Below are 56,414 nucleotides of genomic sequence, written 5' to 3' on the forward strand. Positions count from 1 at the left end.
ATCTGTTGGCTCGTCAGTGGTGCCGGCATCACCAGGGCCATGCGCATCGGCCCCAGGGTCAGCAGCCCCGCTCCCAACCGGCCAACGAGCTTGTCGCCAACCGGTCAACCTGATTGTCGCCGGACAGGTGAGATTTAGATAACTTTGCGATAGAATTCATAGAGGTTGCATGATCCCTGTACTTCGTGGCTTTCGTGGACCGCTCAACGGTCAGAAGACTCATCAACCTTGGCAAAGCAAACCGTCGCGAAGTGAAGCACTATGTCAAAGAAACAGAAGAAAGCCTGCGTACTGATCCCAACTCCTGAAGAGGATCAGGCGATTAATGCTGCTGCCTTGTCTGATCCTGATGCCCAGCCGCTTACCGATGAGCAGCTCCAGGCCATGGTCCCGCTTCGATTATTGAGAGGGTGCCTAAAGTCACCAGAAAAAGCAGTTGGTCTCTATCAGATATAGCCCTGAAGTTCTGCACTATTTCAAGAGCTTTGGCGTTGGCTGGCAGGCCCGGATGGACGCTGCCCTCAAGGAGTACGTCACGAATCATCCTCTTCGTGATGCAGAGGAGGTCTAACGTTGGACTTAGTCGCTGCGCGGCAGATTCAACAGTCCGTGAAAACTCTCATTGCTTCACTCTTTACTATTCCGATACTTCCACATTCGCAGTGAGCACCCTCACACCACGATCAGCTCAAAGCCAACGACAGTCTTCATGAAGCCATGGGGGCTATGGAGCAGGTACTCCTGCTTACCAGCCACGTCAATCATGAAGAAAACCTGAAAAACGGCCGGACTAATCTGCGGTAGGCCCTGCCCCCGGAGCCCCAGAGTTGCGGGCATGTCCAACTGTGGATAAGATCGTGCGCATCCACGATCTTATCCATATTCGTTATGCTGTCTCTCTAAATCGTCATTTCATTGCTTTCATCTATAGTGCCTATCAGCAGACAAGAAGATGTCCAATCCGATAAAGCAGCTACCATGAGTTTCATCTGTATAATCTAGTATTCAGGTATTGACGATGAGAACAAGTTTCTTTAAAGCTAGTATCTGTATTCCCCTGGGAATAGGATTTTTGCTGGCAGCTTGTGATGGCTCTAGAACAGCATCATCAGTTCAAGAACTACCAATATCTCAACAATCGATCCCCCCTACTACTCCCACATCGCCACCCATAGAAGCAGGCGTGAATATTCGTCCAAAAACTTTATCTGCCCAACTTCCACAAGATAAAACCAGTGCTGGGCAAACTAGATCGGATCAAAAGGGCATTGCTCAAGTTTGGGTTCCAGCAGGATGTTTTCAGATGGGGAGTGACCCTAAAAAAGATCCGCAAGCTCAGCCCAATGAACAACCTCAGCACGAAGCTTGCATCACAAAGGGCTTTTGGCTTGACCAGTATGAAGTTACGAATGCAGCTTTTCAACAGTTCATTGTGAATGGGGGCTACACGAAACGCGAACTTTGGTCTGATGCAGGCTGGAAATGGAAAGGAAATCGCACTCAACCTGAAGATATTGAAGATTTTACAGCTCCGCAGCAACCCCGTGTCGGTATCAACTGGTACGAAGCAGAAGCTTATGCAAAATGGCGGGGCGGGCGATTGCCAACTGAAGCGGAATGGGAATACGCGGCACGTGGAGCTACAGGAACGATCTATCCTTGGGGAGATTTTTATCAGATTGGATGGGCAAACGTTAACGAAACCAGTGTTGGTGGGCAATTGCGAGGTAAAACTTTACCCGTAGGTAGTTTCCCAAATAGCAGGAGCTGGGTTGGAGCTTTCGATATGGCTGGAAATGTTTGGGAATGGACCTCGAGTTGGTACGCCGCAAATTACTACCAACAGCGCGTAAAGAACGATCCGGTTGGAGCCGAACGTGGAGAGCTACGAGTTGCTCGGGGCAGTTCCTGGTATCTGGATCCATCCAATGCTCGCTCTGTAACTCGTCGCGATCGCCCTTTTGTTTTAGAAACAGTTTCTGGCATCCGAGTTGTGAGTCCAATTCAGTAATCAAATAAAATTTCACATCACAAACTTGCAAGAGCATAACAATGCCCATGCACACCGACCGTTCAAAGGTTATTTATGAGTATCCAAAGCTATCTGCGGCGGGTCGGTGATGGGGCAACGTAAGAAGGATCAGAGGAAAGCCGCAAGGGCCGCCGTCTTGACGTCCTGACGTCAAAGCGCTAATGTTGACGAATGGATGAGAGGAAACGGGCCACTATCTACTTCGACGCCGATGTTCATCGTGCACTGCGCCTAAGAGCTGCTGCATGTAACCGCTCAATATCGGACATGGTAAATGAAGCAGTGCGCATGACATTGGCCGAAGATGCTGATGATTTGAGAGATGCTGACGAGAGGCAAGCTGAGCCAAGCTCTAGCTTTGAAGAGTTTGTCACAAGCCTAAGAGATAGTGGCCGAATATAGCCTCTCAATTAAGCCATCAGCCGCTAAAGAACTACAGGCGCTATCAGACAAGACGACGTTAGCAAGATTGATTGAGAAGATTAAATCACTGGCAACTCAACCTCGGCCATTAGGGTCTGAAAAGCTAGCGGGCAGGCCGAACCTTTATCGTGTCCGTCAAGGGAAATATCGGGTCATTTACTTCATCGATGATCAGTCGCTTGTTGTCGACGTTGTTAAGGTTGGCCACAGAAGAGATGTCTACCGATGAGTGGACCTTCTGACATCAAGATACAGAAGGCGGGAGAGGCGGAAATCGGCAATGCCCAAGTTCGCTCGCCCGCTTCTGATCTGGATCGTTTAGCAAGCTCTAGCCATCCTTTCGCACCATCCTTCCAACCAACCCCTCGCAACAAACCACTCCCTTCATTCCTCCCACGAGCCGCCCTAGGATTGATGGACAGTTGGCTGTTGGGGCACTCTTCCGTCTCGTTCATCACCGCCGGTGCATTGGTCTGCCCGTGTGGCGATCGATTCGTGGCTGCCAGCTCCGCAGTTCAGCCAAGCCCTGCTCCTTGAGACCCGTGCACCCCGCATGAGGCCGGACCGCTGGACCCTGGCGTGATGGCTGCCCTCAGGGCTCAGGGGCTGCTCCGGCCATGATCAACCGCTTCGGCTGTGCCTGCTTGCCCCTGTTGGGCGCGCTGGTTGCGGGATGCTCCCCTGCCCAGCAGCCGCCCCTCCAGGGGCCAGGGCTCGCCCCTCCTGGTCCCCATGGAGCGGGCCCGCAAGGCAGCCGCTGAGGTGGAGGCCAAGCAGCAGCAGGAGAAGGCGGTGATGGAAGCAGGCCGCTGAATCAGCTCCCGCCCGCCTCCCGCTGCCGCTCGCAGGGGAACGTCTCGATCGTCCCCCTGCTGCGCTGGAACCGGGGCCGCTGGGGATCCTCCAGGCTCCACCACCACTGGCCGTCGGTGTAGCTGGGCGCCCCGGCGTTGTTGGTGCGCGGCAGCTGCAGCGACACCCCCCGCCAGCGCAACACCACGAACGCCCCCGGCACTGTGCCGGCCGCCTGGTTGGGAATGCCCACCGCATCCACCGCCCCGTTGTTCGCCAGGGCCTCCAGGGGGTCGCCGCCACAGATGTAGGAGCTGGTGGTGGCCGCGAAGGCAGGGGAAACCAGGTTGATTCCGGCGGGGATCAACCCGAGCGGCACGACCGTCAGCAGCGCCAGCAGCATCAGCCGCCACACCCAGCCAGCCGCTCGCAGCCCCATGTCCCGTTTCCCCTCCGTTTGCCCCCATCCTGGGCGCAAACCAAGGCTGCTGCAGCCCAGGCCTACCCTGCTGCCATGACCGGCTCCTCCCTCTCCCCGATCACCACCCAGCTCGGCCAGCTGGGTCTGGGCCAGCAGCCCTGGTGGGTGGAGCAGTGGATGGAGCTGATCAACTCCTACCGCTACAAGAAACGGCTGGAGCGCGCCTGGGACTATGCCCGCTCCGGCAATGTGCTCTCGATCCGCTTCGAGGGGCGGCGGGTGCACGCCCGCGTCCAGGGCACCGAGGCGGAGCCCTACAAGGTGAAGCTCTGGCTCGACACGCTCACCGACGAAGACTGGGGCTTCGTGCTCGAGGCGCTGGGCCAGAAGGCCCGCTGGTCGGCCCAGCTGCTGGCCGGTGTGATGCCCCAGGACATCGAGCGCGCCTTCGCCGCCAGCGGCAAACGCCTGTTCCCGTTCAAGTTGCAGGAGGTGCGCAGCGAGTGCTCCTGCCCCGACAAGGCCAACCCTTGCAAGCACATCAGTGCCGTCTACTTCCTGATGGGGGATCGCTTCAGCGAAGACCCCTTCGTGCTGTTCCAGTTGCGCGGCCGCAGCCGCGGCCAGTTGCTGGCCGATCTGGCGGTGCAACGGCGCGAACTGCTGGCCAGCCGCGCCGCCGCCGCCCGGGCCGATCAACCGGCTGGCGGCCCTGCTCCGCATCCGGTTCATGGCGCCATCACCGATCCGAGCCGCTGGTGGACCTACGCCGCCGCCCTCGACCCCGATCTGGTCGTGATCACCCCGGCCATGGAGGGTGAAACGGGCCTGGATGAAGCCGGCGACCTGCCCCTGGCCGCAGAACCCCGCTTCCCGGAGGCCAACCGGCTGTTCATCGAGCAGCTCAAGGCCCAGGGGATGGAGATGGGGCAGTTGGCGATGGCCCAGGCCATGGGTGCCGGCTCCTGAGCCGTTGCCACCGGAAGCCCCCTGGCTGAGCCCTGCCGCGGTGGGCCTTGCCGTTGAGTTGCTGCAATCGCACCGGAGCCTGTTTGGCCGGCCCCTGATCGCCTGCCGAAGCCCCGACCCGCGCCAGCTTGCCCAGGAACTCTTCAACGCCCCCACCGTGGTGCTGGCCCACGACGGCGGCGCCGATCCACGCCTGATCTATGCCAATGCCGCCGCCCTGCGCCTCTGGCGCCGCCCCTGGAGCGCGATGGTGGGCATGCCGTCGCGGCTCACGGCCGAGCCCGGTGAGCGTCAGGCGCGGGCGCAGATGCTGAACGACGCGCTCCGCCAGCAGGCGATCCGTGGCTACACGGGCATCCGCGTTGACAGCGCCGGCCGCCGCTTCGAGATCGAGAACGCTCGCCTCTGGAGCCTGCCCGCCCTCCACGGCCATGGTGTCGGCCAGGCCGCCGCCTTTTCCAGCTGGGCCTGGCTCTGAGCGCCCCTGGCCTTCACCGGATCGGTTCTCCCCACCGAAGGGTGGTGGCGACCGAATCAGGGGAGGAGCGCCGTACCGAAGGGGTCGGTTCTTGCGCTGTTGGATCCTATCCAAGCCGGTCAATCTGATTTCACGGGCGAGACGATCGCCCGTCCATTCCCATCACGGCTTCCTGCCAACGAACGACAGAAGCTGACGATCCACACCTCAGCCAACTTCTGGAGGACCCCACCATGCTGACCCTGCGCCAATCCCCCTTCGATCTGTTCGAGCGTCTTGAGCAGCAAGTGCTCAACGCCGAGCGGGTGCCCGCCGCCGAAGTGCACGAGAACGACCAGGCCTACACCATTGTTCTTGAGCTTCCCGGCGTCGACAAGGAGTCGATCGAGGTCAAGGCCACCGATCGCACCCTGCTGATCAGCGCCCAGCGCCGGAGCGAATCCCATGCCTCCGCCTCGGCCCAGGACCAAGCCAATGGCGGCGAAGCCAAAGGCGAAGTCGCCAAGGTGACGCCCCGCCCGGCCCCGATCCACAGTGAGTTCCGTTACGGCACCTGGAGCCGCAGCTTCACCTTCCCCGGTGGCCTCCAGCGTGATGGTCTCGAGGCTCACTTCCGCGACGGCCTGCTCACCGTCACCGCGCCGAAGGCCCAGACGCTCACCACGGTGAACGTCAAGGTGGAAAGCTGATCGTTAGCAACGACCCTGACGAACGAGAATCGAGGACAGCCCTGGCCTTTCGGCCGGGGCTTTTTCATGCCCTCAGCCAGCGCGTCGCGCTGAGAACCGGCCTCACTCCGTGTCGTCGTGGGCGAAGCGGCTGTAGAGGAAATCGAGGGCCTGGTTGCGCAGATCGTAGTAGAGGGGATCCTCCATGATCTCCTCGCGGTTGCGGGGGCGAGGGAAGGTGATGTCGAGGATTTCGCCGATCTTGGCGGCCGGTCCGTTGGTCATCATCACGAGGCGATCGGCGAGGAACAGGGCCTCATCGATGTCGTGGGTGATCATCAGCACGGTGCACTTCTGGGTGTTCCAGATGGTGAGCAACTCCTCCTGCAGTTCCTCCTTGGTGATCGCGTCGAGGGCCCCGAACGGTTCATCCAGGATCAGCACCTCGGGGCGGATTGCCAGGGCCCGGGCGATCGCCACCCGCTGCTTCATGCCACCGGAGAGCTGGGGGATCTTCTTGTCGGCCGCCTCGGTGAGCCCCACCATGGCGAGGTGCTCGCGGGTGATCTCGCGCTTCTCGCGCTCCGGCAGATCCGGTTTCACCGAATCGATCGCCAGATACACGTTCTCGTAGGCGCTGAACCAGGGCAGCAGGGCGTAGCCCTGGAACACCACCATGCGGTCGGGGCCGGGCTTGGTGATCGCGCTGCCGTGCAGCACCACGCGGCCATCACTGGGGGTGGCGAAGCCCGAGACCATGTTGAGCAGGGTGGATTTTCCGCAACCGGAGTGGCCGATCACGCACATGAACTCGCTTTCGTTCACGCTCAGGTCGATGCCGTCGAGCACCGGGTAGGGCCCCTTGGCGGTGGGGTACACCTTGCTGACGTTCTCGAAGCGCAGGAAGGCTTCGGCCGGGGGTGCGGCGAGCCCCGGCAGGGGCGGCTGGATCAGGGTGGACATGGGCACGTGCGGGGGTGGGCTGACGAGACGGGTGGGAAGCAGGCCGTGACGGGGTGGGGTCTCAGCTCCGGCGCGGCGGCGCCAGGGGGATTTCGGCAACGCTGAAATCGCGCTTGATCGTCTGGGCGTTGAGATAACTGATCGGGTCGTCGGCGTTGAAGGGCTGGCCGTCGAATAGATGGATGCCCTGGCGCTGATAGCTGATTGCCTCCAGACCCAGTTCGCGGGCAGCGGTGCTGAACACCCCCACCTGGCAGACCCGCTCCAGGATCTCCACCCAGTTGCGGGGCAGGGGGATCTCACCCCAGCGGGCCATCTGGGTCATCATCCAGAGGTGCTCGGTGCGGCTGGGTCGGTTGAGACCCTCACCGAAGAACAGGTGGTGGGGCGTGGCCCCCTCGCTCTCGGGCCCGCCCCGGTCGACATCGGCGCTGGCTTCGCTGAAGCGGATCAGCTCCGGCTTGATGCCGAGGTAGCGGCGATCGCTGAGGAGATTACTAAGTTCGGCCCAGTGGGCAGGATCGGCGCAGTACTGGCAGGCCTCCAGCAGGGCCTTGGTGAGGGCGATGTGGGTGTTGGGGTAGGCGATGGCCCAGTCCTCCCGCAGGCCCAGAACCTTGCCGGGGTGACCCGGCCAGATCGCCAGGTCGCCCGCCACGGCGATGCCGTGGCCATCACGGATGGCGCGATCCAGCCAGGGAGCCCCCACGCAGTAGCCGTCGATGCTGCCGTCCTTGAGATCAGCGAGCATCTGGGCCGGCGGCAGGGCCTGCAGGTGCACGTCCTTGTCGGGGTCGATGCCGTTGGCGGCGAGCCAGTAGCGCAGCAGCAGGTTGTGCATCGAGGCCTCGTGCACGATTCCCATCGTGTGGGGCTCCCGCTCATGGCTCTTGAGGTAAGCGCGGTAGTCCTCCACGGTGCGCACCCCCTGCTCCGCCAGGCGACGACCGAGGGTGATGCCGTTGCCGTTGCGGCTGAGGGTGAGGGAGGTCACGATCGGCAGCGGAGCGTCGCCATGGCCGCCGGCGGTCATCCAGGTGGGCATGCCCGCTGGCATCAGCGAGGCATCGAGGGTGCCGTCCACCAGGCCATCGACGATGCCGCGCCAGCTGGTTTCCCGGATCAGGCTCACTTCATCAAGGCCGTGCTTGGTGAACAGGCCATGGGCCTCGGCCACCGCCAGGGGCGCGCTAGCCGCCAGGGGTAGGAAGCCCAGATCCAGGTTCACCTTCTCAAGACCGTGGCGCGCCACCACCTGGTGGGGCCGGGCCCGCCACTGCTTCACGCGCTTCTGGCGGTTGAGGAAATAGATGATCTCGGAACGCAGGCTGTAGTAGCTGGGGTGGTGCACCACCTCCAGGCGGGCCCGGGGGCGGGGAATGTCCACCTCGAGGATGCCGCCGATCTTGGAGCCCGGACCGTTGGTGAGCATCACGATGCGGTCGGAGAGCAGCACCGCCTCGTCCACGTCGTGAGTCACCATCACGGCGGTGAGGGCGTTCTCGTTGCAGATCTGCATCAGCTTTTCCTGCAGATTGCCCCGGGTGAGCGCATCGAGGGCACCGAACGGTTCATCGAGCAGGAGCAGCTTGGGGCGGATCGCCAGGGCCCGGGCGATCGACACCCGCTGGCGCATGCCGCCGGAGAGCTGCTGCGGCAACTTATCGACCGCCGGGCCCAGCCCCACCATCTCGATGTGCTCCTGCACCACGGCGTCGCGCTCGGCTTTGGACAGATCGCCCATCACCTCATCGACGGCCAGGCCGATGTTCTCGCGCACCGTGAGCCAGGGCAGCAGCGAATAGTTCTGGAACACCACCATCTTGTCGGGGCCGGGGCGCTTCACCGCCTCCCCCTCCAGCAGCACCGTGCCTTCGCTGGGGAGATCCAGGCCGGCGATCATGTTGAGCAGGGTGGATTTGCCGCAGCCGGAGTGACCGATCAGGGAGATGAACTCCCCCTTGCGGATCTCCAGGTCGATGCCCTTGAGGGCCAGGTAGGTGCCGCCGCCCTTGAGGGCGAAGCTCTTGTCGATGGCGCGGACATCCACCAGGGAAGGGGACGAGATGGTGGTCATGGCTGGGTTCTCCTGAGCAAGGGCCTGAATGGGTAGAGCCGGAATGGACGCCGGAATGGAAGGCGGGCCAGGTTCGAACGAATAGCGTTCGGTGGATGTTCTGTGGTCATTGGCCGGCGGAGATGCGGGTCTGCAGCCAGGCCATCAGGCGATCGAGCACCAGGCCGATGGCGCCGATCCAGATCACGCCCAGCACGATTTCACCCACGTAGTTCTGCTGGTAGGCGTCCCAGATGAAGAAGCCGATGCCTACGGTGCCGGGCATCACGATTTCAGCGGCGATGATTGCCAGCCAGGCCAGGCCGATCGAGATGCGCAATCCGGTGAAGATGTAGGGGAGGGCCGAAGGGATCAGCACCTTGGTGAAGAAACGGCGGCTCGACATCTGCAGCACCAGGGCCACGTTGCGGTAGTCCTGGGGGATCTGACGCACCCCTTCAGCGGTGTTGATCAGGATCGGCCACACAGCTGTGATGAAGATCACGAAGATCGCCGCCGGCTGGTTCTTCTGAAACAGCACCAGGGCGATCGGCACCCAGGCCAGGGGTGCAACCATGCGCAGGAACTGGAACAGGGGATCGAAGGCTCGGTTGATGCCGGGCTTCAGGCCGATCGTGATGCCCACGCCGATGCCGACGAGAGCCGCCAGGGTGTAACCCTGGGCCACGCGGCCGAGGCTGGCCATGGTCTGCCAGAACAGGCCCTTGTCGAGGCCGCCGCGGTCGTAGAAGGGATAGAAGATCAGGTTGCGGGTGCGCTCCTCGGTAAACAGGCTGGTGGGGGCCGGCAGGGCGATCAGGCCTGTCATCGAGAGGATCTGCCACACGAGCAGGAAGCTGCCCACGCCCAGGAAGGGCGGCAGCCAGTTGCCGGTGCTGCGCAGCAGCTTGCTGAAGGGATTGGTGGACGCACCCTTGCGGGTGGTGTTGATCGAAACCATGAAGAGTGCTCGGGAAGAGGTGGCGGCGAACGTGGGCTGGGAATGCAGGACCTCAAGGAAGTCCGGCGATGATGGGGTGGAGGCCGGAAAGGTAGCGTCTCCGGATGCCCTCCCTTGGGATTCGGTGGCGATGGATCCCTACTTCTTTATCTTCAAGCTGTTGAGATAGGCCTGGGGATTCTCCGGGTCGTAGGTGATCCCGTCGAAGAAGGTTTCCTTGCCGCGGCTGGAGCCGGTGGGGATCTCGGCGGCGGGGAGCCCCAGCTCCGTGGCGGCCTGGCGCCACAGATCCTCACGGGTCACCTTGTCGTTGATCGCCTTGGCCTGCTCGATCGAACCGACCGTGCCAGGGTAGAACTTCCAGCGCAGCGATTCCAGCAGGAACCACAGCGTGAGGCTCTTGTAGGGGTAGGAGATCACGCCGCGATCACTGGCCCAATACAGCGGCCCCATGGCGGGATCGTTCTGGGTCTTCATGTCAGCGCCGAGCTTGTACTGCCCCTTGAGCGCCGCCTCCAGGATCGGCGTCGGGATGTTGTACCACTTGCGCGAACTGAGGATCGAGGCCACCTCGCTGCGGTTCTCGGCCTTGTCCATCCATTGCTGGGCTTCGATCAGTCCCTTGAGCAGGGCAACGGTGGCCTTGGGATGTTTGTCCACCCAGTCGGCACGTACGGCCAGGTATTCCTCCGGGTGCGCCTTCCAGATCTGGGCGGTGGTGGCGGCCAGGTAGCCCTTGTTATCTGCAACGATCCGGGAGGGCCAGGGATCGCCGGTGGAGAAGGCTTCCATGCTGCCGTTGGTCATGCCCTGCAGGGTTTCGGTGGCTGGCACGGTCAGCAGCTCCACGTCGGTGTCGGGGTTGACGCCACCGGCTGCCAGCCAGTAACGGATCCAGAGATCCTGGTTAGCCTTCGGAAAGGTGTAAGAGGCGCGGAACTTGCGCCCTTCCTTCTTGGCGAAGTCCTGGAAGAACGTCCCTGCCGCCTTGACGTCGTAGGTGAGATTGGCGTCCTTGACGCTGTTGGCGGCGGCGATGCCGTTCCCCTGGCTCATCAGCATCGCCAGGACATACATCGGCACCTTGCGGCCATTGGTGAGGGCACCCTCGCTGATCATCTGGGGCATGGGCATCTGCCACTGGCCGCCATCGATGCCGCCGCCGGCCGAGCCGAGCACCACGTTGTCGCGGGCGGAGGGCCAGCTGGCCTGCTTGGTGAGCTTCACATCGAGGCCATGCTTGGCGAAGAAGCCCCTCTCCACGGCCACCACAAGCGGCGCGGCTTCCAGGATCGGGATGAAGCCGAGGCTGATCGTGTTGGTCTCGAGGCTGGCGTCGGCGATGACCGCTGCGGGTTTACCGGCGGTGCCGCCACCGGGTTCGGGTGGGTTGCCCAGGCAGCCGGCGAGCAGGGAACTGCCCAGCACGGCACTGCCCATCAGGGCGAGAAAACGGCGTCGTCTCGTCATTGGGATTTGGGTAGGGAGAACATTGGCGACGACTGGATTTCAGGTCCAGGATTTCAAGGCTTGATCGGAGCCAAGATCACGAAGAATTACGGCCAGGCGGATAAGGATGGGTGGCCGAATGGGTGGCCCTAGGGATGGATCATGGGTCACCGTTGCGGCGGTCGAGAGGACTTAAAGGGTGTGCGAGGCTGTTGGGTGTTTTGGTAACGCAGGATTGCGAATAGCACCGATCAGCCAGGCCAATCAATCATCGAATGTTGCCCTGGAGCGGCGGCTTCACCATCGAGTTCGTTGATCGAGCAGGTCGGGCCAGGCTCAGCTCAGCGGATCAGTCCTCGTTCAGGTGCCTCACCCGCGCCGACATCTGCCCTTCCGGGTCGACCCCGACGAAGGTGGGCGGCAGCCAGACCCGCACCACCAGCAGAACGGCCATGGCCATCAGGAAGGCGCACACCGCCAGGATCTGGCGCCAGTCGGTTTCGAGCACCCCCTTGACGATCTCCTCCCGCAGGGCCGAGACGATGGCGATCTCCACCGACACCCCGATCGAAACCCGCTGCTCCTGCAGATAGATGATCAGCAGGCGGAAGAGCTCCACCAGGATCAGGATGTAAAGGATGTCGGCGGTGACCTCATGGAACTGGGGCGCCTCCAGCAGCGCCCGGAAGATCGAGCGCAACTCCAGCACCATCACGCAGAAGAGGCCCACGCAGAGGCAGATGGCGATCAGATCCTGAATCGACTCCAGGGCCTGAACGATCTGGACCCGGCGGAACTGCTGGTGCCAGGGCACTCCAGGCGGGCTGAGTTGGCCTTCTGGTCTGATGGCTCGCGTCATGGCGGTGAGTTCATGGTGGGGTTGAGAGAGGCAGCGATGGGATGGCACCACAGTCTGGGATTCCAGGGTGAGCTGAAGGTTCCGGACCGAGAGGCTGTGCGTCATGATTCATGGCCAGTGGTGGAGAAGAAGGGGCGCAGTCTGAAATGAATCAATCAACTCCCGGGGAGAAAAAGCCACCAGCGGCCCTCGAACTGCCCCATCGGAATGGAAGCCGTGCCTCCATGGTTCGATCCCTGCTGACAGCGGCGCTTGGGGATGGCTTGAACCTGTTCCCGCCGCCAGCAAGTTCTAGGGAGAGTGTGTGGTGATGACCCTGGCTTGGTAGTGCGGAACGCTAGGGAATGGCTTCGACTTTTGGTGAGGGCCCGCCACAGGATCCACAATCCAGGTGATAAGCGGTCGTGATTGGATGACGCCAAAGCGTGAGCGCCCCCTGGAGGCTGAGCGAACCGGTCTGGACTGGATGACTCCGGGTCGAGAAGTGAGTCTGGCCACCCGCCACGGCAAGGAGAGGGCGATGGCCAGGCCGTTCCGCAAGGCACTGGGGACGGAGCTGGTGCTCGCCGCCGGCTTCGACACCGACAGCCTCGGCAGCTTCAGTGGCGAGCGCCCCCGACCGGCGGACGCCGAAACCACCTGCCGCCTCAAGGCCGAGGCGGGCATGGACGCCACCGGCCTGACCCTGGGCCTGGCCAGTGAAGGCAGCTTCGGGCCCCATCCCTCCCTCCCCTTCCTGCCCCTGGCGATCGAGTGGATGACCTGGGTGGATCGGGACCGGAACCTGGTGATCACCGAACGGCTGGTCGGCTGCCGCACCAACTTCGCCCATTGCAGCGCTGCTCCAGGCGCGGAGCTGGGTCCCTGGCTGGATCGGATCGGCTTTCCCACCCACGCGGTGATCGTTCGGCCCCACCAAGCTGGCGCCGAACCCTTCCTGCGCAAGGGCCTCCGGGCTGAAGCCGAGCTGCGGGCGGCGATCGAGCAGGCCAGCCGCCGCTCCGCCGATGGCCTGGCCCTGGTCGAAACGGACATGCGCGCCCACCGAAATCCCACCCGGATGGCCGCGATCCGCCGCCTGGCCTTCCTGCTGGTGCGCCGGATCGCCAGCGCCTGCCCGGCCTGCACCAGTCCGGGCTGGGGGCGGGTGGATGTGCGCTCGGGGTTGCCCTGCAGCTGGTGCGGCAGCCCCACCCCCCTGGTGCGCCACGAGGTTTTCGGTTGCGTCAGCTGCTCCCACACCGAGGAGCGGCCCCGCCCCGATGGGTTGGGCCAGGCCAATCCGCAGCACTGCCCGCTCTGCAATCCCTGAGCGGCTTTCCCCTATGGGAGCCATCAGGGAGGCCAATCAACCGGGGGCTTCCCCGGGGGGCAACAGCACCAAAGAAAACGGAGGGGCTTTCTAGAGTTGACCCATCCGCAGAGTCGTCGATGAGCGCCGCCACCGCTGCCCCGCCCCGCCTCTCGCTGCAGTGCGAGGCGATCGCCCCCGACACCACCACGATCCGCTCCCTCGACTGGGATCGCAGCCGCTTCGACATCGAATTCGGCCTGCGCAACGGGACCACCTACAACGCCTTTGTGGTGCGGGGCGAGCGCACTGCCCTGATCGACACCAGCCACCTGAAATTCGCCAGCACCTGGCTGCCGCTGCTGGAAGAGCAGATAGATCCCCTGGCGATCGATCACCTGATCGTGTCCCACACCGAACCCGACCATTCGGGCCTGATCGGTCACCTGCTGGAGCGCAACCCCGAGATCGAGATCGTGGCCTCCAAGGTGGCGATCGCCTACCTGGCCGACCAGGTGCACCGACCCTTCCGCAGCCGGGCGGTGAAGAGCAGTGAGGAGCTGGATCTGGGCACCAACCCGCAGAGCGGCGTGGCTCACCGCTTCGAATTCCTCAGTGCCCCCAACCTGCACTGGCCCGACACGATCTTCTCGTTCGATCACGGCACCGGCATCCTCTACACCTGCGATGCCTTCGGCCTCCATTACTGCAGCAATGACGTCTTCGACGTGGACCCCGGCGCCATCGCCCCCGACTTCCGCTTCTACTACGACTGCCTGATGGGTCCCAACGCCCGCAGCGTGCTGCAGGCCCTCAAGCGCATGGACGGCTTGCCGCCACTCACGATGATCGCCACCGGCCACGGGCCGCTGCTGCGGGAGCACCTGGGCCTCTGGATCGGTGACTACCGCGACTGGAGCAGCCAGCGCAGCGCCGGAGAAACCTACGCGGCCGTTTGCTACGTGAGCCAGTACGGCTTCTGCGATCGGCTCAGCCAGGCCCTGGCCCGGGGCATCGGCAAGGCGGAGGCCCAGGTGCAGCTGGTGGACCTGCGGGCCACCGATCCCCAGGAGCTCGCCGCCTTGATCGGGGAAGCCAGCGCCGTGGTGGTGCCCACCTGGCAGGCCAGTCCTGATGGGGATCTGCAGCAGTCGATCGGCACCCTGCTGGCGGCCCTCAAGCCCAAGCAGTGGGTGGCCGTCTACGACGCCTATGGGGGCAACGATCTGCCGATCGACAGCGTCGCCGCCAAGCTGCGCAGCCTCGGCCAGAAGGAAGCCTTCATTCCTCTGCGCGTGCGCCAGGTGCCCGACGCCAGCGACTACCAGCGCTTCGAGGAGGCCGGCACCGATCTCGGCCAGCTGCTCACCAAGGAGAAAACCATTGCCGCCATGAAGGCGATCGATGGCGACCTGGACAAGGCCCTGGGTCGGCTCAGTGGCGGCCTGTACATCGTGACCGCACGCCAGGAGGAGCGCAGCAGCGCCATGGTGGCCAGCTGGGTGAGCCAGGCCAGCTTCGAGCCGCCTGGCCTCTCGATCGCCGTCGCCAAGGACCGGGCGATCGAAGCGCTCATGCAGGTGGGCGACCGCTTCGTACTCAACATCCTCCAGGAGGGCAAGGCGCAGGATCTGCTGCGCCACTTCCTGCGCCGCTTCCCCCCCGGCGCGGATCGTTTCGCCGGCATCGCCACCCTCGACGGGGTCGCCCGCGGTGGCCCCGTGCTCAGCGATGCCCTGGCCTACCTCGGTTGCCGCGTGGTGCAGCGCCTGGAGGCCCCCGATCACTGGATCATCTATGCCGAAGTGGAGGAGGGCACCGTGGCCAACAGCGAGGGCACCACCGCCGTGCACCACCGCAAGGTGGGCAACCACTACTGATGACCGACACCACCTTCAAGGCTGCCGCCGCGCCGGCCGAGAGCGGCGAGCGCCGCGTCATCGTGCTGCCGATCGAGCCGGGACTGGTCTGCCTGCGGGGTCTGAGCCCGAAGCGGCTGCGTTTCGAGGTGGAATACGGCCTCGAGCGGGGGACCACCGCCAACACCTTCCTGTTCCGTGGTGGCGAATGCGAGGGGCGACCGGTCGGTCCGGTGCTGGTGCATCCTCCGGGGCAGTCGTTCGCGGCTCCCTTCCTCGAGGCCCTGGCCCAGCAGCTGGAGGGCCCAGGCCGCGCCAGCGCCGGTCACCAGGATCCGCCCCTGCGGCTGGTGGTGGGTTTTGTCAACCCCAACCGGGCTGCATTCCTGCGCCAGCTGGCGGAGCGCTGGCCCGATCTCGAGCTGATCGCCTCCAACGCCGGCGCCAAGCTGGTCGAGGAGCTTTGGCAACAGCGCAAACCAGGCTCCGCCCCGTCCAACCCTGAGACGGCCGCGGCTGATCCGGACCCGGGTCCTCCCCTGCCGCCGATTCGAATCATCAAGGGGGAGGAGGTGCTGGAGTTGGGGCACGGCCACCGGCTGCGGTTGATCCCGGTCCCCACCCCCCGCTGGCCCGGCGCCCTGGTGGCCTTCGAAGAAAGCAGCGGCCTGCTGATCAGTGGAAAGTTCTTCGCCGCCCATCTCTGCAGCGAGCCCTTCGCCGAGCCCAACCGCAGCAGTAGTGAGGAGGATCGCCGCCACTTCTACGACTGCCTGATGGCGCCGATGGCCCGCCAGGTGGAAACGGTGGTGGACCGGCTCGAAGCGCTGCCGATTCGCACGATTGCCCCCGGCCACGGCCCGGCGATCAGCGAGAGCTGGCGCAGCCTCCTGGCCGACTACCGCCGCTGGGGCGAGAGCCAGGGCAAGGCCAAGCTGGCGGTGGCCCTGCTCTATGCCAGTGCCTACGGCAACACCGCCGCCATCGCCGATGCCCTCGCCCAGGGGGTGTCCCGCACCGGTGTGCGGGTGGAGAGCGTCAACTGCGAGTTCGCCACCCCCGAGCAGCTCCTGGAGACCATCCGCAGCTGCGACGCCTTCCTGATCGGCTCCCCCACCCTGGGGGGCCATGCCCCCACCCCGATCGTCTCGGCCCTGGGAACCCTGCTCTCCGAAGCCGACCGCACCAAGCCCGTGGGGGTGTTCGGCAGTTTCGGCTGGAGCGGAGAGGCAATCGACCTGCTCGAGAGCAAGCTGCGCGATGGCGGCTTCCGCTTCGCCTTCGAGACGATCCGGGTGAAATTCAGCCCCGACGGCCCCACCCTCCTGCGCCTGGAGGAAACCGGCACCGCGTTGGGGCGGGAGCTGCTCGGCCGGCAGAGCCGCCAGAAGCGGATTGCCGCCGGCGGCCTCAGTGAGAGCCGCAGCAATCCGGCCGTGCTGGCCCTGGGGCGGGTGGTGGGATCGCTCTGTGTGCTCACCACCCGCAAGGGCGAAGGGGCCGAGGCCCTGGGTGGGGCGATGGTGGCCAGCTGGGTGAGCCAGGCCAGCTTCACCCCTCCCGGTTTCACGGTGGCTGTGGCGAAGGATCGGGCCGTGGAGCTGCTGCTCCATAGCGGCGACCGCTTCGTGCTGAACGTGCTGGCCCAAGGCCGCCAGCAGGGCCCGATGAAGCAGTTCCTGCAGCCGTTCGAGCCGGGCGCCGATCGGTTCGCCGGCCTTGAGCTAGACTCCAGCCCTTCCGGCCAGCCCGTTCTGCCCGAGGCCCTGGCCTGGCTGGAGGCCACCGTGAGCCAGCGGATGGAATGCGGCGACCACTGGCTGCTCTACGCCCAGGTGAGCCACGGGGGCCTGCTGGATCCGGCCGCCCTCACGGCGGTGCACCAGCGCCGCAGTGGCGCCAACTACTGAGCCAGGCCCAAGGGCCCTTCCTCAGCGGGGCAGGGGAACAGTGGGGAGGGGCGAGCGGGCCTGCCGGAAGCAGGGGGCCTCAAACAGCTGGCGCTGGCTGAGGATGTCCACCTGGGGAGGAGCCCCTGGCTTGCCATAGCGCAGCACGAAGATCTGGTCGAAATCCATCGCACCGATCGGGGGCATCGAGGGCCAGCCCAGCCCACGGGCCAGTTCGGGCATCCTGCGGTGCTCCCAGAACAGCACCACGTTGCCGTCTTGGTAGGCCGGTTGGCTGAGGATGTCTTGTCCAACCTGGAAGGAGTCCTCCACTGAGGATTGGGCAATGGAAATGTTGACCCCAGTGGCCACCCCCAGGGGCACGGCACTCTGGTAGCTGCGGGCGTTCTTGCTGGTGAGCGGATTGAGGAAGAACGTGCGGATGTGGGTGGGGGTGCCGAAGCAGGCGGGGATCAATCGGGCCAGGTTGATGGACTGCAGGAAGCCGTGGACCGAGAGGTTGTAATTGCCATCGCCGGAGCCCACCTTGTCGCCGTGGCGCAGCAGGATCACCTGGCGGGGGGTGGCTGCGGCGGAGTTCAGGTCGGTGAAGCCCAGCGCCAAGGCCAACAGTGCCTGGCAGGTCCGGCGTGTGGAGCAACGGTGGAGGGCCATGGGATCCCGGCGGCGGATGGGGCCTTGGGCAGTCGCGGACAGATCTACCTCACCCCCATGGTGACGCCCACGACGGCCAGCCCCCCAAAGGCAGCCTTTAACTGTCGATGTCCACAACCGGGCTAAGTCGTAGTCATTCCGACTTCGTGTAAGCTTTTCGGCACCCTCCCCCCCCTTCCCATGGACCTCTCAAAGCCCGGCACCCTCGCCAACCTGGAAGCCGCCTTCGGCGGCGAGAGCATGGCCAACCGCAAATACCTCTTCTTCGCCGACGTGGCCAGGCAGCTCGGCAACCCCGAACTGGCCAAGCTCTTCCGTGACACCGCCGCCCAGGAGACCGAGCACGCCTTCGCCCACTTCCGCCTGCTCCATCCCGAGCTGGTGGTGGCCGACCCCGCCGCCCTCTCGGAGGCCGAGAAGCAGACCGTGCTCAGCCGCTGCCTGGAGCTGGCGATCGAAGGCGAAACCTACGAGTACACCACCATGTACCCGGAATTCGCCGCCCAGGCCCGCACCGACCGTGACGGCGGCGCCGAAGCCGAGTTCAACGAGCAGATCGCCGAATCCGCCGAGCACGCCGGCATCTTCCGCCGGGCCGCCAGCAACTTCGGCCGGCTCACCCCGATCGAGCACCACCACGCCGATCGCTACACCGTGGCCCTCGAAGCCCTGCAAGGCCAGGGAACCGCGGGGGAAGGGGAGCCCGTGGCCGGCCAGTGGATCTGCAAGGTCTGCTCGATGATCTACGACCCCGCCATCGGCGATCTGGATTCCGGCATCGTCGCCGGCACGCCGTTCGAGGCCATCCCCGACGACTGGTCCTGCCCGATCTGCGGCACCCGCAAGGCCAACTTCATTCCCTACCGGGAGCCGGCCCTGCTGGCGGTCTGAGGTCGGGCTCACCGCAGGACACCGTCTGGTGAAAGCGGCTGAAATCCAGCTCCCGGCTGTCCGCCCGGTCGACGACGATGTCGGCGAAGCGGGCATTGAGGCGCAGATCGGCGGGCCGGTAGGTCCAGCGGGCATGGACGGGACCCTGCACGGTTTCGTCCATGCCCTGGAAGGCCACCACCAGCTCGCCATGCCGGGCGGCGATCGTTTCCGGTGTGTGCCCGTGCAGGGGGCTGGCGGCATCGATCGGATGCATCACCGTCCACATCAACTGGAACAGGATCGACTGGTCGCGGTGCAGGGCCAAGGGCAGCATCCGCCGCATCATGAAGCCCTCGCTGCTTCTCTCCTCGAGGGCCAGGAACGCCCGCAGCCTTCCCTCCAGGATGCTGTGGCGGTGCACGTTGGCGATCCGGAAGGTGAGCATGGGCACGCCGTTCCAGGGCTGGATCGTGGCCACTTCGCTGAACAGGATGCGGGCGCGGCTGCGGGAGAAGCGGGCGAAGGCCAGGCCGGTGGTCAGGGCGATGAACACCAGCCCCACCAGGGCTTCGAGCGTCACCAGCAGGTTGATCGCCAGGCTGGCGGGGTGGAGCACCCCGTAGCCGATCGATCCGAGGGTCTGGACGCTGAAGAAGAAGGCCTCGGGGAAGCCCGCCACGGTGCCCTCGGGCATGCCGCCGATGCCCCGCGCATCCAGGAGAAACAGTAGGGCGAAGGCCAGGTTGAGCAGCAGATAGCTGGCGGCGATCAGCAGCAGGAAGCCCGGCCAGGGCACCGCCAGCATCAGGTGGTAGGGCTCGCGCCAGTGCTGGCGCCAGGTGTCGAGCTTCTCGGCCCGGAAGCCACCGCCGTCCCGGCGCTGCAGCCGCAGGGAGCGGGGCACGGGGGGCCGGCGGCTAGGGGATCGGAGAAGCAAGCGCCGGAACAGGTTGGCCATCAGCTGCGCGGCGCGGCCACACCCCAGGCGTGAAGGCTGTCAAGCACCGGGATCAGGCTTCGCCCCCGGGACGAAAGCCGGTATTCGACCCGCGGCGGCACCTCGGGGAACACCTGACGCTCCACCACCCCATCGGCCTCCAGCTCCCGCAACTGGCTGGTGAGCACCTTCGGGCTCACCCCCGCAAGGGCCCGTTGCAGATCGGAGAAGCGCCTCACCCCGCCGAGCAGCTCCCGCAAAATGGCCAGTTTCCATCGGCCCCGCATCACCCGCAGGGCCAGCTCGGCCGGACAGTCGTCGTGGTTCTGGCCGTCGAGGAAGCTCTGGGGCTGCGCCATGGCCTTGGGCTCCGTCATCGTTACCAACCGGTGCGTTGGGCACATTCTGGTGCGTTCTTGTGGGAATCCCCCGCGGGCAGCAGAGTTCAGCCACTGCCGTGCAGGCCCTCCGGATCCGCCATGACCGCTGACCTGTTCACCCCCCTGACGCTCGGCCCCCTGGAGCTGCCCAACCGGGTGCTGATGGCGCCGCTCACCCGCTCCCGGGCCGAGGAGGGCCATGTGCCAGGGCCATTGATGGCCGAGTACTACGGCCAGCGGGCCTCGGCCGGCCTGATCATCGCCGAGGCCACCATGGCGATGGAGGGGAACTCCGCCTTCATCCGCGAGCCCGGCATCCACTCGGCCGCCCAGGTGGAGGGCTGGAAGCTCAGCACCGAAGCGGTGCATGCCAAAGGGGGGCGGATCGTGCTGCAGATCTGGCACGGGGGCCGCGCCTGCCATCCGGTGCTCAACGGCGGCCGAACCCCGGTGGCCCCAAGCGCCCTCGCCATCACCGGCGATGAGATCCACACCCCCGAGGGCAAGAAGCCCTATGTGGTGCCCCGGGAGCTGGCCGACGAGGAACTGCCCGCCATCGTGGAGGGGTTCCGCCTGGCGGCCCGCAACGCCATGGCCGCCGGCTTCGATGGTGTGGAAGTGCATGGCGCCAACGGCTACCTGCTCGATGAATTCCTGCGGGATGGCAGCAACCACCGCTCCGGCCCCTACGGCGGCCCGATCGCCAACCGGGCCCGGCTGCTGCTGGAGGTGATCGAGGCGGTGCGCCGCGAAGCCGAGCTGGTGGGGCTGCGGATCTCGCTGCTCAACAGCTACAACGCCATGGTCGACAGCGATCCGGTAGGCCTCGCCTCCTGGCTGGCCGAGCGGCTCAACGACACCGGCCTCACCTTTCTGCATGTGATGCGCGGCGACTTCTTCCAGCAGCAGCAGGGTGACGTGCTCACCCCTGCGCGCGAACATTTCAAGGGCGCGCTGATCGCCAACATGGGTTACAGCGGGGAGGAGGCCAACGCCGCAATCGGCTCCGGCGCCATCGATGCGGTGGCCTTCGGCAACGCCTTCCTGGCCAACCCCGACCTGCCCGAGCGCCTGCGGCGTGGAGCTCCGCTCCATACCCCCGATCCGGCCACCTTCTACAGCCCGGGCCCCGCCGGCTACACCGATTACCCGTTTCTGCCATGACCACCACCTCCCCCACCGCCCGCCGCGGCCAACCGGCCCCGGGCCCCGTCTTCCGGGCCGCCACCGATCGCTTCCACAGCAGCCTCGACTGGCTGGATAGCTGGCACAGCTTCTCCTTCGCCAACCACCACGACCCCGCCTGGATGGGCTTCGGGCCCCTGCGGGTGATTAACGACGACACGATCGCCGCCGGAAAGGGCTTCGGCATGCACCCCCACAGCGACATGGAGATCATCACCGTGATGGTGGAAGGGGAACTGAGCCATCGCGATTCGATCGGCAACGGCGCGGTGCTGAGGGCCGGCGAAGTGCAGCGGATGAGCGCCGGCACCGGAATCGTCCACAGCGAGATCAACCAGGGAGCTGTGCCCTGTCGGCTGCTGCAGATCTGGATCGAGCCCAGCAGCCGCGGACTCCCCCCCGCCTACGACCAACGGCCTTACCCGATCAGCGCCGGCTGGACCCCGCTGATCGATCCCGACGGCTGCGATGGGGCCATGGCGATCCACCGTCCGGTGCGGCTGTGGCGGGCCAGCCCCAAGCCCGGCAACAGCCTGACCCTGCCCCTGCTGGCCGGCCAAACCGGCTGGATCCAGCTCATCGATGGCGAGCTGGAGTTGGAGCTGGGGGGCAGCCTCCAGCAGCTGGGTCGGGGCGATGGCCTGGGCTTCCACGCCAAGGCCACAGGGACGCTCACGGCCTCGGCGGCCGGTGCCGATCTGCTGCTGTTCGAGCTCGCCTGAGCTCCCCGGCTGGGCCTGGCGCACCGTCCTCGCCAGCACCGCCCTGGCAACAGGCCCCCGGTCCGTTGATCGGTGCATGCCGAAGCGGCCTTTCTCTGTGTGTCCGGTAGCACCTTCTGATGGGAACGGCCTGAAAAATCGCTGAGAGGGTATCAAAAGGCATCCGACGATGCGGCAGTGTGCCGCAGGACCCTTTGGAGTAGGCCTGAGCGTTCCTCTGCATGCCATGGCCCAGGTCCGTCAGTTTCCTGATCCCAGACTGTTGGAGATTCTCCCGGGCGGTCGCGAGCCGGGCCGCCGTTGGGTGGTGCGTTATCGGGGGTTCGTGCCCCTTCCCCAGCCCGATCTCACCTGGCTGGTCCGGCCTGAGCGCAGCCCGATGGGCGTGTTGCCCTTCCGAACCCCGGCCAACTCCCTCGATGATGTCAAAGCCCTGGTGGACTGGCGGCTGAATCAGGCCGCCTGAGGTGGGGTTGGCGTGGGTGCCGATTGAAACGGCAGCACCAGCGTGACCCAGCGGTCGGGTCGCTCCGGCCGGGCCCGACGGGCCTGACGCACGCCGAACGGCACCCGCACCACGTTGGTGCCCTCGACCCGGAAGGTTTCACCACGGGAATGGCAGTGGGCCAACGAACCCCGCACGGGGGGCAGCTCCGGACCGCGGCGGCTGGGGGTTCCGGAATTGTCGCCGATGGTCAGGCTGCTGAGGGTGAGGGGCGCCCGGTCCGGGCGCCCAGGGGGGGGTGAGGTGGTGCCGTCGTTGTCGTTCATGACCCCGAAAGGGAAGCGGCCGGAAGGGGAGGGGAGAATGCACTCCATTCCCTTGTTGCCGCGAATGTAACGCCCTTTCGGCCAACCGGGTAGCTTTCGTCGCCACCATCCATTCCGGCCGGAAAAGGGACGAGCCGATACCGACACACCAACAGCCCAGCGTTACACCGACGTCGGCAGGGCCAACTCCTCCACCGAGGGGCAGGTGCAGACCAGGTTGCGATCGCCATAGGCATTGTCGATGCGGGCCACGGCGGGCCAGAACTTGTTGTTCCGCTGGCCATCGCCGGCCGGGAAGGCTGCCTGGCTCCGGCTGTAGGGCCGCTCCCAGACATCGGCGGTCACCGCCGCCAGGGTGTGGGGGGCCCGGCGCAGGGGGTTGTCGCTCGGATCGGCAGCGCCCGATTCGATCGCGGCCGCCTCGGCGCGGATCGCCACCATTGCCGAGCAGAACCGCTCGATCTCCTGCAACGACTCGCTTTCGGTGGGCTCCACCATCACCGTGCCCGCCACCGGCCAGCTCACGGTCGGGGCATGGAATCCGTAGTCCATCAGGCGCTTGGCCAGGTCATCCACCTCCAGGCCGGCGCTGCGCTTGAGCGGGCGCAGATCGAGGATGCATTCGTGGGCCACCCGGCCGCCGGCGCCGCGGAACAGCACCGGGTAGTGGGGCTCCAGCCGCTCGGCGATCAGGTTGGCGGCCAGCAGGGCGACGGCGCTGGCCTGGCGCAGGCCGGCCCCACCCATCATCCGCACATACATCCAACTGATCGGCAGGATGCCGGCGCTGCCCCAGGGCGCCGCTGACACCGGTCCGATCGCCTGATCTCCCGGCCCCGGCAGAAAGGGCACCAGGTGGGCCTCCACCGCGATCGGCCCGACGCCAGGGCCACCGCCACCGTGGGGAATGCAGAAGGTCTTGTGCAGGTTGAGGTGGCAGACATCGGCGCCGAAGCGGCCGGGCTTGGCCAGTCCCACCTGGGCGTTGAGATTGGCGCCATCGAGATACACCTGGCCGCCGTGGCGGTGCACCACATCGCAGAGGCGGCGGATGCCGGTTTCGAACACGCCGTGGGTGGATGGATAGGTCACCATCACCGCCGCCAGGGATGCTGCGTGGGTCTGGGCCTTGGCCTCCAGATCCTCCAGATCGATGTTGCCGCCTTCGTCGCAGGAGACAGCCACCACCTTGAGGCCGGCCATCACGGCGCTGGCGGGGTTGGTGCCATGGGCGCTGGTGGGAATCAGGCAGATGTTGCGATGCCCCTCGCCCCGGCTGCGGTGCCAGGCCCGGATCACCAGCAAGCCGGCGTACTCCCCCTGGGAGCCGGCATTGGGCTGGAGCGACACGCCGGCAAATCCGGTGCAGGCGGCTAACCAGCCCTCCAGGTCGGTCACCAGCTTCTGGTAGCCCAGGGTCTGGGAGGCGGGGGCGAAGGGGTGCAGCTGGGCGAACTCCGGCCAGCTCACCGGTGCCAGTTCGGCGGCGGCGTTCAGCTTCATCGTGCAGCTGCCCAACGGGATCATGCCGTGCACGAGCGAGAGGTCTTTGGCCACCAGCCGCTGGATGTAGCGGAGCAGTTCGGTTTCGCTGCGGTAGCGATGGAACACCTCCTGGCCCAGCCAGGGCCGCCGCCGCAGGGGCAGGCCGGCCAGCAGATCGGCCTCCAGCCCGTCGGAGCCCCCAGCGGCGGCTTCCAGCTCGGCCATCAGGGCCGCGGCAGCGGGCCGGACCGCTCCAGCGGCGGCAGTGGATCCGCCGGCGAACAGGGCCAGAAGCTGGTCGAGTTCAGCGCTGTCGGTGCGTTCATCAAGGCTGATCGCCAGGCCACTGGGCCCGGAGCTGCCATGGGCCTGGGAACCGGGATCGGTCGGCAGCGGCCGCAGGTTGAAGCCCGCCGCCTCGGCGCCGGCCAGCAGCTCAGCCGCCGCCGGTGTGCGCAGGCAGAGGGTGTCGAAACCTGGCCCCGGCTCGACAGCAAAGCCCAGCCGCGCCAGGCCCAAGGCCAGAGCGGCCCGTTGCAGCAGCACCTGGCGGGCGATGGCGGCCAGGCCGCCTGGGCCGTGGTGCACGGCATAGAAGCTGGCCATCACCGCCAGCAGCACCTGGGCGGTGCAGATGTTGCTGGTGGCCTTGTCGCGGCGGATGTGCTGCTCGCGGGTCTGCAGGGCCAGGCGCAGGGCGGGGTTGCCTTCGGCATCCACCGACTGGCCCACCAGACGGCCGGGGATCTGGCGCTGGTGCGCCGCGGTGGTGGCGAAGAAGGCGGCGTGGGGCCCGCCGCAGCCGAGCGGCACGCCGAATCGCTGGCTGCTGCCCACGGCGATGTCTGCGCCGAGGTGGCCGACCGGCTCCAGCAGCACCTGGGCCAGGGGATCGATCGCCACGGTGACCAGGGCCCCGGCGGCGTGGGCGGCGGCGATCAGCTCGCGGGGATCCCAGAGACGGCCGCTGCTGCCGGGCAACTGCAACAGAACCCCGAACAAGTCGCTGGCTTGGCCCTCGGCGGCGGTGGCTTCGAGCCCTGAGCCGGCCGGATCCATCGTCTCCACCAGGATCCCCAGCGGCTCCGCCCGGGTCTGGAGCACGGCCAGGGTCTGGGGCAGCACGTCACCGTCCACCAGGAAGCGCCTGGCCTCGGGACGCTTGCAGGCGCCGTAGCTGAGGGCCATCGCTTCGGCGGCGGCGGTGGCCTCATCCAGCAGGGAGGCGTTGGCGATCGGCAGGCCGGTGAGCTCGCTGATCAGGGTCTGGAAGTTGAGCAGGGCCTCCAGGCGCCCCTGGGCGATCTCGGCCTGGTAAGGGGTGTAGGCGGTGTACCAGCAGGGGTTCTCCAGCACATGGCGCTGGATCACCGCCGGGGTGGCGGTGCCGTGGTACCCCAGACCGATCAGGCTGCGGCGCACCTGGTTGGCGGCGGCGATGCCGCGCAGCTCGTCGAGGGCCTGGGCTTCACCGACCCCCTCGGGCAATCCCACCGCCGCCTCGGAGACCGGCAGCAGGATGTCGGCCGGCACCACCTCCGCCACGAAGCTTTCGAGGTCGGCGCAGCCGAGTTCCGCGAGCATCTGGGCCTGCTCCGCCGCCGATGGGCCGATGTGGCGCTGCAGGAATGGCGAGCTCGGCGCGGTGTCGCTGGGATCCAACGCTGCAGGCGCTTCGACTGGGGGAAACGGGGAGAGCTCGGCGGCCAGGGCTGCGGGTGCTGAAGTCATGGCAGGGCGGCCGCTCCGGATTGGCGCAGACTTTAGGGAGATTCAGCCGGCCGAAAGGGCGTCATCCCGACCAGCACGGGCGTTCACGGACAATCCCCGCTGCTCAGGTCCCGCCGGTCAGCTCCCTTTCCAGTCAGCTCCCTTCCACCTTGGCGCGGTAGCTGCCGGCATCCATCAGGTCGTCGAGCTCCGCGGCTGCGCTCGGACGCACCAACAGCAGCCAGCCCTCGCCGAACGGATCGCTCTGGATGTCTTCCGGGCTGGCCAGCACCGCCTCGTTGCGCACTTCGACGGTGCCGCTGATCGGGGCATACACATCCTCCACCGCCTTGACGGATTCGACCGAGCCGAAGCTGGTGCCGCGCTCGAGGTCGGCGCCCACCTCAGGCAGCTCCACGAACACGATGTCGCCCATCTGCTCGACGGCGAAGGCACTGATCCCCACCCGGACCAGATCCCCCTCCAGGCGGGCGTATTCGTGGCTGTCGGCGTAGCGGCAGTCGTCGGGGTAGCTGAGCGCCATCGATGGCGGAGGCAGGGGCCTCCCACTCTGACCGACAACCCGCTCAATCGGACCGGATGGATCGGTTCTGCCGATCCGGCAATTGTCCCGCTTCTGCCAGGGCATTGAGGGCCCGCTCCAGGGCCAGCTCCGCGTGGCAGCGGTGGGTGCCGCCCTGGCTGAACAGCACATAGGGGGGGCGCAGGGGGCCGTCGGCGGAGAACTCGCTGGTGCTGCCGTCGATGAAGCTGCCCCCCGCCATCACCAGCTCGCTGGCATAGCCGGGCATCGGGGCCGGCACCGGATCGAGGTAGGCCCCCACCGGCGAGCAGGCCTGAAAGGCCCGGCACACCGTTTGCAGGGGTGGGGCCGCCCCGAACTGCACCGCCTGGATCACGTCGCCGCGCTCCCCCCCTGGCAGCGGTTGGACCGCATAGCCCAGGCCGTCGAACACCGCCGCCACCAGCTCGGCGCTGATCAGGGCCTCGGCCACCATCTGGGGGGCCAGGAACAGCCCCTGGAACAGCAGGCGGTAGAGATCGAAACCGGTGCCGCCCTCGCTGCCGATGCCGGGGGCGGTAAGGCGGCAGCAGGCTTGCTCCACCAGCTCGGCGCGGCCGGCCACATAGCCCCCGGTGGGGGCGATCGTGCCGCCGGGGTTCTTGATCAAGGAGCCGGCGATCAGGTCGGCCCCCACCGCCGGCGGCTCGCAGGCCTCAACGAATTCGCCATAGCAGTTGTCCACGAAGCAGACGCAGCTGGGCTGGAGCGCCTTGACCCGCTCGATCAGCTCCCCGATCGCCGCCAGGCGCAGGGAGGGGCGCCAGCTGTAGCCGCAGCTGCGCTGGATCAGCACCAGGCGGGTCGGCACCGCCAGGGCATCGGCCAGCCCGGCGCTGTCCACCATCCCGTTGGGTTCGAGGCGGAGCTCGTCGTAGTGAATGCCGAACTCGGCCAGGGAGCCCTGGCCGGTGCCGCGCAGACCGATCACCTCCTCCAGGGTGTCGTAGGGGCGGCCGGTGAGGGCCAGCAGGCGATCGCCGGGACGCAGCACCCCGAACAGGGCGGCGGCGATGGCATGGGTGCCGCTGACGAACTGCAGCCGCACGGCCGCGGCCTCGGCCCCGAGCACCCGGGCGAAGACCCGGTCCAGCACCGCTCGGCCCAGGTCGCCGTGGCCATAGCCGCTCACCGACGCGAAGTGGTGGGGCCCCAGCCGCTCGGCCGCAAAGGCCGCCAGGACCCTGGCCAGCCCCCCCTTGACCGCGGTGGTGTGCAGGGCCGCCAGGGGGGCGATCCGTTCCGCCGCGGCGGCGACCCGATCCACCGCCCAGGCGGAGACGGCCTGCGGGTCCGCGCCGCTGCGCCCTTCCCCACCCGGTTCCCGCCCGTCCATGGCCCATCGCATCACCAACCAGCCATCGTGCCGTGGCCCCTCACCCTCACCGCTAGATTTCGGTTTGTTCGATCGGCGCCATCACGCCGTTCTCCCAGGTTCAGGTGATCAGCTCCGCCCCCCATGGGGCTCCCTGACGTGGGCCAGGCCCGCCGATGGCGCGGGGGTGGATGCCACAACCTGCCCACTACCGCGAGAGTTCATTTGGTTGCCGCCTCAGACACCGCCAAGGCCCCGTACCCACCGGGCACTTCCCCTTCCCTTCCCAAGCTGCACACCGTGGGTGTGCACGCCTCCGATCACCAGGAGGAGGCCATCCGCAACGCCGTCCATGCCCGGCGTGCTCCCCTTCCTCCCAAGCAGCGCCCCTACAAGCTCGGTACCACCGGTTTCATGCTGGTGATGCACGTGGGTGCCGTGGCGGCGCTGCTGCCCCGCTTCTGGAGCTGGCAGGCGGTGGTCGTGATGGCGCTGCTCTACTGGACCACGGTGCTGGGGGTCACCCTCGGGCTGCACCGCCTGCTGGCCCACCGCAGCTTCGTGGCGCCGAAATGGCTGGAGCGCACCCTGGTGCTGATGGGCAGCCTCGCCTGCCAGAGCGGCCCGATCGAATGGGTGGGGCTGCACCGCCACCATCACAAGTATTCCGACCAACCCAACGACCACCACGACGCCGGTCGCGGCCTCTGGTGGAGCCACAGCGACTGGATGCTGCACGAGATCCCGGCGGTGCTGCAGGTGGAGCGCTTCACCGGCGACCTGCAGCGGGATCCCTACTACCGCTGGCTGGATCGCTGGTTCCTGTTGCTGCAGCTGCCCCTCGGCGCCGCCCTCTGGTGGTACGGGGAGCGGGCCGGTGTCCATGGGGGCGGCCTCGGTTTGGTCCTCTGGGCGATTCCCCTGCGCCTGGTGGTCGTCTATCACGTCACCTGGCTGGTGAACAGTGCCACCCACGCCTTCGGCTACCGCAACTTCGACAGCCCCGACCTCTCGCGCAACTGCTGGTGGGTGGCGATCCTCTCGTTCGGTGAGGGCTGGCACAACAACCACCACGCCCACCCCTCCAGCGCCCGCCACGGCTTGCGCTGGTTCGAGTTCGACATCACCTGGCAGCACATCCGGCTGCTGCAATGGCTGGGCCTGGCCCGCCGGGTTCGCGTCGCCCGTTATGGTCCGGCCGGTTCCGCCGCCACCAGTTCCTGACGGATCGCCACCGCCAGCTCGGGGGTGCCCGCCTGCTTCTGCAGGCGGGCTTTTCGGCGCAGGGCCTCCAGGAACTGATCGGCACTGAGTTCCGGTTCGCTGGCGACCCCAAGGGCCACCAGGGTGCGGTGCAGATCGAGCAGTTCGCCGTCGAGTTCGGCGGAGCTGTAATCGCGCTGGCCAGCCATGACCGCGGCAAAGCGCTCGCGCCGCTGGGCCTTCTCCACGGGATAGGCGGCCAGGATCGGCTCCCGACAGGCGCGCCAGGGCTGCCCGGCGCTGAGCAGCTCCGCCAGGGCCGCACTGAGCGCGGCCGCTTCGTCCTCACCGATGCGGAGGTCGAAGGCGGCCGGCGGCTGCCGCATCCCCACAAAGATCTCCAGCAGCGGACCAGGGCCGAGCGGGGCACCGTCGTCGCCGAGCAGGGGCAGATCGCCTTCCTGCAGCGCCGCCGCCAGCTCGGGGTGACCCGCCAGGGAGCTGGCCCGGGCGCCGTCGCCGTCGGCCAGCCACTGGTTGATGCGCCCGAGGGCCAGGAACACCTCCGGGCCCGGGGCCGCCAGCTTGCGGTTGCGGAGCATCGACACCTGGGAGTTGTGGATGCGGCCGAGATCGAGAACAGTGGCTAAGCCGGGGAGAACGCGGTGGGACCAGCCATTGCGCTCATGCCAGGCTTTGATCAGATGCGCAAATGCCTCGCGCCCTGATGCGATTTCTTCCTGGTATCCCACTCGATATGGATTCTTACTGTTACCATTCTAAATGACTGATCAGGAACCTCTCCCCATGACGCTCTCCCCCCTTCGCCCTGGGCTGGCTCCACCACCCAACCTGTTGGCCCGCCCCCTGGGGGTGGCCACGTCGGCCACCGCCGCCCAGTCCCTGCCAAAGGCCAGGGCCCTGCATCGGCCCCGCCGCGGTGAACCCGTCCCCGTCACGGTGAAGGGACGCAACTGGACGGTGATCGGCTTCATGGTGGTGATCCACGTGCTGGCGCTGGTGGCCCTGCTGCCCCAGTTCTGGAGCGTGCCCGCCGCGGCCAGTTTCCTGATTCTCTACTGGGTCACCGCCTGTCTGGGGGTCACGGTGGGCTACCACCGGCTGCTGGCCCACCGTTCCTTCAAGCTGCCCCACTGGCTGGAGCGCGTCTTCGCCACCTGCGGCGCCCTCAGCTGCCAGCACGGTCCGATCGACTGGGTGGGGCTGCACCGCCACCACCATAAGTTCTCCGATACGGATGCGGATCACCACAACAGCCACCGGGGCTTCTGGTGGAGCCACATGGCCTGGATGTTCGAGGAAATCCCTGCGGCCGCCGCAATCCCCCGGCTCACCGGCGATCTGGCCCGCGACCCCTACTACCGCTGGCTGAACAAGAACTTCCTGCTGCTGCAGGTGCCCCTGGGCCTGCTGCTGTTCGCCATCGGCACCCTCACCGGCGCGGGCGGCTGGGCCCTGGTGCTCTGGGGCATCCCCCTGCGCCTGGTGGTGGTGTATCAGTGCACCTGGCTGGTGAACAGCGCCACCCACCGCTGGGGCCAGGTCAGCTACGCCAGCGGTGACGGCTCCCGCAACAACCCCTGGGTGGCGGCGCTCACCTTCGGCGAGGGCTGGCACAACAACCACCATGCCTTCCCCCATTCGGCCCGCCACGGCCTCGAAGCGGGCCAGATCGATCTCACCTGGCAGCACATCCGCCTGCTGCGCAGGCTTGGCCTGGCCACCGAGGTGAGGTTGCCGGCTGCACACCATCCAGTGGCCTAGGCTGGCAGATCGCATTCGATTTCCATGGCCAAACGCGTATCCGTCGTCCTCAACGAAGACGTTCTCAGCCTCGGCAAGAACGGTGAACTGGTGGAGGTGGCCCCCGGCTATGCCCGCAACTTCCTGCTTCCCCTGGGCAAGGCCGTGCCGGTGACCCCGGCTGTGCTGCGCCAGGTGGAGCACCGCCGGGCCAAGGAGGCCGAGCGCCAGGCTGCCCTCAAGGCGGAGGCCGAAGCGTTCCGCACCGCTCTGGTCACGATCGGCCGCTTCACCGTCAAGAAGCAGACCGGTGGCGATGACGTGCTCTTCGGCACCGTGACCAACGGTGATGTGGCCGAAGCGATCGAAGCGGCCACCAAGAAAGAGCTCGACCGCCGCGACATCCTGGTCCCCGAGATCCACCGCACCGGCTCCTACAAGGTGCAGGTGAAGCTCCACCCCGAGGTGGTGGCCGAGATCAACCTCGAGGTGGCCAGCCACTGAGGCCAGCCATCGAGTCCTGGGGTTGCTCCAGGCCACCGGTTTGGCATGGATCGCCACCGGATCTCCGCCCAGCAGCGCCTAGCCTTGGCCCATGGTGAGCCTTCCCCTGCCAGCGCCGGACGGCCCGGCACCTGAACCCGGCCCGGCCCTGGCCCCGCTGCAGCGGCGCCGCTCCCGCGACCAGGCCGAGGCCCGCTTCGAAGCCCTTCCCGACCAGGTGCCGCCCCAGAACCTGGAGGCGGAGGAGGCGGTGCTGGGCGGCATCCTGCTCGACCCCGATGCCCTCGGCCGGATCGCCGACCTGCTTCGGCCCGAGGCCTTCTATCTGGGCGCCCACCGCGAGATCTACCGCACCGCCCTGATGCTGCACAGCCAGGGCAAACCCACCGACCTCACCGCCATGGCGGCCTGGCTGGCCGACACCGGCCAACTGGAGAAGGTGGGTGGCAGCAACCGGCTGGTGGAGCTGGTGGAGCGCACCCTCAGCACCGCCTCGATCGACCAGGTGGCCCGCCTGGTGATGGACAAATACCTGAGGCGGCAGCTGATCCGCTCCGGCAACGAGGTGATCCGGCTCGGCTTCGACCAGGCCAAGCCGATGGACCAGGTGCTCGATGAGGCCGAGCAGCAGATCTTCGCGATCAGCCAGGAGAAGCCCTCTGTCGGGCTCACCCCCACCGCGGAGATCCTCACCAGCACCTTCAACGAGATCGAGAGCCGCTCCCTGGGCACCTCGGTGGCGGGCATCCCGGTGAACTTCTACGACCTCGACGCCATCACCCAGGGCCTGCAGCGCAGCGACCTGATCATCGTGGCCGGCCGGCCGGCGATGGGCAAAACCTCGATCGTGCTCAACATCGCCAAGAACGTGGCCCAGCTGCACCAGCTGCCGGTCTGCGTGTTCTCCCTGGAGATGAGCAAGGCCCAGCTCACCTACCGGCTGCTGTCGATGGAGGTGGGCATCGAGAGCGGCCGGCTGCGCACCGGGCGGCTGCAGCAGGAGGAGTGGCCGCTGCTGGGCCAGGGCATCAACACCCTCGGCCAGCTGCCGCTGTTCATCGACGACAAGCCCAACGCCGGCGTTCTGGAGATGCGCTCCCTCTGCCGGCGGCTGATGGCGGAGCAGGGCAAGGAGCTGGGCCTGATCGTGATCGATTACCTGCAGCTGATGGAGGGCACCACCCCCGACAACCGGGTGCAGGAGCTCTCCCGCATCACCCGGGGCCTCAAAGGCATGGCGCGGGAACTCAACGTGCCGGTGGTGGCCCTCTCCCAGCTCAGCCGCGGCGTGGAATCGCGCACCAACAAGCGGCCGATGCTCAGCGATCTACGCGAATCGGGCTCGATCGAGCAGGACGCCGACCTGGTGCTGATGATCTACCGCGACGAGTACTACAACCCGGAAACCGCTGACCGGGGTATCACCGAAGTGATCGTGACCAAGCACCGCAACGGGCCGGTGGGCACGGTGAAGCTGCTGTTCGAGCCCCAGTTCACCCGGTTCCGCAACCTGGCGGCGCCCTGAAGCCCCCGCGGACCGGACCACCTCAACCCCGCAGCAGCCATGAACGAGCACCCCTTCTGGATCTGGGTCCTGGCATTCTTCGGAATCATCCTGGGCCGCTACTTCGTGGTGGCCGGCGGGTCCTACTGGCTGCTCTATGCCCGGCCCCAGCCCACCGGCCGCGACGGCACTCCGCCGCTTGCGCCTATCTCGGAGCGGGCCATCAGGGACGACATCCAGTTGTCGGTGATCGCGGCGGCGGTGTTCGCCCTGGCCACCGCCGGTGTGCTCTCGTTGCAGGCCCTGGGGCTCACCCGCCTCTACGCCCGGCCTGACCTGCATGGCTGGTGGTATCTGGGGCTCAGCTACGCGGTCGTGCTGATCCTGCAGGACGGCTACTTCTACGCCACCCACCGGCTCTTCCATCACCCCGCCCTGTTCCGCTGGCTGCATGAGGGCCATCACCGCTCAAGGCAGCCCACCCCCTGGACCTCCTTCGCCTTCGACCCGATCGAAGCGGTGGTGCAGGCGCTCTTCCTGGTGGGCGTGGTGTTCGTGATCCCCCTCCATGCCATCACCCTGGTCGCGGTGCTCTGCACGATGACCGTGTGGGCGGTGGTCAACCACCTGGGCCTCGACCGGCTTCCCCTGGGCTTCCCCCACCACTGGCTCGGCCGCTGGTTCATCGGGCCGGCCCACCATTCGCTCCACCACCGCCGCCACGGCATCCATTTCGGCCTTTATTTCACCTTCTGGGATCAGGTCTGCGGCACCGAGGATCCCGCCTATGCCCGATCCTTCGAACTCCGCCTGAACAACGGCCCCGCCTGAGCCATGACGATCCCCACCAGCGCCAGACCCACGGCCCCGCCCAGCACCACCAGCACGAACCGATCGAGCCCGATGCCCAGCCCCTCGCCCCCGGCCGCCGCCGTGAGCACGATCAGGGCGCAACGGCTGGCGAACGCCGCGCGGTAATTGCGGAACGCCACCAGAGTCAGCAGGGTGAGTGCGATCCCCAGGGCGTGGAGAGCAGCGCTGCGGGGCAGCAGCAGGGACAGCAGGGCCCCCGCCGGCAAGCCCACCAGAGCGCCGACGGTTCGGTCGAGCCCTTTCTGCCGCGCCACGGTGAGCTCCCCGGTGGCCACGCTGGCCGACGACCAGATCACCCACTGGCCGAAGGGCGGCTGCCACAGGCTCACCGCCACTGCCGTGACCAGCACCGCCAGGGCTCGAACCAGGGCCTGGCGCCCCAGCCGTTGCCGCTGGGCGGGCTCCAGGGGCCAGCGTTGCCAGCCGAGGTGCCAGCCCCGGGGCGGCAGGGCCACGGAGGCCAGCAGCACGGACCCCACCGCCAGGGGAAGGCCCAGGGCCAGTAGCCGCAGCCCTTGCGCCAGGCTGAAGCCAGCGGCGTGCGCTTCGATCGAGAGGTAGAGGGCGGGGATGAAGGTGAAGCTGCCCACGGAGGTCCAGCGGGCCCCGAGGCAGGCGATCCAGAGGCTCAGGAAGCCATAGAGGCCGCACAGCAGCACGAACAACGGTGCCGAAGCCTCCACCGCGAAGAACGCCGCGATCGACAGCCCCAGCAGCAGCGCATGGACCAGCAGCAACAGCAGGGAGCGCTGGCAGCGCTCAACGCCGATCAGCAGGGCGATCGTCAGCAAACCGCCCGGGAGCAGGAGCTCCTGGCCGGTCCACCCATAAAGGAGTAGCCCGGGCAGCAAGGCGACGGTGCCCCGCAGCAGGGCTGGGCCGTCGAGCCACGCGGGGCCCTTCAGCACGGATCGGGCAGGTCGCCTGGATCAGCCAGATCAGCGGAGCGCACCACAGTGGCCAGGCGGGAGAGCTGCTCGATCGAGCGCTCGTGCTCATCCCGGGTCGCCGCTGCGCAGGCGTCCTCCACCAGCACGATCCGGTGGTCCCGGTCGTGCCCCTCCCGGGCCGCCGCCTGCAGGGCCCAGGCGGTGCTGACGCCCCCCAGCAGCAGCCGCTCGATCCCGGCGGCCCGCAGCATCACAGCGAGGGCGGTGCCGTGGAAGGGGCTCAGCCGATGCTTCACCAGCACCAGATCACTGGGCTCCACCGCCAGCTCCGCATGGAACTCGGTGCCCCACTGGCCCAACCGCAGGGCACCAAGCTCCCGGGCCCGAGCGAAGATCGGTGCGTGGACAGGCAACTCCGGGTAGCCGGCGCTGAAGCCCACCTTCACCAGCATCGTGGGCCAGCCCTGACGGCGGGCCAAGGCCAGGGCCCGGTTGGCGGCCTCCAGCACCCCGCGCCGTTCCACCTCGGCGGCGCAGGTAGGCATCGCTCCGGCAGGGTGGGTGATGTCGTTGATCAAATCGATCAACACCAAGGCGGTGCGCATGGGCGGGCGCCTCAGCCGCAGGGCCCCCATCATCAGGCGTCGGCCAGGGGCGGCAGCCCCAACTCCCCCTGAGCCGCCATACATTCAAGCGATGGCCTTCAGCGTCGCCCCCACCGAAACCTTCGAGCTGATCGTGGTCGGCGGCGGCCATGCGGGCTGCGAGGCGGCCCTGGCGGCGGCGCGGCTGGGGATCTCCACGGCCCTGTTTTCGCTCAATCTCGATCGCATCGCCTGGCAGCCCTGCAACCCGGCGGTGGGCGGGCCGGCCAAGAGCCAGCTGGTGCACGAGGTGGATGCCCTCGGCGGCGTGATCGGCCGGCTCGCCGATGCCACGGCCTTGCAGAAACGGGTGCTCAACGCCAGCCGCGGCCCGGCGGTGTGGGCCCTGCGCGCGCAAACGGATAAACGCCAGTACGCCCGCCAGATGCTGCAGCTGCTGCAGCACACCCCGAATCTCGCCCTGCGGGAGGCGATGGTGACGGGACTGGAGATCGAGGGAGATCCGGCCAACGGCGACGCCCGGGTGATCGGCGTGCGCACCTACTTCGGCAGCGTCTATGGCGCCGGCGCCGTGATCCTCACCACCGGCACCTTCCTGGGGGGCCGGATCTGGGTGGGAAGCCAGTCGATGGCGGCGGGCCGGGCCGGCGAGCAGCCCGCCGAAGGGCTCACAGAGGCGCTGCGCTCCCTGGGCTTCCGCACCGACCGCCTCAAGACCGGCACCCCCGCCCGCGTTGATCGCCGCAGCGTGGCCCTGGATCAGCTGGAAGAGCAGCCCAGCGACGCCGCAGGCCGCTTCTTCTCCTTCGATCCGGCCGCCTGGATCGAAGGCGAGCCGATGAGCTGCCACCTCACTCGCACCACGGCGGCCACGCACCAACTGATCCGCGACAACCTCCACCTGACGCCGATCTACGGCGGTTTCATCGACAGCAAGGGGCCCCGCTACTGCCCCTCGATCGAAGACAAGATCGTGCGCTTCGCCGATAAGGACAGCCACCAGATTTTCCTGGAGCCCGAGGGCCGCGACACCCCCGAGCTCTACGTCCAGGGGTTCTCCACCGGCCTGCCGGAGCGGCTGCAGCTGGAGCTGCTGCGCACCCTGCCCGGGCTGGAGCGGTGCGTGATGCTGCGGCCGGCCTACGCCGTGGAATACGACTATGTGCCCGCTACCCAGCTGAAGCCCTGCCTGGAAACCAAGCGGGTGCAGGGGCTTTTCTGCGCCGGCCAGCTCAACGGGACCACCGGCTACGAGGAGGCGGCCGCCCAGGGGCTGGTGGCGGGCCTCAACGCCGCCCGCCGGATCCGCGGCCAGGAGCCGGTGCACTTCCCCCGGGAGAACAGCTACATCGGCACCCTGATCGACGATCTGGTGACGAAAGACCTCCAGGAGCCCTACCGCGTGCTCACCAGCCGCAGCGAGTATCGCCTGGTGCTGCGGGGCGACAACGCCGACCGGCGGCTCACCCCCCTGGGCCGGGAGCTGGGGCTGATCGACGGGCGCCGCTGGCGCATCTTCGAGGCCAAGCTGGCGGCGATCGCCGCCGAGCAGCAGCGCCTGGCCACGGTGCGCCTGAAGGGGAGCGATCTGGTGGCTCCGGCGGTGGAAGCCCAGACGGGGGCGCCGATCAAGGGCTCGATCAGCCTGGCCGACCTCCTGCGCCGCTCGGGATTCCACAGCGCCGACCTGGTGCGCCATGGCCTGGCCGATCCTGCCCTGCCACTCGATGTGCGGGAAGCGGCCGAGATCGATGTCAAGTACAGCGGCTACCTGGCCCGCCAGCAGCAGCAGATCGACCAGGCCAGGAAGCAGCAGCATCGGCCCATTCCGGCCGGCACCGATTTTCACGCCATCGCCACCCTCTCCAAGGAGGCCCGCGAGAAGCTCAGCGTCGTGCAGCCCTGCAGCCTGGGCCAGGCCTCCCGCATTCCTGGCGTCAGCCCCGCCGATGTGACGGCCCTGCTGCTCTGGCTGGAGCTGGAACGGCGCCGCTCCCTGCCGGCTGCTGCGACCCCCTCGTCAAGGTCCGGGGCGGTCGTTACGTTGGGCGCTCTCGACGTTTGAGCCCAGCGGCCTCCATGGCGTCTCCCCGTGGCATCACCAGTTCCCGCGCCTACTGGGAACTCAAGACCGATCAGGTCATGGATCGGGTGTTCGCGGGGATGGTGCAATCTCTCAGCCCCGGCGCCGCACCGCTGGGCCCGGCTGAATCGTCGCCGATCGATGTGGTGGTGCGCGATGAGCCCCCCTGCTCTCCCCAGCCACCTCGCGCCACAACCCCAGAAGCCCTGCCCAGGGGCGACCAACCGCTGCTGGTGACGCTGCTGGCGCTGGTGTTCCTGCTGGGGATCGGCACCACCCTGCTGTTGTGGCACCAGTGGAACCAGAGCAACCAGGCTCTGCTGCAGGAACGCAACCTGCAACTGCTGGAGCGTCTCCGCTCCCTGGGCCCAACCGGGACGGAGAGCGGTCCGGCTGTCGCCACCCCCGCGGCGTTGGCGGGCCTGGGCGCCACCGAGGCGGCGGCCCTCGATCCCAGCCTGCCGCCCCCTCCCCCGGACGAGCCTTGGGTGCAGGAGCTGGGCTCCCTGGGAGGAGGTGGCCAGGCTGGCCAGGCACCCCCCCTGCGGGTTCCGCTGCGGGGTCCCCTGCAACGGCCGGTGCCCGTTGCCCCCTCGATCGGTTCGGCCCGGCCCGGCAGCCTGGGCGAACCAGCCAGTCCTGGGTTTTCCAGCCCTGGCCCGTTGCCCGAGCTGGTGGGGGTGGTCCAGGCCAAAGGCAGGGGTGGATCGGCCATCTTCAGCCTCGATGGCACCTCCACCAGCACGGTGGTGGGGGAAGCGATCGGTGCCACCGGCTGGAGGCTGCAGGCCGCCGAGGCGGATTCGGTGGTGATCGAGCGCAACGGCCAGCAGCAGCGCGTCAGCATCGGCGGCGCCCCCTGAGATGGCCCCAACAGCTTGGGCCTCCCCCCTCCCGCTCTGGGAGATCCCCTTCGCGGCCCTCGCCGATGCCAGCACCAGCAATCTGCTGACTGGCCCCTGGCGCCTGCTGCTGCTCGGGGATGGCAGCCCCACCCGCCACCTGGAGTTGCTCACCGGCGCCGCCGTGGAGGTGGAGCTGATCGCCATGGCTCCGGATGCCGCCGACGATGCGAGGGTGCCGGCCGAAGTGGCCGCCCTGGACGCCCCCCTGCTGCGGCGCCAGGTGTGGCTGCGCTGTGACGGGTTGGCCCTGGCCTGGGCCGAGAGCTGGTGGAATCGGGACGAAGCCCAGAAGAGCCTGCGCGAGAGGCAACTGCCGATCTGGCGAAGCCTCAGCGCCGATCGGGCCGAGCTGTTCCGTGAGGTGGATGGGCTCGCCCAGGTGTCGGCCCCTTGGCTGGACCAGGGCTTCGGCCAGCCCGGGCCGTACTGGAGCCGGCACTACCGCTTCTTCCGGAGCGGCCGGCCCCTCACCGTGATTCGGGAGGTGTTCTCCCCCTCCCTGGAGCGCTGGCTGGGGCCCAGCCGGCTGGGTTGTTGAGGATCGCCGGGGCCAGGGTTCAACCCAGCCGCAGGGCTTCGGCCTGTTTGCGGCTCTGCTCCAGCAGGTCCCGCAGCCGATCCTCGTCGGTGTGACTGAGGCTGGTGCGCAGCAGCTTGGCCTGGGGGGCGAAGCTGCGCAGGCGCTCGATCACCCGGTCAGGGGTGGCATCGCGCACCAGCAGACACAGGGCCGCACTGCCTTTCGGCAGGGTTTCACCCACTTCCCGCAGGAAGTTGTCGTTGATGCCCAGATCGCTGAGGGCCCCGGAGGCGGCACCCACGCTGGCACCGACGGCGGCGCCGAGCAGGGGATTGAGGAACAGCAATCCGACCAGGGAACCCCAGAACCCACCGCCGAGGGCTCCTGCAGCGGTGAGATTGACCGCCTGGCGCAACTGCACCTGGCCGTTGTCGTCGTGCTCGACGACCACCGCATCCTCCAGGGAGATCAGGTGCTCCTGCTGGATGTTCACCAGCTCGCGCCGCACCGCATCGGCTTCTTCGGCCTTGGGGAAACCCACCACGATCAGGTTGCTCATTCAGGGTTCGCCAGGAATCTTGAAACTCCTTTCAACCTAGAGGCTTGGGGCGGGCCGGAGGTTAAGGGCGGCTGCGGCTTGAGCGAGGCAGGGGCCTGCGGGAGGAGGTGGAGCGATTCGACGGGGCACCGATCTCCTGTTCCGGGGAAGGCGAGCCAGCCCCGCGCCTCTGCAGATCGGGCCACTCCTCCGGCTGGGCCGGGGCCGGCGGCAGGAGGGGAGCGGCACGGCGCGAAATGGCCTCCAGGGAACGCCGGGGCTGGGGCTGGGCCGAAACCTCCCCTCGCCCTGGGGGGATCTCCGGGATGGCCGGGGCGGGAGACCGGGGGGTACGTCCGATGGGTGGAGCGTCATAGGCCTCGGATCGGGGCACGGTTCGGGGCATGGAGCGGCGGTCCGCCATCGGCTCCTGCCAGGGTTCCGGCCAATCGTCTTCGCCTTCCATGAACCAGTCGAGGCGGTCTTCCATCCAGCGACCCAGCCCCTGCAGGCTTCGGCCTTCAGCGCCACGGCCGCTGGCGGAGCGGCCCTGGGAGCGGGAGCCCGGGCGGGCGCCGGCCACGCCGTCCACCAGTTGCCGCCCCGCTGTCATCCACTGATCGAGGGTGCCACCCGCTGAGCGACGCCTGCCGCGACGGAGAGGATCACCAGAACCGTTCATGGCGCTGCCTGGACCTGCTCAAACGATGGTGTTGACCCAACGTTAACGGCTGGGTCGCAACGACCTGCGCTGCCGCAGCCAGCACTCCCGGGCCAGCCCCACCAGGGCGATCGACACACCGCCGGCCTGCAGCACCCAAAGGAACAGATCCACCTGCGCAGCCGCTGAAAGGGAGGGCGAACCTTAGGTGGCAGCGGTGTCGGCCTGCTCTTCGAAGATCAGCAGGCAGGCGGCGTTCCAGCGGCCGCCATGCAGGCGGTCGCAGCAGAGACGACAGGCCACCCCCCGCACCCGCCGCCGGTAGGGGGCGCTGACGCCGCAGCAGGGGCAGCGGGCCAGCCAGCGGGGGCTGCTCAGCGGCAGGGGGTAGCGGTGGCGCAGGCTCACCTCGAAGCCGCCCTGGGACTGGTTGATGCGGGCCATCCGGGCGCGGAAGTGGGGGCCGTGCACCTCCTGCACCCCCAGCACCCGGTCGATCCAGGCGTGGATCATCTCGTGGCAGAGGGTGCCCAGCATCGCCGCTCGCGGCAGGGGCTCCAGCAGCGGCCGCGACAGCACGATCTCGCAGAGATCGGTGCCATCAGGGCGGCGGCCGCGGCGGTAGAGGCCGGCGGTGCGGCTCATGCGGCCATCGCTCCAGCGCAGCTCCACCAGGCTGCGGCCGGCCGGGGCCAGGGCACCGTCGAAGTGCTCCCGGTCGAGCCGATGGAACAGGGGCAGCAGGGGCTCAAGGGGCATGCCGCTTCGGCTTCGGGCCGGGACGGCAGCCAGTCTGGCGGGGCCGTCGGTCAGACTCTGGGGCCGGAACGCGCGTTCGCACACGATGGATTGGGGTCTGGCACAGACGATCGGCACCAAGTTGCTGCTGGCCGGCGCCGGCGCCCTGCTCCTCTACTGGACCTACACGGCGGTGAAGCTGGTGCTCAGCGCCCGCGGCATCAACCCGCTGCTGAAGCAGTTCTTCACCCAGGTGGCTTCGGGGCAGATCGACGGCGCCTACCTGCTCACCACCAAGAACTACCGCTCCCACGTCAACCGGCAGCAGTTCATCCGCTTCCTGGCGGGGCTGCAGCTCAACAAGTACCGCAACCTCAAATCCGGCCGGCCCCGTCTGCAGGACGGCCAGATCATCCTGACGGTGAAGCTGAAATCGGAGGCCAAGGATGAACTGCCGCTTGATTTCACCTTCGTGAAGGTGGAGAAGGCCTGGCGGGTGGATCGGATCAGCAAGCTGGCGGTGGCCTGAAGGCGGCCATGGCCGACGGCACGTCCCCTTCGGCTTCCAGCGCCCAGTGGGCCCGGGCCGTCGAGCTGCGGCAGCTGGTGGCCCGCGCCGCCCACGCCTACTACGTGCTCGACGCCCCGGAGCTGGAGGACCCGGTCTACGACCGGCTCTACCGGGAGCTGGAGGGCCTGGAACGCCAGCACCCCGAACTGGTGACCCCCGACAGCCCCACCCAGCGGGTGGGCGGGACCCCGGCGGCGGGATTCCGCAGCGTGGAGCACCGCATCGGCCTGCTCAGCCTCGACAACGCCTTCAACGCCGAGGAGCTGCGCGCCTGGCACCAACGCCTCCTGCGGCAGCTGGATCGAGCGGATCCTGCCCAGGACACGGGTCCCGATCCGGCCCTGGCGCTGGTCTGTGAACTCAAGATCGACGGCAATGCCCTGGCCCTCAGCTACGCGCAGGGCGTGCTGGTGCGGGCCGCCACCCGGGGCGACGGGGAGCGGGGCGAGGAGATCACCGCCAATGTGCGCACGATCCAGAGCGTGCCGCTGCGGCTGGCCGTGCCAGATCCACCGGCCTGGCTGGAGGTGCGCGGCGAGGCCTTCATCCCCGACGCCACCTTCCAGGCGATCAATGCCGAGCGCCAGAAGCGAGAGGAGCCCCCCTTCGCCAACCCCCGCAACGCCTGCGCCGGCACCCTGCGCCAGCTCGATCCCCAGGTGGTGGCGGCGCGGCGGCTGGATTTCTTCGCCTACACCCTGCACCTGCCGGACGATTGGACACCGTCAGCCGTCAGCGCCCCCGGCCGGCCCGGCAGCCAGTGGGAGAGCCTGTGCTGGCTGGCGGCCGCCGGCTTCAAGGTGAACCCCAACGCCGCCCTCTGCCCGGATCTGGCAACGGTGGAGGCGTTCTTCGCCGGTTGGGAGGAGAAGCGCAGGCGGCTCCCCTACGCCACCGATGGCGTGGTGGTGAAGCTCGACGACCTGCGCCTGCAGGCCGACGCCGGCTTCACCCAGAAGGCGCCGCGCTGGGCGATTGCCCTCAAGTACGCCGCCGAGGAAGCCCCCAGCCGGCTATTGCGCCTGGTGGCCCAGGTGGGCCGCACCGGGGCGGTGACGCCTGTGGCGGAGTTTGAACCGGTGGCCCTGGCCGGCACCACGGTGAGCCGCGCCACCCTCCACAACGCCGATCGGCTGGCGGAGCTCGATCTGCACGCCGGTGACACGATCGTGGTGCGCAAGGCCGGCGAAATCATCCCCGAGGTGGTGCGGGTGCTCACCGAGCTGCGACCGTCAGGAGCCGCCCCCCTGGAGCTGCCCAGCCACTGCCCCGAATGCGGCTCGGCGCTGGTGCGGGAGGAGGGGGAAGCGGCGACCCGCTGCGTCAACAGCAGCTGCCCGGCGATCCTGCGCGGCGCCCTGCGCCATTGGGTGAGCAAGGCCGCCCTGGATGTGGACGGGCTGGGGTTCAAGCTGATCGAGCAGCTCGTGGACCGGGGGCTGGTGCACTCGATCGCCGATCTCTACCGGCTCGACGGGGCCCTGCTGGCCAGCCTGGAGCGAATGGGGGAGAGGTCGGCGGAGAACCTGGTGACGGCCCTGGGGGCTTCGAAACAGCAGCCCTGGCACCGCCAGCTCTACGGCCTCGGCATCCACCACGTGGGGGCGGTGAACGCCAAGGCGCTGGCGCGGGCGTTCCCCTCCGCCACGGAGCTTGCGGCCGCCGCCGCCGACCATCCCGAGGCGATCACGGCGGTGTTCGGCATCGGCGCCGAGATCGCCGAATCCCTGCGCCAGTGGTTCGCCACACCGGCCAACCGGGCGCTGCTGGCCGCACTGGAAGGGCTGGGTCTGTCGCTGGCTGCCAGCGGCGAGGGAGCTCCAGGCCCGGCGCCCCTGGCCGGCCAGACCTTTGTGCTGACCGGAACCCTGCCCGGCCTGAGCCGCAGCGCCGCCCAGGGGCTGATCGAGGCGGCCGGAGGCAGAGTGAGCGGTTCGGTGAGCAAGAAAACCAGCTATGTGGTGGCCGGCGAGGAGGCGGGCAGCAAGCTGGCAAAGGCCGAGGCCCTGGGTGTGGCCGTGCTCGACGAGGCAGGGCTGCTGGGGATGCTGGCGGGAGAGGACCCCTATGGGGCGGATGCCAGGCTGATCTGAAGCGCGGCGCTTCGATGCAACCAGATCCCAACCCCAGCGCCCCCCCGCCCATCGACCGCTGGATCAAGACCGATTGCGGCCGGGCCAAGTACGCCGAGCTGGCGGCCCGCCCGGGCCTGGTGGCGAGGCTGCGCCTGGGCTGGTTCGTGCTGATCGCGGCTCTGCGGGACTGGCGCTTGCCGGCTCAGCCCTGATCGCCGTTCTCAAGCGCCTGGCGGGCCGCCCGTCCCGCCAGCCAGATCGAGCCCACGGTGGCGGCGATCCCCAGCACCCGCAGCCCCCAGGTGGTGGCGTCGGCCTCACCGGAGAGCACGGCGCCGAAGCGGGCCACATCGCCGGCCAGGGCGCCAAGGCCGCAGAACAGGATGGTGCCGGGCAGGATCGCCACCAGGCCGATCGTGTAATCACGGAAGCTCACCTCGCTGAGGCCGTAGGCCAGGTTGAGCAGGCTGAAAGGAAAGGCGGGCGAGAGGCGGGTGAGCACAACCAGCTTCAGCCCCTCCCGGCTGACGGCCTGCTCGATCGCCAGCAGTTTCGGCGTGGTTGCCAGCCGCCGCCGCGCCCAGCCGCGCAGCCAGCTCCGGCCCAGCAGGAACACCACGATCGCCCCGCCGCTCGCCCCCACGAACACCACGGCGCTGCCGAGCCAGGGGCCGTAGAGGGCGCCGGCCAGCATGGAGGCCCACACCCCCGGCAGCAGCAGGGTCACCCAGAGGGCATAGAGCGGGATGAAGGCCACCGCCCCGGCAGGGGAGCGCAGGGCCGGCAGGAGCTGGTCGAGCAGGGCGGCGGGCTCCATGCACGGGGGTCGGCAGGCCACTCAGGCTGGCACCCGGGGGCGCCTTCGCCTTGAGGATGCTGATGGGACGTTCAGGGAACCCTGCCTGCCTTGTGCCCACTTCCGAGAGAACGGGAGGTCAGGTGATTGTTCAAGAAGCCTTGCACAGGGCTCAAACCAGCCCATGAACCACCTGCCGTGAAGATGTCATCCGTTTTGTCCCTAACTCTGATCGCGATTCGCATAGACAGGCAAGTGAAGGGCAGACACTTCATCCCGCTCAGGACGATCCAACTTGCCAGCAGAAACAGGCGCGGCTGTTGTCATGACTTTGGTGCGGCTCTGGGATTTCCAAAACTCGTACTTTAGCAGCGGAAGGCTGGCAACCGTCTGGGCCATTGACCAGAAAAAGATGTAACTCGCAAGTAACCTTCGAAACGAGCCGAATCGTGATTCACGTAGAGACTCCATGATCTTGTCCCCCTGGTGGTCAGTTCCGAACTCCTCACAGGCCTTGTGAACCGGACTGGGCAGAACAATTCCCTTGGCAAATCCTTTGGTGCCAATCGAAGGATTGGAACCAACCAACAAGATTTCTGGCCCTGTCTTCAGATGTTGAATCCCATGGGCCTGCCGGCCGGCCATCATGGCTGCCGTCTCTTCGCTGCGCTGCTGCTCACTGCACCGACCATCAGGGATGCCTAGGAAGAGGAGCGTGCCTCGAACGATCCGATGGGCGTAAGAGTGAACCAGATCATCCTGAGGGTTGGCTGCCTGGACCTCCAATGACGTCACTCCATAACTTAACGAGAACAGTTTGCTGACAAAGTTGCTGAGAATCTGATGGACCCAGGGGGTTTCCCCAATGACCAAGGTTCGTTTCCCGGCTCTGGCGAGCACTTGCCGTCCCTGCGCCAAGCGAAGCCCAATCGTCCAGAGCCAGGGTCCAAAGATGTAGATCCCTAGATCGGCCATCGCCAATGCTCCTGAGAGCGCCTGAATCAGGAGCCAATCTGAACTCAGACCGAAAGCGTCGATCAGCGCGTTCCACACGGTCTGCATCAGCGGGATCGTGTGCCCAAAAGGGATGGCCCAACCAACTGTGATCGCAACATAGAGAGCCTGAATGGCCCAGGCTATTGGGTGTTCAAGCACATGAAATCCCCAATGTCTCCCCCCTTCGACAATTTGCCTGTAAAGTCGAGTTGGTTTTCTCTTTCGTTGGCAGTCAGCTCCAATGATGTTGACCACAGACTGCAGGAATAGATGGTCTTCCATGCCTTCGAGCACCAACAGACTCCTGGAGCTCAGGGTCATGCCAAGTGGGTGCTGATCAGGAAAGGCCAACTGGATCTGTCGACAGAGACAGAAGAGCAGCTCAGTCAGCGTCTGGTGGAGCGCAGCGACAGAGGCTGTCGCTGGTTCGGCCGTGCGGCGACCACCACCACTGTTGAACAGTCGCCTCGAGAATGGTTCACCCGCACAGGCTGACTGCATCATTGAGGAGCCAACAAAACTGGTTGGCTCGCCGGTGAGCACAAACACTTCACGGATCACATCTTCCCGGACGAGCAGATCACAGGCCTCCATGACCTGCCTTGTGCAGAAGGTTTGACCTGACTGGCTGATGGCCAGCACCACCGTTTGCCTGGCTAGACCCAGTCCATCAAAATCATGCTGAAGGCTCTGAAGGACATGGTTGGAGGAAAGTGTCTTGATCGTCAACAACGGAAAGACAGAGGCCAGGTCCTTGGCAAACTGGGCGCCAACCCACAGACTGTTCTCCACCCCAGTCACAAGCAGGTCCACATGACTGGACTTGGCCAGCGACGGATCCAGGCCAACTTTGTTCAGCAGGGCCTGCTTATCCTGGAGATGATGGGCCTTGGCGATGAGAATGTTGATGAAGTAGTCAGCACTTTGCCGATTCAAAGACGATGGGTTGATCCAGTCATCCTTGATGGCATGCAACATCCAGGGAATGTCGCGCAAGTCAGCTGCTACGGGATCCTTTCTTGCTTCTGCGGATGGATGGTTGGGTTTTAAGTGGGGATTTTTTTTGTAGAGAATCTTTCTGCCCAGAAGTTCATCAGCTGAAATATTCCGCATGTCCGATAGGGAGTAAACCCTTAGGCCTGTGGATGTCAGGACTGCGACTTCGCCTGAATTCTGATTCAGATCAATCCTGAAGGCCTGCGGCCTCAACGCCAACGTTGCATCAATCGAAGCGGGTTCTGAAGCGTAGAGAGAAACCCGGGCTTCAGGATCAAAGCCTGTGGATAGTGGTTGTCCAAGACAACCCAGAACGACTTGATCAGGTGTAAGGGTGGAAAGGGTGATGAGGCCGAAGCTACCTCTGGCCTGAGTCAGAAACAAACGGCTGGCTTGCTCCGGATCATTGTGAAGAAAAGCATGGACCGTCTCGTCAATGAAGGTCCACAAGCGATCCGCCCCGTTCATGCTCAAGCAAGAATCGAGGGTTAGGTTGTCATGGATGCGGCGTTGCATTTGCTGCCGCCTGAGCTTGTCATCGCTCCATCCCCGCTCTGAATAGGTTTGGGCAAAGTCTACAAAGCATGTTTCGAAGATGGATGCCCAGTGCTCAAGAGTCGAACGGGAGGGTGCCGTTTGAGGCGCGGCCTTGGTTGGAGTCATTCCACCAAATGCAGCCGAAACGTCTTGCGCAATCGCAATTTGATAGCCCAGCCTAACGGCTGAATACCAGTTTCCCTTGCAGATCAGGACGTCCAGCATGCCTGCGATCTTGGGGGAATCTCCCAATGTTTTGTTGGCAACGTGGAGGACTCTCTCCAGCCACAATCCAAGAGTTTCGTAATCAACAACCCTGTTGAATAACTTGAAACCCTCGAAGTCTCCGTTGTGAGTGATGCGATGGTTGATATTTTGTTGGGTCGCTGACCAGTGGCCATCGTGTTGTTCCCAAATTCGATCGACCCGGGCCGGGCACCATTCGTGCCAATGGGTTTCAAGAACAGATGGCGGTCCACTGGTCCCGAAGCGATAGTGCCAAGCTGCCGTGATGCAGGAGTTCAAGGGCCTGTAGCCCGCTCGAATTGCCTGACGCCGCTTTCGTGCAAAGGCCGATTCAAGGTGGAGGGTCAGATTTTGCCGTTTGGTGTTGACCAACTTCTCCCCGACAAACCGGATGTGTCCCGCTCTGTCACAGGCGAGAACGAGGCCCCCTCCAGCCTGTTCTCCACGAACTTCCGTTTCGTGGCCCATGGTTCGGAAACGCTCAATCCCCTGTTGTGACAGCAACTCATTGGCTGAGATATCGTCTCGCTCGGCAATGAAGCCAAAATTGCCGCAGTAGAAACAATCAGCGTGCCCTGTGAGCAAGGCAGCCCAATCAGTTCTTGAGCAAGCCAGCAGCATGCCGTTGCTCGCCAGCAAGCTCCCCACCATGCTGCTGCTAAGCCAGAATGGAAGGAGGCCGTTGTGCAGCGCCAGGTTGAATTCTGGCGATTGGATCGCGGCAAGGGCCCCGGCAACGGCCACGCCGTTCAACACCAATCCACCTGTCGCCTTCATGCGAAGTTTCCAGGCCGCTGGGTCTCCAGCGTGGACCCACGGCAAGGCATGTCCCCAAGTCCATGGGCCACCGATCCATTGAAACGGCATCAATGAGCGGGCCAGCGTTATAAGATCCTGATGCTCGGCAATGTTGTCAACGCTCAGAGCCTTGCCGTTTCTGTCCACGGCGGCGATCAGCAACGTATGCCCCAAGCCGTGCAGCAGGACCGCAGCGTTCCAACCCGTACGAATCACGACGGACAGGCTCAAGATCACTCCGACGGATGCCATGGCCCCACGGTCGGAACCAACATCCAATCCCCCAAACCCGAGGAGCACGGAGGCAACTTCCGGCCAACAATGTGTCCCTACAACGTAAAGACGAGGTCTGGAAGTGAATCGGAGTGTGGTCATTGCCAGGACCTTCCTTCTCGACGCTTCCATCGTGAAAGCGTCCTTGGGGATCCAGGGTGATCTCAGTCCCGAAACCTGGTGATCCTGATCATCTCCGTGTTCCAGCTACTCTTGGGTTGGTCACGCTCCGCTGGCTTCAGTCCTGCCCCCAGATTGAGAAGGCAGGACTGTGCTCTCAGGGATCGTTGAAGGAGTGAAGCGCCCCATCCTGTGAGTCGGATCACAGCAGTCCTTGTGCTTGGTCACTGTCTCAGTGCGGGATCGATCACCAGACTGGGTTGCACCCGATGAGGGACCGTTCCATGGCATCTCGACTGACTGCTTCCCCCAGGATCGGAAGGCTCAGGATCCGGGCAGCTTTGGCGGCCATCCTGCCGGTCTTGGCTCTTATCGCGCCGAAGGCCACAGCAGGAGACAACAGCCGCAAGTTTCCTGTCTACCGGGAGTCAGGTGGCAGCCGGGATCTCTGCCTGTCCCGGAAGGTGGTCCACCTGGTGCCTTTAGACAGCCGGTTCGCTCCCGGCAAGGCCCGCAGAATCGCTCTCCTGGAAGGGCAAAGTACCGATCCTCGGCCCTTGATGGTGCACCTGGAATCGCTCGGACTGTGGACACTGCCACCGAGGCCCCCCGGGGTGCGGCTGCTGACGATCCCGTCCATCGATCGCGAGGTGCTCTGGGAAAGTTTCCCCCGTTGCCAGGATGCGGACCAACCTGAAGGGCTGTCCGGCGCTCCGCCGGCCCGTTCGTTGCTGGAGCCGCTCCCAGGCGCTGATGATCAAGAGGCCGTGCTGGAGATCCAACGGCTCAGCCGAGCCTGCGGGGGGACCATTGCCACAGCCGGATTGCTGGCCGTGTTCTCCTATGAGCACCTGATGGGTCAACTTCCAGCGCGACTCCCGGTGTCCTGCGAGGGGTTGTCAGGAGCCTCGGGGCTTGCCCCATCGATCAGTTCCCAGGCTTCCAGCCCCTCCGAGCGCCCATCAAGCGGCACCATCCCCCGGGGTTTCCAGGCACCCTGAACCCGATCAGCGACCAACCGATGGGTGGTGGATGACACCATCACCTGGCAATGGTCGGTGATGGTTGTTTTGGCGAAGGATTCGATTCTGGAGGCGCAGTTGACGACATCACCGATGAGGCCGAACTCCCATCGTTCCGGGCTCCCGACCGACCCGGCGATGACCCAGCCGCTGTGCAAGCCGACCCGCAGTTGCAGCAAAGGTTGGCCTTCCAGCTTCAGGAATCCATTGAGTTGCCTGAGCTGTTCACGCATTGCGGAGGCCGAGTTGACGGCGGCGGTCGCGTCTTCGGCGACTCCCTGGCTGAGGGGGGCCCCAAACACGGCCATCAGCCCATCCCCGGTGAACTTGTTGACGAGCCCACCGTGCATGTGAACCGATGACACCATCACGCCCATGCTCCTGTTCAGCCAGGTGAGCAAAGCATCTGGATCGAGGCGTTCGGCCAGGCGGCTGAAATGAGCGATGTCCGCGAACAGCACCGTGACGCACACCTGGCGGCCGGGGAATCGCCCGCCCTCCAGCAGTCCCTGCCGCTTGTCCAGAAGTTCGTGGGCCATGGCAGCCGAGGTGGTTTGACCAAGCAGGCGCTCCAGTTCGAGGCCTTGCCTTTGCTCTTCCATGCCACGGCGGGTCCAGGCGGCGGCGGAGAAGGCTGCCAGGGCGGCCAGGGGCAGCGCGCCGTCAAACCAGACCCCTTGGCCCAGAGCCACGGCACCGGCGAGGGCAGCCAGGAGAGCCAAAGTGCCGACGGCCGCCAGGCTGCGGCGCAGGCTTCCGATCCCTTCTCCGAGGCCGATCCCGAGCCCCAGGCCCGCCAACACCAGAAGGGCATTCGCCCAGCCCGGTGCCGCCAATAGGCCGAAGGAATGGCTGCTCTCCTGGGCCAGCAGGGCTGCGGTGCGATGGGCGTGGATTTCAACCCCCGGCATCGTGGCGAGGCCCCGTGCAGCGCCGAACCGGCTGAAGGGGACTCGGAAACTGTCTCGCAGGGAGGGCGCCAGATTGCCGATCAGCACGATTTTCCCCCTCAGCTCGGCGGTGGGCACCCCTCCGCTGAGCAACAGACTCAGGCTCCAGGTCGGGAAACTTCCAGCCCGGTGAAAGGCCAACATTCTTTGCACACCAGCATTGTCGAGGTCGGTGTAGCCACCGCCGGATTGCTCCAGGCCTGAAAGGTTCGAATCGCCGCGCTCAATTCGCTGCCGCAACAGGGTTTTGCCGGTGGCAACCTCCAGCAGACGCATCGGCAGGGTCACCCCCTCTGGGCCCAGTCCGCGCACATGGACCAGATCACGGCGCACCACACCATCCGGGTCAATCGTCAGATCGATGTACGCACGTCGGTCTGGCGGGGTTCCCGGAATCGCACCGATCCGGTCAACCGCGCTGTACACCGACACCAGGCGGCCGTGGCTGGCTGCCAGGGAGCGGAGGCGTTCTTGGTGGATGCCGACACCAAGATCCCGATAGAGATCAAGACCGATGGCGCCGACGCCGGCCCGATCCAGACGCTCGATCGCCTCGGCCAACAAACCATCATCCAGGGGCCAGCCCAGTTTCCTCAGGTCCGCTTCCCCGATGCCGATGATGGCGATCGGCGTTTCCCGACCAGAGGGGGCGGCACGCCACTGGGTGACCAGATCGTAGAGAAGGAGATTCAGGCTCTCGCTGAGGTGAGCCTGACGGAGCGACACCAGCAGCACCAGGGCCGCGGCATAGGGAATCAGGCGCCGCAGGCGCTTCCAGGCAGGGCGCCCCGGAGTTGACCGATCCATCCACCTGGGGGCCATGACGTCGGGCGGAACTAGAAGCGATAGCTCAGCTTGGTGTAGATCCCGCTTCCGAGCAGCCAATCTCCCCAGAAGGGTCGCTGTTCGGTGCCGAACTGGTTGGACCAGCCCAACTCGACGAGCCAGCCCGATCGATTCACCCAGCGCAGCAGGAGCCCCCCGGCCCCGGCGCCGTCCGTGAGGGTTCCATCGGTTGTTTCGGTGCGGATTGCGCCCGCGCCGATGAACGGCACCAGCTGAAGCAGGGTCTGGCCCTGGCTCCAGATGCTCCAACTGAGTTCGGCCCTTCCGAGCAGGCCGCTGTCACCGCTGATCACCTGGCCGGGAAGGCCCCGCAGCCCGTTATCGCTGCCAAGGGCAAAGCCCATCGGGCCGGTGAGCGGTTGGAACGCAAGCTGGCCCGCGGCGCCGAGTTGGAGCTGCCAGCGGGGGGCAAGGGCCCAGGCCCCGTTGAGCTGGCCGCCGATGCTGCGGGCTTCTCCAGGTTGGATACCGAACGAGGCCAGGTAGTTCAGCTGGGCCGCGGTGCTGAGGCCGGCAATCCCCTGGAGCCCGTAGACACTGCCGCTCCAGGCGAAACCGGCACCGCGGCCCTCGGCGTTGATGCCCGCTCTCAGAAAGCCGGTGCGAAGCCAGCCTTCGCTCCCCCCGCCACCGATGGCGGGGAAGCTGGCTCCGGCCAGGTAGGCGTCGCTGCGACTGACGCTGAGACCGGCGAAGGCGGACCAGCGACTGGAAGGGGTTTCCCAAAGGGTGATCTCCAGTTGCCCCAGCAGCTGCAACTGGCGAAAGGAGAGCTGATCTGCTGGCGGGATCGCTTCGACAAGAGTGCGGCGACTCACCCCCAAGGCAGTTGTGAAGCCGAGGCGATCGCCCAGAGGCAGGCTGTAGCTGATCGAGCCGATGGTGTAGCCCAGGCTGGGCTTGGAATCGGTGTTGATCTCACCGAACACCAGCAGGGTGTCACCGCCCAGGGCGAGATTGTTCTTCAGCAGGGTGGCCAGGCCCCGGAATTGGCCGCTGCCGCCATTGCCGTCGTTGCGGAGGGCGACTTCTCCCTGTAGCGGCTCTGCAGCGGATTCGGCGTTGACCACCAGGACGGCCCGGGTGGAGTCGCCACCGAGCCGGTTGAGTTTGGCGTCCAGTTGGCCGACGCCGGAGAGTCGTTGAAGCCGTTGGATCGTGAGCTCGAGGCTGGGCAGGTGCAGAACGGTGCCCTGCAGCGGCAGCAGCAGCCGCTGCAGCCTTCGGGTCAGGCGTGGGCTGGTGCTGGTGATGTTGATTTCGACGATCCGCCCCTCGACCACTTCCAACACCCCTGGAAAAGGCGTGGCCAATGGATACACCCGGCTGTTGACGTAACCATCCAGCACGAGCCGGGTGGTGAGGGCGGCGGCACAGGCGCTCAGCCGCTCGGCGGGATAGGCGATCGCGGCACAGGGAACCAGGATCCTCCTGAGTTCATCGGCTGTATAGCGGTCAAGCCCTTCGACCCGCGGCAGTCCCTGCGGATCTGCTCCACCGGGTTGGCGCCCCTGGGGGGGCTGCTGCTGAGGCTCCCTTGGCAGCCTGGGCTCCACCTGCTCGTTCGGCTGCTGAAGCTGCGGTATTGGCTGGCGTTGCTGGCCCGGGGCCTGGGGCGGCTGAACGATGCCGGAACCTGGCAAGCGCACCGGCCCCGGCTGAAGGGGCGGGGCGACGAGCTGGGCGAGCAGCTGCAGGGCGATCAACGCCCAATGGTTGCTGCTGGTTCCGGAGCAGGGGCCTGCACTGGTGGCGGCAGCTTGTCCTTGGAGCTTTCTGATGGCTCAGCCTCAGCCACCAGGACGAAAGACGTTTCCAGAACATTCAAGGACGGATCAGCCGGTTCGATGGACAACGACCTGCCGCTGGCATCGGTGAATTCGGCGATGACGGTTCCCGGATTGCCCTCACTTCCGTAGGCCTCGGTGTCATTGCTGAAGCTCGCCAAAAGGCCGCGGCCGGGGAAGTAAACGAAAGGAATATGAGAACCCTGGCTTGGTAGCTCAACACCATCTTCGCGATTTAGAGGCAACCGGGCAATGAAGATCTTTTGGGAACCGGCCTCCAATGGCTTGCCATTGAAGATGATCCGCTGGTCATCAGGATTGAAGACCAGCCTCGAATCCCCAGGTGAGAATCCCACCAATCTGGCGACGCCTGGCACGGGTTTGAGCGGGGTGACTTGACCTGGCAAGCGTGACCAAAACAGGAGTGCAACAACCAGAAGAGCAATCAGTAGGCCAAGGGCGATGCAGAGAGGGTTTGGCCTGAAACTATTGTTCGGCTCGGAGGGAGTAGGGCCTGAGCTGCTCATGGATGTAAGGGGGTAATTCATCATTCAGGGGACAGGGATGATCGAACAACGATCTAGCCAATCTCCCGATGAATTTAGGATTCCGCCGCCATAGGTGGTGGCACCCATGACGAACCCTCCCCCACTCGCATTCGCCTTCCAATAATAGAGACGTCGTAGGCAGTCAGCCGACTCCATCGCTCGATTGATGTAGACAGCATTGTTCGTGCCGGCGCCAAACGTAACCAAGTCTTTTTCGCTTGCAATTCCGGTTGTAGTTACTGCAAGGCAATCTGTGCTGCCTGATACGGTGCAAGAAGGCAGCCTGGTGATGCTTGTTTGGGCGGAGTTGCCCAGCACATAGGTGGTGGGTTGGCTGCCACCAGAAAAGGTGTTCGAGCCAATGTTGCCCACCATGATATTAGGACCGACACCTGAACTGCCGTTACCAGTTCCATTCAAGGGAAGTCTGCCAGCCAAGGTAAGTCGAGTCACCTTGCCACCAAGTGAGATGGATTGATTTGTTGAGACAGTAGCATCTTGGGGATGCCAGAACACATGGGTAATGGGTGGTTCACCTGTCGTTTGCAGACAACTTAGATCACCCGGGTCCCTAAACTTGCAGATCATTGCGGTGTTCGGTTGGGCCGCCAACCCTCGTTCCGGCAGAATGAGCCAAGCGATCGCCATCACGGCAAGCAGAGCGATACCGCGGCGTATCCAGCCTGGCAATAAGGAAGATAGCGGGGGAGCATTGGAGGGGTTCATCATGTGGTTTGGTGCGAGCACATTTTTCTGGGGATAATACCAAGTAATGGCGGATAAATTGTGTTCATTGTTACCAAGGCCTGCCGGTGAGCAATACGCCTGCCCAGTAATACGGATGGGTGAGGCCTTGGGCATACCGCGCCTGATCACTGCGCGAGAGGTCACGGATCAGAACTTGACCACCAGGCCCGATAAGATCGGACCCGGACACTCTGATTTTGCCCCGCTGGAAGGCCCGGCGCGTGGCCTGCAGGGCCACGTCCTTGGTCATTCCCCCCCTCAGGTAACGGTAGAACTGGATGAAAAAGGCCGCGTTGCCGGCGTCGTCCACGGACCAGAGGGTACCGAGTCCTGAATGGCCGCCAAAGGTGAGTGCCGCTCCAAGCAGGCCAAGCTCACTGCGCTCGTCGCCAAGTGCGGTTCGGCAGGCACTCAGGCTGACCAGATCCAGCCGGTTTGGCGTGCGCTTCCCAGCCTGGAGGCTGGCGAGATTGAATGCGCCGTTAGTGGTGTGGAGCGTACCAAGACCTGTTTGGCCGGAGCTTAGTTCCGCATGGGTAGCGATATGGATCTGGGAGTAGTTGGTGGTGTTGATCCGGGTACGAAGATTGGGCCCATTGAACGCATCATCGAGCAGTAGATCGGAGGGCTCGCCGGCGGAGATCTCCCCAAGTTCCTGTTTAACGAGAGGAAGTGGAACCAGGCCCGAACTGAACTTGCTCGCCCCGGCCAGGAGGATGCGCCGGGGAGTATCTCCTGGATCTGGAGAAGGCGTACTGAGATCGGTGAGGCCAAGGGAGGGAGTGATGGTGAGGGCAAAACGCTGACCGAAAAAGCTGGTTTCCGTGAGCGGAAGGGCAGCAAAGGGGATCGCCTGAAGCCTCCGATCCGCTGAAAGCAGAACCGAGGTAATCCGCTCCTTCTCCAACACGGGGAGAACATCCGCGAGCAGGAGTGAGGCGAGCTCACGGCCCTGCGGCGATTGCCCGGCCTGATCGAGCCATTCCATGCGGCTGAACTGTCGCTGCACGTTGCCAATGAGTTGATGGAGTGCCTCCTGGTTGACGCGGTGCTGCCAGCCCAGCAACGGACCGTGGGGAGGGATCAACACCACATCGATCAACACCTCGCCCGTTGGCAGGGGCCAGGCGTTGAACCTCAGGATGGCTGGGGAATAGGGCCTTCCGGGGCCGCCCTCTAATCCTGAGGGGGAAAGCGCCTGATGACGCCGATCGGCCTCGCTCGCCTGCAAGTTCTCCTGCAGCGTGGCCACGCTGGGTACCACGGTGTCTCGGCCGGATTCGAGGCCGAGAGCCTGGATGGTTGACTTCATGGCAAGGCTTTCTCCCCGCTCGAAGCTTTCCACCCCTTCGGGAACGCTCAGCAACCGCACCGGGTTTATCGGTGGCAGCGAGGGCCCCTGGGACATGATTGACGACCCCGCAGCAACGAGCCTTTCGCCTTCGCTGATGCTGCCCGCAGCAACCTCAGGTGTTGAGATGGCCTTAGTGATCCCTTCACCGCCAGGGGGGGGGATCACAACAGCGGTCACGGTCATCGTGGGTCCAGGGGCCAACCACCAGTTACGAGGTGGTTCCCAGGGGAACTCCACGGCATTCACTGAGGCCGAAGCGATCGAAGTTGCTGAAGGGATCACGGTAGAGTTACTAATCCCGTCTGGCGTGCTAGTGATCAATGTGATCTTCTGGTCAGGCTGACCACCTATAAGGGGGTTGTTGGTGACGCCCCCCGGCTCAAGAACGATGGTGTACGCATTGACCAGGCCAGTCTCACGGCTCTGGTTCACAAGCCCTTCGGGACCGTCTAGAACGGTATCAACCGCCCTACCACCCTGGATTTGAATGGCTCCTAGATTATTGCGAAGTTGATCAAAGCTTACCTGGATTTGGTTGCCAACTTCTTCAGGCGAGCCGATACTGATCTGCAGGGAGCCTCCAGGAGTTAGCAGGAGGCCAGAGCCATCTGAAGTGGCCACTGCCGATCGCAGCTCAATGGAGCCCGTGGCTGCAGGATCCTGCGCTGTTGCTGTGCGTCCAGTCGTGATGGAGCTGTCGATGGCGATAATCGCCCCAAGGCCTGTGAGAGCCAATTGGCCGGCTGGAGCCAGGGTGCTTTGATCACCGCTGATGTTGAACCTGGTGTTGCTGATGGTTTGCTGACCTCGGCTGACTGCTCGAATTGCACCTTGAAAGCCGAACGGATCAGGCTGAAACGGGTATCCAAGATCTGGGGAGATTGGATTGCTGCTGCTCACATCGAGTGTGGCGTTAGCCAATGCGATGTTCGAGTTGCTGAAAAGGTCGATCCGGCCACCCCGCCCGAAGAAGTAAGTTGCATTTCCAAGAGCCTTGGGGGTGTTGAACAGGGTTCCACCGGTGCGTGCCGTCAGAGTCGATTCCTGATCGATGGTTAACCCTTCCTGACGGTAAGCCGAGAGATTGAGGATCTGGATACTGCCGCCGAAGCTTTCAAGCTGACCACCGAGGCTCGGTGAGCTGTCGACACTCAGAACAGAGTGGTCTGTGACTTGAATACCCCCTTGGGAAATCACCCGAATCTTTCCACCCAGAAC

Annotated in this window: 52 protein-coding genes (1 of these 52 running past the window's edge); 25 read left to right on the top strand and 27 right to left on the bottom strand. The window is 65.9% G+C overall.

Going from position 1 to position 56,414, the window contains the following annotated elements; all coding sequences use genetic code 11:
* The first annotated feature begins 436 nt into the window (after positions 1–436).
* On the top strand, positions 437–571 hold the full coding sequence (locus tag KBY66_RS15885) for a BrnA antitoxin family protein (protein WP_399225185.1): 135 nt from the start codon (positions 437–439) through the stop codon (positions 569–571).
* 101 nt (positions 572–672) lie between these two features.
* On the opposite strand, the gene KBY66_RS09360 is transcribed toward KBY66_RS15885, so the two are convergent.
* Positions 673–837, bottom strand: coding sequence for a hypothetical protein (locus KBY66_RS09360; protein ID WP_255089046.1), 165 nt, complete (start codon positions 835–837; stop codon positions 673–675).
* A 181-nt stretch (positions 838–1,018) separates the two neighbouring features.
* On the opposite strand from KBY66_RS09360, the gene KBY66_RS09365 reads away from it, so the two are divergent.
* The 3 genes from KBY66_RS09365 (at position 1,019) to KBY66_RS09375 (ending at position 3,268) form a co-directional block, all read left to right on the top strand.
* Positions 1,019–2,011 carry a formylglycine-generating enzyme family protein gene (locus tag KBY66_RS09365; protein WP_255089047.1) on the top strand — a complete coding sequence of 331 codons (993 nt, stop codon included), beginning with the start codon at positions 1,019–1,021 and terminating at the stop codon, positions 2,009–2,011.
* Between the two features lie 409 nt (positions 2,012–2,420).
* Positions 2,421–2,684 (top strand): type II toxin-antitoxin system RelE family toxin, encoded by a 264-nt coding sequence (locus tag KBY66_RS09370; protein WP_255089048.1) that lies wholly within the window; start codon positions 2,421–2,423, stop codon positions 2,682–2,684.
* A 437-nt stretch (positions 2,685–3,121) separates the two neighbouring features.
* Entirely contained in the window at positions 3,122–3,268 is a 147-nt protein-coding gene (locus KBY66_RS09375; RefSeq protein WP_255089049.1) for a hypothetical protein, read from the top strand.
* 1 nt (position 3,269) lies between these two features.
* On the opposite strand, the gene KBY66_RS09380 is transcribed toward KBY66_RS09375, so the two are convergent.
* Positions 3,270–3,686: a hypothetical protein gene (locus KBY66_RS09380; protein ID WP_255089050.1), complete on the bottom strand. Its 417-nt coding sequence runs from the start codon at positions 3,684–3,686 to the stop codon at positions 3,270–3,272.
* Between the two features lie 75 nt (positions 3,687–3,761).
* Here KBY66_RS09380 and KBY66_RS09385 point away from each other — a divergent pair, with 75 nt between their 5' ends.
* The 3 genes from KBY66_RS09385 (at position 3,762) to KBY66_RS09395 (ending at position 5,804) form a co-directional block, all read left to right on the top strand.
* Positions 3,762–4,637, top strand: coding sequence for an SWIM zinc finger family protein (locus KBY66_RS09385; protein ID WP_255089052.1), 876 nt, complete (start codon positions 3,762–3,764; stop codon positions 4,635–4,637).
* 4 nt (positions 4,638–4,641) lie between these two features.
* On the top strand, positions 4,642–5,115 hold the full coding sequence (locus KBY66_RS09390) for an MEKHLA domain-containing protein (RefSeq protein ID WP_255089053.1): 474 nt from the start codon (positions 4,642–4,644) through the stop codon (positions 5,113–5,115).
* A gap of 233 nt (positions 5,116–5,348) precedes the next feature.
* Complete coding sequence (locus tag KBY66_RS09395) at positions 5,349–5,804, top strand: Hsp20/alpha crystallin family protein (protein WP_255089055.1); 456 nt, start codon at positions 5,349–5,351, stop codon at positions 5,802–5,804.
* 102 nt (positions 5,805–5,906) lie between these two features.
* Here the strand turns inward: KBY66_RS09395 and KBY66_RS09400 are convergent, their stop codons facing one another.
* From KBY66_RS09400 to KBY66_RS09420, 5 genes are all read right to left on the bottom strand, one after another.
* Positions 5,907–6,746 (bottom strand): nitrate ABC transporter ATP-binding protein, encoded by an 840-nt coding sequence (locus KBY66_RS09400; protein WP_255089056.1) that lies wholly within the window; start codon positions 6,744–6,746, stop codon positions 5,907–5,909.
* A gap of 61 nt (positions 6,747–6,807) precedes the next feature.
* Complete coding sequence (locus KBY66_RS09405) at positions 6,808–8,823, bottom strand: nitrate ABC transporter ATP-binding protein (protein ID WP_255089058.1); 2,016 nt, start codon at positions 8,821–8,823, stop codon at positions 6,808–6,810.
* Between the two features lie 106 nt (positions 8,824–8,929).
* Positions 8,930–9,763 (bottom strand): nitrate ABC transporter permease, encoded by an 834-nt coding sequence (ntrB, locus tag KBY66_RS09410; protein ID WP_255089060.1) that lies wholly within the window; start codon positions 9,761–9,763, stop codon positions 8,930–8,932.
* 138 nt (positions 9,764–9,901) lie between these two features.
* On the bottom strand, positions 9,902–11,233 hold the full coding sequence (locus tag KBY66_RS09415; protein ID WP_255089061.1) for a CmpA/NrtA family ABC transporter substrate-binding protein: 1,332 nt from the start codon (positions 11,231–11,233) through the stop codon (positions 9,902–9,904).
* 328 nt (positions 11,234–11,561) lie between these two features.
* Positions 11,562–12,071, bottom strand: a complete 510-nt coding sequence (locus KBY66_RS09420) for a phosphate-starvation-inducible PsiE family protein (RefSeq protein ID WP_255089150.1) — start codon at positions 12,069–12,071, stop codon at positions 11,562–11,564.
* 412 nt (positions 12,072–12,483) lie between these two features.
* Here KBY66_RS09420 and KBY66_RS09425 point away from each other — a divergent pair, with 412 nt between their 5' ends.
* The 3 genes from KBY66_RS09425 to KBY66_RS09435 all read left to right on the top strand — a co-directional run bounded on the left by KBY66_RS09425 (position 12,484) and on the right by KBY66_RS09435 (position 17,131).
* Entirely contained in the window at positions 12,484–13,383 is a 900-nt protein-coding gene (locus tag KBY66_RS09425) for a DUF6671 family protein (protein ID WP_255089062.1), read from the top strand.
* Between the two features lie 119 nt (positions 13,384–13,502).
* Positions 13,503–15,242, top strand: a complete 1,740-nt coding sequence (locus KBY66_RS09430; RefSeq protein ID WP_255089064.1) for a diflavin flavoprotein — start codon at positions 13,503–13,505, stop codon at positions 15,240–15,242.
* Positions 15,242–17,131, top strand: coding sequence for a diflavin flavoprotein (locus KBY66_RS09435; protein ID WP_255089065.1), 1,890 nt, complete (start codon positions 15,242–15,244; stop codon positions 17,129–17,131). Before KBY66_RS09430 ends, KBY66_RS09435 begins: the two co-directional genes overlap by 1 nt.
* A 21-nt stretch (positions 17,132–17,152) precedes the next feature.
* Here the strand turns inward: KBY66_RS09435 and KBY66_RS09440 are convergent, their stop codons facing one another.
* Positions 17,153–17,785 (bottom strand): hypothetical protein, encoded by a 633-nt coding sequence (locus KBY66_RS09440; protein ID WP_255089066.1) that lies wholly within the window; start codon positions 17,783–17,785, stop codon positions 17,153–17,155.
* Positions 17,786–17,965: 180 nt separating this feature from the next.
* On the opposite strand from KBY66_RS09440, the gene KBY66_RS15735 reads away from it, so the two are divergent.
* Entirely contained in the window at positions 17,966–18,676 is a 711-nt protein-coding gene (locus tag KBY66_RS15735; protein WP_315855499.1) for a rubrerythrin family protein, read from the top strand.
* Here KBY66_RS15735 and KBY66_RS09455 read toward each other — a convergent pair.
* Both KBY66_RS09455 and KBY66_RS09460 read right to left on the bottom strand, forming a co-directional pair.
* Positions 18,639–19,616, bottom strand: a complete 978-nt coding sequence (locus tag KBY66_RS09455) for an ion channel (protein ID WP_255089068.1) — start codon at positions 19,614–19,616, stop codon at positions 18,639–18,641. The two genes, KBY66_RS15735 and KBY66_RS09455, sit on opposite strands and share 38 nt — an antisense overlap.
* Positions 19,616–19,972 carry a winged helix-turn-helix transcriptional regulator gene (locus tag KBY66_RS09460; protein ID WP_255089070.1) on the bottom strand — a complete coding sequence of 119 codons (357 nt, stop codon included), beginning with the start codon at positions 19,970–19,972 and terminating at the stop codon, positions 19,616–19,618. The genes KBY66_RS09455 and KBY66_RS09460 overlap by 1 nt, the downstream gene beginning before the upstream one ends.
* Before the next feature lie 102 nt (positions 19,973–20,074).
* Between KBY66_RS09460 and KBY66_RS09465 the strand changes: the two genes are divergently transcribed.
* The 3 genes from KBY66_RS09465 (at position 20,075) to KBY66_RS09475 (ending at position 22,348) form a co-directional block, all read left to right on the top strand.
* The gene (locus KBY66_RS09465) at positions 20,075–21,139 is read left to right on the top strand and encodes an alkene reductase (RefSeq protein ID WP_255089071.1); all 1,065 of its coding nucleotides are present in this window, start codon (positions 20,075–20,077) and stop codon (positions 21,137–21,139) included.
* Positions 21,136–21,882 carry a pirin family protein gene (locus KBY66_RS09470; RefSeq protein WP_255089073.1) on the top strand — a complete coding sequence of 249 codons (747 nt, stop codon included), beginning with the start codon at positions 21,136–21,138 and terminating at the stop codon, positions 21,880–21,882. The genes KBY66_RS09465 and KBY66_RS09470 overlap by 4 nt, the downstream gene beginning before the upstream one ends.
* Before the next feature lie 262 nt (positions 21,883–22,144).
* Positions 22,145–22,348 carry a hypothetical protein gene (locus KBY66_RS09475; protein WP_255089074.1) on the top strand — a complete coding sequence of 68 codons (204 nt, stop codon included), beginning with the start codon at positions 22,145–22,147 and terminating at the stop codon, positions 22,346–22,348.
* Here the strand turns inward: KBY66_RS09475 and KBY66_RS15740 are convergent.
* From KBY66_RS15740 to KBY66_RS09495, 4 genes are all read right to left on the bottom strand, one after another.
* Entirely contained in the window at positions 22,336–22,653 is a 318-nt protein-coding gene (locus tag KBY66_RS15740) for a hypothetical protein (RefSeq protein ID WP_315855500.1), read from the bottom strand. The genes KBY66_RS09475 and KBY66_RS15740 overlap by 13 nt on opposite strands.
* 162 nt (positions 22,654–22,815) lie before the next feature.
* Entirely contained in the window at positions 22,816–25,722 is a 2,907-nt protein-coding gene (gene gcvP / locus KBY66_RS09485) for an aminomethyl-transferring glycine dehydrogenase (RefSeq protein ID WP_399225191.1), read from the bottom strand.
* A 280-nt stretch (positions 25,723–26,002) separates the two neighbouring features.
* Positions 26,003–26,392: a glycine cleavage system protein GcvH gene (gcvH, locus tag KBY66_RS09490; RefSeq protein ID WP_255089076.1), complete on the bottom strand. Its 390-nt coding sequence runs from the start codon at positions 26,390–26,392 to the stop codon at positions 26,003–26,005.
* A gap of 43 nt (positions 26,393–26,435) precedes the next feature.
* Positions 26,436–27,767: an aminotransferase class I/II-fold pyridoxal phosphate-dependent enzyme gene (locus KBY66_RS09495; RefSeq protein ID WP_255089087.1), complete on the bottom strand. Its 1,332-nt coding sequence runs from the start codon at positions 27,765–27,767 to the stop codon at positions 26,436–26,438.
* 279 nt (positions 27,768–28,046) lie between these two features.
* On the opposite strand from KBY66_RS09495, the gene KBY66_RS09500 reads away from it, so the two are divergent.
* On the top strand, positions 28,047–28,970 hold the full coding sequence (locus KBY66_RS09500) for an acyl-CoA desaturase (protein ID WP_399225189.1): 924 nt from the start codon (positions 28,047–28,049) through the stop codon (positions 28,968–28,970).
* On the opposite strand, the gene KBY66_RS09505 is transcribed toward KBY66_RS09500, so the two are convergent.
* Positions 28,934–29,701: a hypothetical protein gene (locus tag KBY66_RS09505; protein ID WP_255089088.1), complete on the bottom strand. Its 768-nt coding sequence runs from the start codon at positions 29,699–29,701 to the stop codon at positions 28,934–28,936. The genes KBY66_RS09500 and KBY66_RS09505 overlap by 37 nt on opposite strands.
* A gap of 241 nt (positions 29,702–29,942) precedes the next feature.
* Here KBY66_RS09505 and KBY66_RS09510 point away from each other — a divergent pair, with 241 nt between their 5' ends.
* The 4 genes from KBY66_RS09510 to KBY66_RS09525 all read left to right on the top strand — a co-directional run bounded on the left by KBY66_RS09510 (position 29,943) and on the right by KBY66_RS09525 (position 33,552).
* A complete protein-coding gene (locus KBY66_RS09510) occupies positions 29,943–30,734 on the top strand; it encodes an acyl-CoA desaturase (protein WP_399225188.1) in 792 nt (263 codons plus the stop codon).
* A gap of 24 nt (positions 30,735–30,758) precedes the next feature.
* Complete coding sequence (gene rplI, locus KBY66_RS09515) at positions 30,759–31,217, top strand: 50S ribosomal protein L9 (RefSeq protein ID WP_255089090.1); 459 nt, start codon at positions 30,759–30,761, stop codon at positions 31,215–31,217.
* 91 nt (positions 31,218–31,308) lie between these two features.
* On the top strand, positions 31,309–32,742 hold the full coding sequence (gene dnaB, locus KBY66_RS09520) for a replicative DNA helicase (protein ID WP_255089092.1): 1,434 nt from the start codon (positions 31,309–31,311) through the stop codon (positions 32,740–32,742).
* 39 nt (positions 32,743–32,781) lie between these two features.
* Positions 32,782–33,552 (top strand): sterol desaturase family protein, encoded by a 771-nt coding sequence (locus tag KBY66_RS09525; RefSeq protein ID WP_255089094.1) that lies wholly within the window; start codon positions 32,782–32,784, stop codon positions 33,550–33,552.
* Here KBY66_RS09525 and KBY66_RS09530 read toward each other — a convergent pair.
* Positions 33,507–34,502 carry an FUSC family protein gene (locus KBY66_RS09530; protein ID WP_255089095.1) on the bottom strand — a complete coding sequence of 332 codons (996 nt, stop codon included), beginning with the start codon at positions 34,500–34,502 and terminating at the stop codon, positions 33,507–33,509. The two genes, KBY66_RS09525 and KBY66_RS09530, sit on opposite strands and share 46 nt — an antisense overlap.
* Positions 34,496–35,089, bottom strand: a complete 594-nt coding sequence (locus KBY66_RS09535) for an isochorismatase family cysteine hydrolase (RefSeq protein WP_255089096.1) — start codon at positions 35,087–35,089, stop codon at positions 34,496–34,498. The genes KBY66_RS09530 and KBY66_RS09535 overlap by 7 nt, the downstream gene beginning before the upstream one ends.
* A gap of 91 nt (positions 35,090–35,180) precedes the next feature.
* Between KBY66_RS09535 and mnmG the strand changes: the two genes are divergently transcribed.
* From mnmG to KBY66_RS09550, 3 genes are read left to right on the top strand one after another with little or no spacing between them, the layout of a single operon-like run.
* Positions 35,181–37,154, top strand: coding sequence for a tRNA uridine-5-carboxymethylaminomethyl(34) synthesis enzyme MnmG (gene mnmG, locus KBY66_RS09540; protein WP_255089097.1), 1,974 nt, complete (start codon positions 35,181–35,183; stop codon positions 37,152–37,154).
* 14 nt (positions 37,155–37,168) lie between these two features.
* Positions 37,169–38,035, top strand: coding sequence for a hypothetical protein (locus KBY66_RS09545; RefSeq protein WP_255089098.1), 867 nt, complete (start codon positions 37,169–37,171; stop codon positions 38,033–38,035).
* Between the two features lies 1 nt (position 38,036).
* Positions 38,037–38,615 (top strand): chorismate lyase, encoded by a 579-nt coding sequence (locus KBY66_RS09550; protein ID WP_255089101.1) that lies wholly within the window; start codon positions 38,037–38,039, stop codon positions 38,613–38,615.
* Between the two features lie 19 nt (positions 38,616–38,634).
* Here KBY66_RS09550 and KBY66_RS09555 read toward each other — a convergent pair whose 3' ends face one another.
* The 3 genes from KBY66_RS09555 to KBY66_RS09565 all read right to left on the bottom strand — a co-directional run bounded on the left by KBY66_RS09555 (position 38,635) and on the right by KBY66_RS09565 (position 40,555).
* Positions 38,635–39,156, bottom strand: a complete 522-nt coding sequence (locus KBY66_RS09555) for a DUF1269 domain-containing protein (protein WP_255089103.1) — start codon at positions 39,154–39,156, stop codon at positions 38,635–38,637.
* Positions 39,157–39,217: 61 nt separating this feature from the next.
* Positions 39,218–39,817, bottom strand: a complete 600-nt coding sequence (locus KBY66_RS09560) for a hypothetical protein (RefSeq protein ID WP_255089104.1) — start codon at positions 39,815–39,817, stop codon at positions 39,218–39,220.
* Positions 39,818–40,000: 183 nt separating this feature from the next.
* Entirely contained in the window at positions 40,001–40,555 is a 555-nt protein-coding gene (locus KBY66_RS09565; RefSeq protein ID WP_255089106.1) for a SprT family zinc-dependent metalloprotease, read from the bottom strand.
* An 85-nt stretch (positions 40,556–40,640) separates the two neighbouring features.
* Between KBY66_RS09565 and KBY66_RS09570 the strand changes: the two genes are divergently transcribed.
* The 3 genes from KBY66_RS09570 to KBY66_RS09580 are packed head-to-tail and all read left to right on the top strand — an operon-like array spanning position 40,641 to position 43,392.
* Positions 40,641–41,063: a hypothetical protein gene (locus KBY66_RS09570; RefSeq protein ID WP_255089108.1), complete on the top strand. Its 423-nt coding sequence runs from the start codon at positions 40,641–40,643 to the stop codon at positions 41,061–41,063.
* 8 nt (positions 41,064–41,071) lie between these two features.
* The gene (gene ligA, locus KBY66_RS09575; protein ID WP_255089109.1) at positions 41,072–43,198 is read left to right on the top strand and encodes an NAD-dependent DNA ligase LigA; all 2,127 of its coding nucleotides are present in this window, start codon (positions 41,072–41,074) and stop codon (positions 43,196–43,198) included.
* Between the two features lie 14 nt (positions 43,199–43,212).
* Complete coding sequence (locus KBY66_RS09580) at positions 43,213–43,392, top strand: hypothetical protein (RefSeq protein WP_255089111.1); 180 nt, start codon at positions 43,213–43,215, stop codon at positions 43,390–43,392.
* On the opposite strand, the gene KBY66_RS09585 is transcribed toward KBY66_RS09580, so the two are convergent.
* The 7 genes from KBY66_RS09585 to KBY66_RS09615 form a co-directional block, all read right to left on the bottom strand.
* Entirely contained in the window at positions 43,383–43,997 is a 615-nt protein-coding gene (locus tag KBY66_RS09585) for a TVP38/TMEM64 family protein (RefSeq protein ID WP_255089116.1), read from the bottom strand. The genes KBY66_RS09580 and KBY66_RS09585 overlap by 10 nt on opposite strands.
* A gap of 201 nt (positions 43,998–44,198) precedes the next feature.
* A complete protein-coding gene (locus KBY66_RS09590) occupies positions 44,199–47,780 on the bottom strand; it encodes a hypothetical protein (protein ID WP_255089117.1) in 3,582 nt (1,193 codons plus the stop codon).
* Positions 47,781–48,801: 1,021 nt separating this feature from the next.
* On the bottom strand, positions 48,802–50,721 hold the full coding sequence (locus tag KBY66_RS09595; protein WP_255089118.1) for an adenylate/guanylate cyclase domain-containing protein: 1,920 nt from the start codon (positions 50,719–50,721) through the stop codon (positions 48,802–48,804).
* Between the two features lie 29 nt (positions 50,722–50,750).
* Positions 50,751–52,466, bottom strand: a complete 1,716-nt coding sequence (locus tag KBY66_RS09600) for a ShlB/FhaC/HecB family hemolysin secretion/activation protein (protein ID WP_255089120.1) — start codon at positions 52,464–52,466, stop codon at positions 50,751–50,753.
* The gene (locus tag KBY66_RS09605; protein ID WP_255089121.1) at positions 52,463–53,074 is read right to left on the bottom strand and encodes a hypothetical protein; all 612 of its coding nucleotides are present in this window, start codon (positions 53,072–53,074) and stop codon (positions 52,463–52,465) included. Before KBY66_RS09605 ends, KBY66_RS09600 begins: the two co-directional genes overlap by 4 nt.
* 24 nt (positions 53,075–53,098) lie before the next feature.
* Positions 53,099–53,956 carry a hypothetical protein gene (locus KBY66_RS09610; protein ID WP_255089123.1) on the bottom strand — a complete coding sequence of 286 codons (858 nt, stop codon included), beginning with the start codon at positions 53,954–53,956 and terminating at the stop codon, positions 53,099–53,101.
* Positions 53,892–56,414: the 3' portion of a CHAT domain-containing protein gene (locus tag KBY66_RS09615; protein WP_255089157.1), read on the bottom strand. It continues 1,617 nt past the right edge of the window; only the last 2,523 of its 4,140 coding nucleotides appear in the window; the start codon falls outside the window, past its right edge; the stop codon is at positions 53,892–53,894. Before KBY66_RS09615 ends, KBY66_RS09610 begins: the two co-directional genes overlap by 65 nt.

The sequence above is a fragment of the Synechococcus sp. Tobar12-5m-g genome (genome assembly GCF_024345415.1).
Taxonomy (GTDB): Bacteria; Cyanobacteriota; Cyanobacteriia; order PCC-6307; family Cyanobiaceae; genus Regnicoccus.

Bases quoted from the DNA above. Each gene is read 5' to 3' on its own strand.
- gcvP (WP_399225191.1), bottom strand. From the start codon at position 25,722: ATGCTCGCGGAACTCGGCTGCGCCGACCTCGAAAGCTTCGTGGCGGAG.
- KBY66_RS09395 (WP_255089055.1), top strand. From the start codon at position 5,349: ATGCTGACCCTGCGCCAATCCCCCTTCGATCTGTTCGAGCGTCTTGAG.
- KBY66_RS09440 (WP_255089066.1), bottom strand. From the start codon at position 17,785: ATGGCCCTCCACCGTTGCTCCACACGCCGGACCTGCCAGGCACTGTTG.
- KBY66_RS09405 (WP_255089058.1), bottom strand. From the start codon at position 8,823: ATGACCACCATCTCGTCCCCTTCCCTGGTGGATGTCCGCGCCATCGAC.
- KBY66_RS09420 (WP_255089150.1), bottom strand. From the start codon at position 12,071: ATGACGCGAGCCATCAGACCAGAAGGCCAACTCAGCCCGCCTGGAGTG.
- KBY66_RS09570 (WP_255089108.1), top strand. From the start codon at position 40,641: ATGGATTGGGGTCTGGCACAGACGATCGGCACCAAGTTGCTGCTGGCC.
- KBY66_RS09565 (WP_255089106.1), bottom strand. From the start codon at position 40,555: ATGCCCCTTGAGCCCCTGCTGCCCCTGTTCCATCGGCTCGACCGGGAG.
- KBY66_RS09510 (WP_399225188.1), top strand. From the start codon at position 29,943: ATGGTGGTGATCCACGTGCTGGCGCTGGTGGCCCTGCTGCCCCAGTTC.
- KBY66_RS09465 (WP_255089071.1), top strand. From the start codon at position 20,075: ATGACCGCTGACCTGTTCACCCCCCTGACGCTCGGCCCCCTGGAGCTG.
- KBY66_RS09455 (WP_255089068.1), bottom strand. From the start codon at position 19,616: ATGGCCAACCTGTTCCGGCGCTTGCTTCTCCGATCCCCTAGCCGCCGG.
- KBY66_RS09610 (WP_255089123.1), bottom strand. From the start codon at position 53,956: ATGCCCAAGGCCTCACCCATCCGTATTACTGGGCAGGCGTATTGCTCA.
- KBY66_RS09495 (WP_255089087.1), bottom strand. From the start codon at position 27,767: ATGGACGGGCGGGAACCGGGTGGGGAAGGGCGCAGCGGCGCGGACCCG.
- KBY66_RS09585 (WP_255089116.1), bottom strand. From the start codon at position 43,997: ATGGAGCCCGCCGCCCTGCTCGACCAGCTCCTGCCGGCCCTGCGCTCC.
- ligA (WP_255089109.1), top strand. From the start codon at position 41,072: ATGGCCGACGGCACGTCCCCTTCGGCTTCCAGCGCCCAGTGGGCCCGG.
- KBY66_RS09550 (WP_255089101.1), top strand. From the start codon at position 38,037: ATGGCCCCAACAGCTTGGGCCTCCCCCCTCCCGCTCTGGGAGATCCCC.
- KBY66_RS09595 (WP_255089118.1), bottom strand. From the start codon at position 50,721: ATGGATCGGTCAACTCCGGGGCGCCCTGCCTGGAAGCGCCTGCGGCGC.
- KBY66_RS09560 (WP_255089104.1), bottom strand. From the start codon at position 39,817: ATGAACGGTTCTGGTGATCCTCTCCGTCGCGGCAGGCGTCGCTCAGCG.
- rplI (WP_255089090.1), top strand. From the start codon at position 30,759: ATGGCCAAACGCGTATCCGTCGTCCTCAACGAAGACGTTCTCAGCCTC.
- KBY66_RS09430 (WP_255089064.1), top strand. From the start codon at position 13,503: ATGAGCGCCGCCACCGCTGCCCCGCCCCGCCTCTCGCTGCAGTGCGAG.
- gcvH (WP_255089076.1), bottom strand. From the start codon at position 26,392: ATGGCGCTCAGCTACCCCGACGACTGCCGCTACGCCGACAGCCACGAA.
- KBY66_RS09605 (WP_255089121.1), bottom strand. From the start codon at position 53,074: ATGAGCAGCTCAGGCCCTACTCCCTCCGAGCCGAACAATAGTTTCAGG.
- KBY66_RS09380 (WP_255089050.1), bottom strand. From the start codon at position 3,686: ATGGGGCTGCGAGCGGCTGGCTGGGTGTGGCGGCTGATGCTGCTGGCG.
- KBY66_RS09435 (WP_255089065.1), top strand. From the start codon at position 15,242: ATGACCGACACCACCTTCAAGGCTGCCGCCGCGCCGGCCGAGAGCGGC.
- KBY66_RS09400 (WP_255089056.1), bottom strand. From the start codon at position 6,746: ATGTCCACCCTGATCCAGCCGCCCCTGCCGGGGCTCGCCGCACCCCCG.
- KBY66_RS09425 (WP_255089062.1), top strand. From the start codon at position 12,484: ATGACGCCAAAGCGTGAGCGCCCCCTGGAGGCTGAGCGAACCGGTCTG.
- KBY66_RS15740 (WP_315855500.1), bottom strand. From the start codon at position 22,653: ATGAACGACAACGACGGCACCACCTCACCCCCCCCTGGGCGCCCGGAC.
- KBY66_RS09385 (WP_255089052.1), top strand. From the start codon at position 3,762: ATGACCGGCTCCTCCCTCTCCCCGATCACCACCCAGCTCGGCCAGCTG.
- dnaB (WP_255089092.1), top strand. From the start codon at position 31,309: ATGGTGAGCCTTCCCCTGCCAGCGCCGGACGGCCCGGCACCTGAACCC.
- KBY66_RS09545 (WP_255089098.1), top strand. From the start codon at position 37,169: ATGGCGTCTCCCCGTGGCATCACCAGTTCCCGCGCCTACTGGGAACTC.
- KBY66_RS09360 (WP_255089046.1), bottom strand. From the start codon at position 837: ATGCCCGCAACTCTGGGGCTCCGGGGGCAGGGCCTACCGCAGATTAGT.
- KBY66_RS09525 (WP_255089094.1), top strand. From the start codon at position 32,782: ATGAACGAGCACCCCTTCTGGATCTGGGTCCTGGCATTCTTCGGAATC.
- KBY66_RS09470 (WP_255089073.1), top strand. From the start codon at position 21,136: ATGACCACCACCTCCCCCACCGCCCGCCGCGGCCAACCGGCCCCGGGC.
- KBY66_RS09365 (WP_255089047.1), top strand. From the start codon at position 1,019: ATGAGAACAAGTTTCTTTAAAGCTAGTATCTGTATTCCCCTGGGAATA.
- ntrB (WP_255089060.1), bottom strand. From the start codon at position 9,763: ATGGTTTCGATCAACACCACCCGCAAGGGTGCGTCCACCAATCCCTTC.
- mnmG (WP_255089097.1), top strand. From the start codon at position 35,181: ATGGCCTTCAGCGTCGCCCCCACCGAAACCTTCGAGCTGATCGTGGTC.
- KBY66_RS09580 (WP_255089111.1), top strand. From the start codon at position 43,213: ATGCAACCAGATCCCAACCCCAGCGCCCCCCCGCCCATCGACCGCTGG.
- KBY66_RS09535 (WP_255089096.1), bottom strand. From the start codon at position 35,089: ATGCGCACCGCCTTGGTGTTGATCGATTTGATCAACGACATCACCCAC.
- KBY66_RS09415 (WP_255089061.1), bottom strand. From the start codon at position 11,233: ATGACGAGACGACGCCGTTTTCTCGCCCTGATGGGCAGTGCCGTGCTG.
- KBY66_RS09460 (WP_255089070.1), bottom strand. From the start codon at position 19,972: ATGACGGAGCCCAAGGCCATGGCGCAGCCCCAGAGCTTCCTCGACGGC.
- KBY66_RS15735 (WP_315855499.1), top strand. From the start codon at position 17,966: ATGGACCTCTCAAAGCCCGGCACCCTCGCCAACCTGGAAGCCGCCTTC.
- KBY66_RS09555 (WP_255089103.1), bottom strand. From the start codon at position 39,156: ATGAGCAACCTGATCGTGGTGGGTTTCCCCAAGGCCGAAGAAGCCGAT.